This window comes from Pseudomonas sp. CGJS7, assembly GCF_036961695.1.
Genome location: NZ_JBAMDI010000098.1, coordinates 1 through 42,362 on the forward strand (window position 1 = coordinate 1; position 42,362 = coordinate 42,362).

General features: G+C 61.7%; 42 protein-coding genes. 8 read left to right on the forward strand and 34 right to left on the reverse strand.

Annotation, left to right across the window (positions count from 1 at the left end; genetic code table 11):
- Together V7787_RS38245 and ttcA are read right to left on the reverse strand one after the other, a co-directional pair.
- The coding region (locus V7787_RS38245) for a DNA-3-methyladenine glycosylase I (RefSeq protein ID WP_198747636.1) at positions 1 to 594 on the reverse strand (594 nt) is incomplete at its 3' end.
- Between the two features lie 4 nt (positions 595 to 598).
- Positions 599 to 1,423: a tRNA 2-thiocytidine(32) synthetase TtcA gene (gene ttcA / locus V7787_RS38250; protein ID WP_014592121.1), complete on the reverse strand. Its 825-nt coding sequence runs from the start codon at positions 1,421 to 1,423 to the stop codon at positions 599 to 601.
- A gap of 263 nt (positions 1,424 to 1,686) precedes the next feature.
- On the opposite strand from ttcA, the gene V7787_RS38255 reads away from it, so the two are divergent.
- Together V7787_RS38255 and V7787_RS38260 are read left to right on the forward strand one after the other, a co-directional pair.
- Positions 1,687 to 2,286: a Yip1 family protein gene (locus V7787_RS38255; RefSeq protein WP_003252385.1), complete on the forward strand. Its 600-nt coding sequence runs from the start codon at positions 1,687 to 1,689 to the stop codon at positions 2,284 to 2,286.
- A 131-nt stretch (positions 2,287 to 2,417) separates the two neighbouring features.
- Positions 2,418 to 2,912, forward strand: coding sequence for a SprT family zinc-dependent metalloprotease (locus tag V7787_RS38260; protein ID WP_003252383.1), 495 nt, complete (start codon positions 2,418 to 2,420; stop codon positions 2,910 to 2,912).
- 186 nt (positions 2,913 to 3,098) lie between these two features.
- Here V7787_RS38260 and fpr read toward each other — a convergent pair whose 3' ends face one another.
- A complete protein-coding gene (fpr, locus tag V7787_RS38265) occupies positions 3,099 to 3,878 on the reverse strand; it encodes a ferredoxin-NADP reductase (RefSeq protein ID WP_003252381.1) in 780 nt (259 codons plus the stop codon).
- A 117-nt stretch (positions 3,879 to 3,995) separates the two neighbouring features.
- Between fpr and finR the strand changes: the two genes are divergently transcribed.
- Entirely contained in the window at positions 3,996 to 4,922 is a 927-nt protein-coding gene (gene finR, locus V7787_RS38270; RefSeq protein ID WP_004574844.1) for a LysR family transcriptional regulator FinR, read from the forward strand.
- On the opposite strand, the gene V7787_RS38275 is transcribed toward finR, so the two are convergent.
- From V7787_RS38275 to V7787_RS38285, 3 genes are all read right to left on the reverse strand, one after another.
- Positions 4,919 to 5,284: a diacylglycerol kinase gene (locus V7787_RS38275; RefSeq protein WP_010952700.1), complete on the reverse strand. Its 366-nt coding sequence runs from the start codon at positions 5,282 to 5,284 to the stop codon at positions 4,919 to 4,921. The genes finR and V7787_RS38275 overlap by 4 nt on opposite strands.
- A gap of 73 nt (positions 5,285 to 5,357) precedes the next feature.
- Complete coding sequence (gene erdR / locus V7787_RS38280; protein WP_010952699.1) at positions 5,358 to 6,008, reverse strand: response regulator transcription factor ErdR; 651 nt, start codon at positions 6,006 to 6,008, stop codon at positions 5,358 to 5,360.
- A gap of 179 nt (positions 6,009 to 6,187) precedes the next feature.
- The gene (locus V7787_RS38285) at positions 6,188 to 6,898 is read right to left on the reverse strand and encodes a tRNA-uridine aminocarboxypropyltransferase (protein WP_004574842.1); all 711 of its coding nucleotides are present in this window, start codon (positions 6,896 to 6,898) and stop codon (positions 6,188 to 6,190) included.
- A gap of 216 nt (positions 6,899 to 7,114) precedes the next feature.
- On the opposite strand from V7787_RS38285, the gene V7787_RS38290 reads away from it, so the two are divergent.
- Positions 7,115 to 7,534, forward strand: a complete 420-nt coding sequence (locus V7787_RS38290) for a quorum-sensing-regulated virulence factor family protein (protein WP_003252372.1) — start codon at positions 7,115 to 7,117, stop codon at positions 7,532 to 7,534.
- 14 nt (positions 7,535 to 7,548) lie between these two features.
- Here V7787_RS38290 and V7787_RS38295 read toward each other — a convergent pair whose 3' ends face one another.
- Positions 7,549 to 7,758, reverse strand: a complete 210-nt coding sequence (locus V7787_RS38295) for a hypothetical protein (RefSeq protein ID WP_064493442.1) — start codon at positions 7,756 to 7,758, stop codon at positions 7,549 to 7,551.
- Positions 7,759 to 7,918: 160 nt separating this feature from the next.
- Here V7787_RS38295 and V7787_RS38300 point away from each other — a divergent pair, with 160 nt between their 5' ends.
- Positions 7,919 to 9,037, forward strand: coding sequence for an LOG family protein (locus V7787_RS38300; RefSeq protein WP_336092781.1), 1,119 nt, complete (start codon positions 7,919 to 7,921; stop codon positions 9,035 to 9,037).
- A gap of 524 nt (positions 9,038 to 9,561) precedes the next feature.
- Here V7787_RS38300 and recX read toward each other — a convergent pair.
- From recX to V7787_RS38320, 4 genes are all read right to left on the reverse strand, one after another.
- Positions 9,562 to 10,032, reverse strand: coding sequence for a recombination regulator RecX (gene recX / locus V7787_RS38305; protein WP_003252366.1), 471 nt, complete (start codon positions 10,030 to 10,032; stop codon positions 9,562 to 9,564).
- A gap of 21 nt (positions 10,033 to 10,053) precedes the next feature.
- Entirely contained in the window at positions 10,054 to 11,121 is a 1,068-nt protein-coding gene (gene recA / locus V7787_RS38310) for a recombinase RecA (RefSeq protein WP_003252365.1), read from the reverse strand.
- 103 nt (positions 11,122 to 11,224) lie between these two features.
- On the reverse strand, positions 11,225 to 11,707 hold the full coding sequence (locus V7787_RS38315; RefSeq protein WP_010952695.1) for a CinA family protein: 483 nt from the start codon (positions 11,705 to 11,707) through the stop codon (positions 11,225 to 11,227).
- A 283-nt stretch (positions 11,708 to 11,990) separates the two neighbouring features.
- Entirely contained in the window at positions 11,991 to 12,644 is a 654-nt protein-coding gene (locus tag V7787_RS38320; RefSeq protein ID WP_029615342.1) for a hypothetical protein, read from the reverse strand.
- A 282-nt stretch (positions 12,645 to 12,926) separates the two neighbouring features.
- Between V7787_RS38320 and mutS the strand changes: the two genes are divergently transcribed.
- The gene (mutS, locus tag V7787_RS38325; RefSeq protein WP_336092797.1) at positions 12,927 to 15,500 is read left to right on the forward strand and encodes a DNA mismatch repair protein MutS; all 2,574 of its coding nucleotides are present in this window, start codon (positions 12,927 to 12,929) and stop codon (positions 15,498 to 15,500) included.
- 140 nt (positions 15,501 to 15,640) lie between these two features.
- Entirely contained in the window at positions 15,641 to 15,964 is a 324-nt protein-coding gene (gene fdxA, locus V7787_RS38330; protein ID WP_003252355.1) for a ferredoxin FdxA, read from the forward strand.
- A 535-nt stretch (positions 15,965 to 16,499) separates the two neighbouring features.
- Here the strand turns inward: fdxA and rpoS are convergent.
- From rpoS to V7787_RS38370, 8 genes are all read right to left on the reverse strand, one after another.
- On the reverse strand, positions 16,500 to 17,507 hold the full coding sequence (gene rpoS / locus V7787_RS38335) for an RNA polymerase sigma factor RpoS (protein WP_003252351.1): 1,008 nt from the start codon (positions 17,505 to 17,507) through the stop codon (positions 16,500 to 16,502).
- A gap of 108 nt (positions 17,508 to 17,615) precedes the next feature.
- On the reverse strand, positions 17,616 to 18,473 hold the full coding sequence (locus V7787_RS38340) for a peptidoglycan DD-metalloendopeptidase family protein (RefSeq protein ID WP_049588177.1): 858 nt from the start codon (positions 18,471 to 18,473) through the stop codon (positions 17,616 to 17,618).
- Positions 18,474 to 18,711: 238 nt separating this feature from the next.
- Positions 18,712 to 19,350: a protein-L-isoaspartate(D-aspartate) O-methyltransferase gene (locus V7787_RS38345; protein WP_003252348.1), complete on the reverse strand. Its 639-nt coding sequence runs from the start codon at positions 19,348 to 19,350 to the stop codon at positions 18,712 to 18,714.
- A 35-nt stretch (positions 19,351 to 19,385) separates the two neighbouring features.
- Positions 19,386 to 20,135 carry a 5'/3'-nucleotidase SurE gene (surE, locus tag V7787_RS38350; RefSeq protein ID WP_010952690.1) on the reverse strand — a complete coding sequence of 250 codons (750 nt, stop codon included), beginning with the start codon at positions 20,133 to 20,135 and terminating at the stop codon, positions 19,386 to 19,388.
- Complete coding sequence (gene truD / locus V7787_RS38355) at positions 20,123 to 21,181, reverse strand: tRNA pseudouridine(13) synthase TruD (protein WP_064493438.1); 1,059 nt, start codon at positions 21,179 to 21,181, stop codon at positions 20,123 to 20,125. Before truD ends, surE begins: the two co-directional genes overlap by 13 nt.
- The gene (gene ispF / locus V7787_RS38360; protein ID WP_016501146.1) at positions 21,178 to 21,651 is read right to left on the reverse strand and encodes a 2-C-methyl-D-erythritol 2,4-cyclodiphosphate synthase; all 474 of its coding nucleotides are present in this window, start codon (positions 21,649 to 21,651) and stop codon (positions 21,178 to 21,180) included. Before ispF ends, truD begins: the two co-directional genes overlap by 4 nt.
- A gap of 112 nt (positions 21,652 to 21,763) precedes the next feature.
- Positions 21,764 to 22,618, reverse strand: coding sequence for an S-formylglutathione hydrolase (gene fghA, locus V7787_RS38365; RefSeq protein ID WP_014592130.1), 855 nt, complete (start codon positions 22,616 to 22,618; stop codon positions 21,764 to 21,766).
- 8 nt (positions 22,619 to 22,626) lie between these two features.
- Positions 22,627 to 23,739, reverse strand: a complete 1,113-nt coding sequence (locus V7787_RS38370) for an S-(hydroxymethyl)glutathione dehydrogenase/class III alcohol dehydrogenase (RefSeq protein WP_014592131.1) — start codon at positions 23,737 to 23,739, stop codon at positions 22,627 to 22,629.
- 107 nt (positions 23,740 to 23,846) lie between these two features.
- Between V7787_RS38370 and V7787_RS38375 the strand changes: the two genes are divergently transcribed.
- Complete coding sequence (locus tag V7787_RS38375; protein WP_064493437.1) at positions 23,847 to 24,743, forward strand: LysR substrate-binding domain-containing protein; 897 nt, start codon at positions 23,847 to 23,849, stop codon at positions 24,741 to 24,743.
- 405 nt (positions 24,744 to 25,148) lie between these two features.
- On the opposite strand, the gene ispD is transcribed toward V7787_RS38375, so the two are convergent.
- The 15 genes from ispD to V7787_RS38450 form a co-directional block, all read right to left on the reverse strand.
- Complete coding sequence (ispD, locus tag V7787_RS38380) at positions 25,149 to 25,856, reverse strand: 2-C-methyl-D-erythritol 4-phosphate cytidylyltransferase (protein ID WP_064490978.1); 708 nt, start codon at positions 25,854 to 25,856, stop codon at positions 25,149 to 25,151.
- Positions 25,853 to 26,134 carry a cell division protein FtsB gene (gene ftsB, locus V7787_RS38385; RefSeq protein WP_004576849.1) on the reverse strand — a complete coding sequence of 94 codons (282 nt, stop codon included), beginning with the start codon at positions 26,132 to 26,134 and terminating at the stop codon, positions 25,853 to 25,855. The genes ispD and ftsB overlap by 4 nt, the downstream gene beginning before the upstream one ends.
- A 168-nt stretch (positions 26,135 to 26,302) precedes the next feature.
- On the reverse strand, positions 26,303 to 27,592 hold the full coding sequence (eno, locus tag V7787_RS38390) for a phosphopyruvate hydratase (RefSeq protein ID WP_064490979.1): 1,290 nt from the start codon (positions 27,590 to 27,592) through the stop codon (positions 26,303 to 26,305).
- A gap of 154 nt (positions 27,593 to 27,746) precedes the next feature.
- Positions 27,747 to 28,592 carry a 3-deoxy-8-phosphooctulonate synthase gene (kdsA, locus tag V7787_RS38395; protein ID WP_010952685.1) on the reverse strand — a complete coding sequence of 282 codons (846 nt, stop codon included), beginning with the start codon at positions 28,590 to 28,592 and terminating at the stop codon, positions 27,747 to 27,749.
- Between the two features lie 3 nt (positions 28,593 to 28,595).
- Positions 28,596 to 30,224 carry a CTP synthase gene (locus V7787_RS38400; protein WP_012270851.1) on the reverse strand — a complete coding sequence of 543 codons (1,629 nt, stop codon included), beginning with the start codon at positions 30,222 to 30,224 and terminating at the stop codon, positions 28,596 to 28,598.
- Positions 30,225 to 30,491: 267 nt separating this feature from the next.
- Positions 30,492 to 31,775, reverse strand: coding sequence for a tRNA lysidine(34) synthetase TilS (gene tilS, locus V7787_RS38405; RefSeq protein ID WP_198747637.1), 1,284 nt, complete (start codon positions 31,773 to 31,775; stop codon positions 30,492 to 30,494).
- 172 nt (positions 31,776 to 31,947) lie between these two features.
- A complete protein-coding gene (locus tag V7787_RS38410; protein WP_003252323.1) occupies positions 31,948 to 32,895 on the reverse strand; it encodes an acetyl-CoA carboxylase carboxyltransferase subunit alpha in 948 nt (315 codons plus the stop codon).
- A gap of 106 nt (positions 32,896 to 33,001) precedes the next feature.
- Positions 33,002 to 36,526, reverse strand: coding sequence for a DNA polymerase III subunit alpha (dnaE, locus tag V7787_RS38415; RefSeq protein WP_010952683.1), 3,525 nt, complete (start codon positions 36,524 to 36,526; stop codon positions 33,002 to 33,004).
- Between the two features lie 186 nt (positions 36,527 to 36,712).
- A complete protein-coding gene (gene rnhB / locus V7787_RS38420; protein WP_003252319.1) occupies positions 36,713 to 37,336 on the reverse strand; it encodes a ribonuclease HII in 624 nt (207 codons plus the stop codon).
- Between the two features lies 1 nt (position 37,337).
- Positions 37,338 to 38,465 (reverse strand): lipid-A-disaccharide synthase, encoded by a 1,128-nt coding sequence (gene lpxB / locus V7787_RS38425; RefSeq protein ID WP_198747638.1) that lies wholly within the window; start codon positions 38,463 to 38,465, stop codon positions 37,338 to 37,340.
- Position 38,466: 1 nt separating this feature from the next.
- On the reverse strand, positions 38,467 to 39,243 hold the full coding sequence (gene lpxA, locus V7787_RS38430) for an acyl-ACP--UDP-N-acetylglucosamine O-acyltransferase (RefSeq protein ID WP_104887136.1): 777 nt from the start codon (positions 39,241 to 39,243) through the stop codon (positions 38,467 to 38,469).
- Positions 39,240 to 39,680 carry a 3-hydroxyacyl-ACP dehydratase FabZ gene (gene fabZ, locus V7787_RS38435; RefSeq protein ID WP_003252314.1) on the reverse strand — a complete coding sequence of 147 codons (441 nt, stop codon included), beginning with the start codon at positions 39,678 to 39,680 and terminating at the stop codon, positions 39,240 to 39,242. Before fabZ ends, lpxA begins: the two co-directional genes overlap by 4 nt.
- A 114-nt stretch (positions 39,681 to 39,794) precedes the next feature.
- Positions 39,795 to 40,850, reverse strand: coding sequence for a UDP-3-O-(3-hydroxymyristoyl)glucosamine N-acyltransferase (gene lpxD, locus V7787_RS38440; protein ID WP_020190323.1), 1,056 nt, complete (start codon positions 40,848 to 40,850; stop codon positions 39,795 to 39,797).
- 1 nt (position 40,851) lies between these two features.
- A complete protein-coding gene (locus tag V7787_RS38445) occupies positions 40,852 to 41,355 on the reverse strand; it encodes an OmpH family outer membrane protein (protein WP_003252311.1) in 504 nt (167 codons plus the stop codon).
- Positions 41,356 to 41,399: 44 nt separating this feature from the next.
- The coding region (locus tag V7787_RS38450) for a BamA/TamA family outer membrane protein (RefSeq protein WP_274142376.1) at positions 41,400 to 42,362 on the reverse strand (963 nt) is incomplete at its 5' end.

Genomic DNA, 42,362 nt, shown 5'->3' on the forward strand with positions numbered 1-42,362 from the left:
TGCCTGCTGCACCAGAGCCAGGTCGCGCTGGCTGGTTGGCTGCTTGTCGATCACCTTCTGCGCAATCAACGCCGCTGCCATGTCATCGGTCGGGATGAACGTGTCCTTGCCGACCATGCGCAAGAATCGTGGCGCCGACAACCCGCCCAACTGGTTGCCGTGCTTGGCCAGGTACTTCCACAAGCCGACAATGTCGGTCACTGGCCAGTCGGCGATGAACGCACCAAAACTGCCATGCGCCTTGGCGATATCCAGCACCATTTGCGCATTGCGCGGCACGCTCTTGAGCTTGCCCAGGTGGCGGATAATGCGCTCATCCTGCATCAACCGCTCCAGATGCTCGGCGCCCATCAGCACCACTTTCTCCGGGTCGAAGCCAAAGAACACCTGCTCGAACGCCGGCCACTTGGCATCCACCAGGCTGTGCTTGAGCCCCGCGCGGAACACGCGCAGGGCCAATGTCGACAGGTAGCGGTCGTCACTGATGTCGCGCAGTTGCGCCGGCGTGCGCGGCTGCGGCAGGAAAGCCTCCAGCGCCTGGGCCGAACCAAAGCGGTTCAGGCAATACTCATGCAACCACTGGTAATCACGCATGGGCTCAGATGTTCAGCACGTCGAGGAAACGCGGGGTAGCGTTTTCGTCGATCTTCAGGCTGGTGAAGTCAAACAGATTCCGGTCGGCCAGCTGCGACGGTGCCACGTTCTGCAGGGCACGGAAGATGCTCTCGGTACGGCCCGGGTGCTTGCGTTCCCACTCCACCAGCATGTCCTTGACCACCTGGCGCTGCAGGTTTTCCTGCGAGCCGCACAGGTTGCACGGGATGATCGGGAATTCCTTCATGTCCGAGTAGGCCTGGATGTCCTTCTCGCTGCAGTAGGCCAGCGGGCGGATCACCACGTTGCGGCCATCGTCGGCGCGCAGCTTCGGCGGCATGCCCTTGAGCGCGCCGTTGAAGAACATGTTGAGGAAGAAGGTTTCGACGATGTCGTCGCGGTGGTGCCCCAGCGCCATCTTGGTAGCGCCGATTTCGTCGGCGAAGGTGTACAGGGTACCGCGGCGCAGGCGCGAACACAGCGAGCAAGTGGTCTTGCCTTCGGGTACCAGCTCCTTTACCACCGAGTAGGTATCCTTCTCGACGATGTGGTACTCGACCCCCAGTTCCTTGAGGTAAGCCGGCAATACGTGCTCAGGGAAGCCCGGCTGTTTCTGGTCCATGTTCACCGCAACGATCTCGAACGTGATCGGTGCCACCTTCTGCAGGTGCAACAGAACGTCGAGCATGGTGTAGCTGTCCTTGCCGCCGGACAGGCAGACCATGACCTTGTCGCCATCCTCGATCATGTTGTAGTCGGTGATGGCTTCGCCAGCGAGACGACGCAGGCGTTTTTGCAGTTTGTTCTGGTTGACCGAGAGGGTGCCCATAGCGCTTGGATCCGCGAGGTGTGACAAAAGCCGACTATTTTACGCACAAACGCGATGCCGCTGTAGGCATTCCGATAAAGACTTCATTGCAATCAACAGCACGGCTTAAAGCGCAATTTGCTCTAAAAAGCGCGGTTTATGTGGGTAACGGCTTCCTATACTGCGACATAAGGCCACATTACCGCTTGCATCGGTGTTAGGGCCTCGGGCCGCTTGCGCTCCATATTGGGGGGCGTTTGGCAACATTGAGAGGAGTGATCGGCATGATTCATCACGTTGTGGGGCTGTTTACCCATCCCGATCAGGAATGGCGGGAGATTCGTGGCGAAGAAGAAACCATCAGCCACATGTACCTGACACACACCCTGATCCTCGCGGCGATTCCTGCCGTTTCGGCGTTTATCGGCACTACCCAGGTGGGCTGGGTGATCGGTGACCGGCCAGCAGTGATGCTGACCATGGAAAGCGCAATCTGGATGAGCATCATGTCCTACCTGGCCATGCTCGCCGGGGTGGCGGTAATGGGCGCGTTCATCCACTGGATGGCCCGCACCTACGATGCCAACCCGTCCATGGCGCAATGCATCGCTTTTGCCACCTACACCGCTACCCCCTTGTTCATCGGTGGCCTGGCGGCGCTCTACCCCCACCTGTGGCTGGGCATGCTGATCGGCACTGCCGCCATCTGCTACACGGTGTACCTGCTGTATGTCGGCTTGCCGACGTTCATGAACATACCGTCGGATGAAGGCTTCCTGTTCTCCAGCTCGGTGCTGGCAGTGGGCTTGGTGGTACTGGTGGCTATCATGGCCGCTACCGTGATTATCTGGGGACTGGGCGTGGGGCCCGTCTACACCAACTAGAACAGACCGAACCAACACTGGGGCATCAACCAGGGGCCGCCGCAAGGCGGCCTCTGGCTGTGCGCTGACCGGTGACTCGGCAAGCCACCTGCGCTTGCGGCATAATGCCTGGTCAGGAGAACCGCCCCGCCATGCCCGAGCAGCTCAAACAACGCGTCGAAACCTGTTACCAGCAAGCCGAAGCCTTTTTCAAACGCCGCTTCCCGCGCCCCGAAGTCAGCTTCAAACTGCGCGGGCAAAAAGCCGGCGTCGCCCACCTGCACGAGAATCTGCTGCGCTTCAACCTGCAGCTCTACCGCGAAAACCAGGAAGACTTCCTGCGCCAGACCGTGGCCCATGAAGTGGCACACCTGGTTGCCCACCAGCTGTTTGGCGACCGCATCCAGGCCCATGGTGAAGAGTGGCAGTTGATCATGCGCGGGGTGTATGAACTGCCGCCCAATCGTTGCCACAACTATGACGTGCAACGGCGCGCAGTGACCCGCTACATCTACCGCTGCCCGTGCCCGCAAAGCGACTTCCCGTTTACCGCGCAGCGGCACAAGCTGGTGCACCAAGGGCGGCGATACCTGTGCAAGCGGTGCCGGGAAATCTTGGTGTACAGCGGCGAGACGCGGGTCGAATAGATCGGGGGTCGCTTGCACCGGCCCTTTCGCGGGCAAGCCCGCTCCTACGGGTTTCGTGCAATTCCCGGGACGTGCGCTGCACCCGTAGGAGCGGGTTTACCCGCGAAAGGGCCGGAACAGGCCATGCACAAATCCCAGGCATGAGAAAGGCGACCCGAGAGTCGCCTTCCTGTACCCGCCTGCGCCTTACTTCTCGACGAAGGCACGCTCGATCAGGTAGTCACCCGGCTCGCGCATGCGCGGGGAGATCTTCAGGCCGAAGCTGTCCAGCACTTCGCTGGTTTCGTCGAGCATGCTCGGGCTGCCACAGATCATCGCGCGGTCGTCTTGCGGGTTGATCGGCGGCAGGCCGATGTCACTGAACAGCTTGCCGCTGCGCATCAGGTCGGTCAGACGGCCCTGGTTTTCGAACGGCTCGCGGGTCACGGTCGGGTAGTAGATCAGCTTGTCGCGAACCGACTCACCGAAGAACTCGTTCTGCGGCAGGTGCTCGGTGATGAACTCGCGGTAGGCCACTTCGTTCACATAGCGCACGCCGTGCACCAGGATCACTTTTTCAAAGCGCTCGTAGGTTTCCGGGTCCTGAATGACGCTCATGAACGGCGCCAGGCCAGTGCCGGTGCTCAGCAGGTACAGGTGCTTGCCAGGATTCAGGTCGTCGAGCACCAGGGTGCCGGTAGGCTTCTTGCTGATGATGATCTCATCGCCTTCCTTCAGGTGCTGCAGCTGCGAGGTCAGCGGGCCGTCCGGCACCTTGATGCTGAAGAATTCAAGGTGCTCTTCCCAGTTTGGCGAAGCGATGGAGTAGGCACGCATGAGCGGACGGCCGTTGTCCTGCTGCAGGCCGATCATCACGAACTGACCGTTCTCGAAGCGCAGGCCCGGGTCGCGGGTGCACTTGAAGCTGAACAGGGTGTCGTTCCAGTGGTGCACACTGAGGACACGTTCGTGGTTCATGTTGCTCATCGATGGGGCTCCTGAAGAAAAACGCGCGCGCAAAGCGCACAGTTGCGCAATAGTTTAGGGGCAGCGACAATATCTGTTAACTGGATTATCAAGATATGTGTTATCGGTTATATCGATATGCGATTCACACTCCGTCAAATGCAAGTCTTCGTCGCCGTCGCCCAGCACCAAAGCGTCTCTCGGGCCGCCAGCCTGTTGGCGCTGTCGCAGTCGGCCGCCAGTACCTCTATCACGGAACTGGAGCGGCAATCGAGCTGCCAGCTGTTCGACCGTGCCGGCAAACGCCTGGCCCTCAATGCCCTGGGCCATCAATTGCTGCCACAAGCAGTAGCCCTCCTTGACCAGGCCAAGGAAATCGAAGACCTGCTCAACGGCAAATCCGGTTTCGGCTCACTGGCGGTCGGCGCCACCCTCACCATCGGCAACTACCTGGCCACCCTGCTGATCGGCAACTACATGCAGACACACCCGGAAAGCCAGGTAAAACTGCATGTCCAAAATACTGCGCATATCGTGCAACAGGTCGCGCACTACGAAATTGATCTGGGTCTAATCGAAGGTGACTGCAACCACCCCGACCTGGAAGTTCAGCCGTGGGTCGAGGACGAACTGGTGGTGTTCTGTGCGCCACAGCACCCACTGGCGAAACTGGGCCGCGCCGATATCGAAAGCCTCTCGCAGGAGGCGTGGATCCTGCGCGAACAAGGCTCAGGCACGCGCCTGACCTTCGACCAGGCCATGCGCCATCACCGCGCCAACCTTAATATTCGCCTGGAGCTGGAGCACACCGAAGCGATCAAGCGCGCGGTGGAGTCAGGCCTGGGCATCGGTTGCATTTCACGCCTGGCCCTGCGTGACGCCTTCCGCCGCGGCAGCCTGGTACCTGTGGAAACACCGGAGCTGGACCTGCTGCGCCAGTTCTACTTCATCTGGCACAAACAGAAGTACCAGACCTCGGCCATGCGTGAGTTTCTCGAGCTATGCCGCAGCTTCACTGCGGGCTTTACCCGCAGTGACGAGATCGTGCTGCCGCCGATCGCTTAAAGCAGGATCACTCCCCACACCAGCGCCACCATGGTCAGTGCCACCAACTGTGCGGCGCTGCCCATGTCCTTGGCATTTTTCGACAGCGGGTGGCGCTCCAGCGAAATGCGATCGATGGCCGCCTCCACCGCCGAGTTGAACAGCTCGACGATCAGCCCCAGCAGGCAAACGGCGATCATGATGGCCCGCTCGGCGCGGCTGACCGGCAGCCAGAAGGCGATCGGGATCAGCAGCACGTTGAGCAGCACCAGCTGGCGGAATGCGGCCTCGCCCTTGAAGGCGGCACGCAGGCCGTCCAGCGAGTAGCCAGCGGCGTTGAAGATGCGTTTGAGGCCGGTCTGGCCCTTGAATGGCGATGTCATGTGAGTCACTTCACAGCAGAAAGGCCAGCAGACTAGACCGGCTCGGGTCAAAAAAGCGTGAAGCCACACGCAGTCAGTTGCTGGCAACCGATTCAAGTTGTTGCAGCAGCAGTGCAGCCTGGGTCCGGGTACGCACGCCCAGTTTACGGAAGATCGCGGTTACGTGGGCCTTGATGGTCGCTTCCGACACGCTCAGCTCATAGGCGATCTGCTTGTTCAGCAAGCCTTCGCAGACCATGGTCAGTACGCGGAACTGCTGCGGCGTGAGGCTGGCCAAGCCTTCGCTGGCGGCCTTGGCCTCGGCCGAAACATCGACCTTTTCGAACGCCTGCGGCGGCCACCAGACCTCGCCGTCGAGCACCTTGCGCACCGCATCCTGGATCACTTCCAGGGTGCTGGACTTGGGAATGAAACCACTGGCGCCGAACTCGCGGGACTTGACCACCACGGCGGCCTCTTCCTGTGCCGAAACCATCACCACGGGGATCTGCGGGTACTGCCCGCGGAGCAGCACCAGACCGGAAAAACCGTAGGCACCCGGCATGTTCAAGTCCAGCAGCACCAGGTCCCAGTCGGCTTTTTCGCTCAGGCGGGTTTCCAGTTCGGCAATGCTTGCGACTTCGACCAGACGCACATCGGAGCCAAGCCCGAGGGTAACGGCCTGGCGCAGGGCGCCACGGAACAGTGGGTGGTCATCGGCAATCAGGATTTCGTATGTGGCCATCGATCTAAGGATCCTGTTCTGTGCCAGGCACTCGAGTGGAAGGGAAGCGCCCGGCGGGGAATCGGCGCCAAGGAGGCCGAGCACGGTCAAGGGAGATCAAGCCAATCGCCCTGCCGTCTCGCCCACCCTGGCTGCCAGCTCCGTCATTATGAACCAAAGCAGGGGTTGTGCCCCTTGGACTATAGGAAGGTATGCAAACGCTGGTGGGTGTCGTCCTGCTCGTCAAGCGGCAGCCGCCGTTTGCCACTCAGGTAATGCAGGCTGAACACATCCAGATAAGCATCCAGCGCCTGCGAAGCCTGGCTATCGCCAGCAAGGTCCAGGCACATGGCCGCAACTTCTGCCGTACAGAAATGATCATCGCGCTTGGAGCGCCGCAGGCGGTAGCGCGACATCTGCTCGGCTTGCAGGCTCAACACCGGGAAGCGGTCCAGGTACGGGCTTTTGCGGAACATCTTGCGCGCTTCGGTCCAGGTGGCATCCAGCAGGATGAACAATGGACGCTTGCCCGGCTCGCGCACCACCTCGCTGACCACCCGCTCCTGGGCAACGAACTCGCCCGGAAAAACGATATAGGGCTGCCAGCGCGGGTCATCGAGCAAGGCCAGCAGGCGCTCGTCAACTGCGGTGCGCAACCAGCCGAAGGCCCAGGTGTCTTCAATCAGGTCGGCAATCAACCAGCCGGTGTTGGTGGGTTTCAGCGGCTCGGTGTCGTGCATCAGCAGGCACACACCTGCGTCAGCCTGCACCCTAGGCTTCCAGGCACACAGGCAATGGGTGGCGATGACCCGGCAATCCGGGCAACGCTCGGCACGCGAGCCACGGGCGATGAAAGGCTTGTTGCTGCGGGCCAGGCGTTCGGCGCGCAGACGCGCTACCGCATGGCTCATGCCGGCAGGCCTCTGGACAGATTGAAAATGGGCACAAGGATGACTCGGAGAAAACAAGGCGGCCAGTCTACCAGAACAGGTGGCAATTGCTGTGCAGCCGGCAATGCGCTCCTTATAATCGGGTTTCTACCGTGCCGGTCCTCGCCACGCGCAATTTTACGGAACACCGTTGACCCGCGCATGTCAAAGCGCCAGTCATCGAACCAGGAGAGATTCATGCTGCGCCTTATCGCCCCCGCCCTGAGCCTGCTGCTCGCCCTGCCTCTGGCAGCCCAGGCGGCATCCAAGCAGGATTACGACCTGAACACCCTGCTGCAGAAGGTCGCCAAAGAGAGCAGCGTCGGCACCCCACGCGCAATCAACGAGGACATTCTCGATCAGGGTTACACCGTTGAAGGCAAGGCACTGGTCAACCATCTGAGCGTACGCCAGAGCCACGCAGCGCGCATGCAGGCCAACCCTGAGCAGGTGCGCAGCCAACTCGGCGACAGCGTGTGCCGCAACAACGGCTTCCGCAACCTGATGTCCAAGGGTGCCGTCATGGTCTACCGCTTCACGGTCTACAAGACCAACCAGCCCGTCATGGACCAGGCCTTCGACAACGCCAGCTGCGTGGCCGGCAACAAGAAGAAGTAAGCACAGCGACGACGCTACGCCTTTTCGTCCTCATGAGCGTGCCAGCGCCCTTCAACGTCATCGGCGCGCATCTCCGCCAACAGCGCCTGCAAGTATCGCGACCGGCACTCCAGCCCCGACAGCCTGCGGCGGCACTCGGCTTCAAGGCTCAGGTGATGCACCTGGGCCGCATTCTCCAGCTGCTGGTAGAGCTGCCAGTCCACTTCGATGACCAAGCGATGCATACCGCCACCTCCTGCATCGACACGTTTCACTCTACCAGTTAACCAAACCCGTGCTGCCGATGGCCGCAGGCCGACAGGCGGCTGCGCCGAACACCTCGGCACGATCGGGCGCAAGGGTCTAGATTGAGGTCAGAGGTATTGGTGCAGAAGGAGACGTCGCATGCCTTACCATTCGAATGAACTGCTGTTCAGCCACTTCCGCGACAACAATATCGACCTGAGCAATATCGAAGCACAACTGCAACTGGTTGCCCCCAACAGCCCCAACCTGCCGCTCTACCGCGACATGATGCTGACCATCCTGCGCATGGCCCATGACGACAGCGACCGCTGGAGCGCCAAGATCACCCTGCAGGCCCTGCGCGAACTGGACCAGTCGTTCCGGACCCTGCAGCGCTACAAGGGCCGACGCAAAGTGACCGTGTTCGGCTCGGCACGCACCCCGCTGGAGCATCCGATGTACGCCCTGGCCCGCGAGCTGGGCGTCACTCTGGCGCGCTCCGACCTGATGGTTATCACCGGCGCCGGCGGCGGCATCATGGCGGCCGCCCACGAAGGCGCCGGCAGCGAGCACAGCCTGGGCTTCAACATCACCTTACCCTTCGAACAACATGCCAACCCGACGGTGAACGGTACCGACAAACTACTGCCGTTCCACTTTTTCTTCATTCGCAAGCTGTTCTTCGTCAAGGAGGCCGATGGCCTGGTGCTGTGCCCTGGCGGCTTCGGCACCCTGGATGAAGCGCTGGAGGTACTGACCTTGATCCAGACCGGCAAGAGCCCACTGGTGCCGGTGGTGCTACTGGATTCGCCGGGCGGGAGCTTCTGGCACGACTGCCTGGACTTCATCAGCCGCCAGTTGGAAGAAAACCGCTACATCCTGCCCAGCGACCTGAAGCTGGTGCGCCTGGTGCACAGCGCTGACGAGGCGGTTGAGGAAATCAACCAGTTCTACAGCAACTACCACTCCAGCCGCTGGCTGAAGAGCCAGTTCGTGATCCGCATGCACCATGCGCTCAGCGAGGCGGCGTTGTATGACATTCAGGAAGGGTTTGCCGATTTGCGCCTGAGTGGCAAATATCACCAGCAAGCGGATAGCAGCGCCGAGCACGAAGTTGGCAATTACAGCCACCTGACCCGCCTGTCATTCGCCTTCAACGGCCGGGATCAGGGCCGCTTGCGTGAGCTGGTGGATTTCATCAACCTGCCGGAGAACTGGGCCAAGCCACAACCCATGCATACCACGCAGAGGGCCAGGCAGGCGCTGAAAGTGAGTTGATGCTTTTCTATAACAGCTCGCGTGATACCTGCAGGAGCAACCCTAGGCTGTTTGCTCCTGCACATGATCGGTTGTTGGGCGCAGACCTTCGTAGGAGCGGGTTTACCCGCGAAAGGGCCTGACCTGCTGGCCAATTTCCCTGGTCATTCGCCGTCGCAGCCGCCATCGTATTCGCGGGTGAACCCGCTCCTACCTGTGGTTGGAGCAGACCGTCGTAGGAGCGGGTTTACCCGCGAAAAGGCCTGACCTGCTGGCCAATTTCCCTGGTCATTCACCGTCGCAGCCGCCACCGTATTCGCGGGTGAACCCGCTCCTACCAGTGGTTGGACGCAGACCGTCGTAGGAGCGGGTTTACCCGCGAAAGGGCCTGACCTGCTGGCCAATTTCCCTGGTCATTCGCCGTCGCAGCCGCCACCGTATTCGCGGGTGAACCCGCTCCTACACATGGAATGGAGACAGCCGGGGGCATTTGGCAAAACAGATTATCCGCTACGGGCGCGTGCCACCCACTGTGGTTTCGAGCTTCAATAATCGTCGAGATCACGCCCGCTGAGCAGACGACCGATCATGTCCATAGGGAACCCACGGTAAGCCAGGAACCGGGTCTGCTGGGCGCGGCTGCGCGGATCTTGCGGGCGCTGCCCGGCAAACTTGCGCTGCCACACGTCGCGCATACGCTCGCCCCAATTCACCTCGCTTTCACGCAGGGCCTGGTCGATATCTGCACGCGCCAAACCACGCTGACACAGCTCTTCGCGAATACGCGCAGGGCCATAGCCAGAGCCGGAACGATAACGAATGAAACTCTCGAGGTAGCGGGCTTCACTAAGCAGCCCTTCTTCGGCGAGCCGATCGAGTTCAGGCTCGATCAGCTCGTCCGAAGCGCCGCGCTGACGCAACTTGCGCGTCAGCTCGACTCGACCGTGCTCACGTCGTGCGAGCAGGTCCATGGCTGTCCGCCGGATGGCGACGGGGGTGTCGAGTACGGCAGACATATTGGGCTATCTACTGCGCAATCAATAACCGGCGTCAGCGTCGGCCATGTCATCGGCATCAGCTTCAGCAGCAGCAGCTTTGCCGGCTTCAGCAGCAGCACCCGCTTTCAGCAACTTCTCACGAATCTGCTTCTCGATCTCGGCACCAATAGCCGGGTTCTCAGCCAGGTACTTGGCAGCGTTGGCTTTGCCTTGACCGATCTTGTTGCCCTGGTAGGCGTACCAGGCACCGGACTTCTCGACCAAGCCCTGAGATACCCCCAGATCAATGATCTCGCCGTTACGGTAGATACCTTTCCCGTAAAGAATCTGGAACTCAGCCTGACGGAACGGAGGCGAGACCTTGTTCTTGACGATCTTGACGCGGGTTTCGCTGCCGACCACCTCGTCGCCTTCCTTGACCGCGCCGGTACGGCGGATGTCCAGACGGACCGAAGCGTAGAACTTCAGGGCGTTACCACCGGTAGTGGTTTCCGGGCTGCCGAACATCACACCGATCTTCATACGGATCTGGTTGATGAAGATGACCAGGCAGTTCGCGTTCTTGATGTTACCGGTGATCTTACGCAGTGCCTGGGACATCAGGCGGGCCTGCAGGCCCACATGCATGTCACCCATCTCGCCTTCGATCTCGGCCTTCGGTACCAGCGCGGCAACGGAGTCGACAATGATCACGTCGACCGCGTTGGAACGCACCAGCATGTCGGTGATTTCAAGGGCCTGCTCACCGGTGTCCGGCTGCGAAACCAGCAGGTCATCGACGTTGACGCCCAGCTTGCCGGCGTACTCAGGGTCAAGGGCATGTTCGGCGTCGACGAAGGCGCAGGTAGCACCGTTCTTTTGCGCTTCAGCGATGACAGACAGGGTCAGCGTGGTCTTACCCGACGATTCCGGGCCGTAGATCTCGACGATACGGCCTTTTGGCAGACCGCCGATGCCCAGGGCGATATCCAGGCCCAGCGAGCCGGTGGAGATGGCCGGAATGCCTTGACGCTCATGGTCACCCATGCGCATGACCGCGCCTTTACCGAATTGGCGTTCGATCTGACCCAGGGCCGCAGCCAAGGCGCGCTTCTTGTTGTCGTCCATTGAAATCCTCACGTGTTCGACTTGGCCCTGACGGCCGGAATACCTGTATAAGTAGCCAGTATTATTCCACAGGCAGACGCCCGCGCAAACCCCTGTCGTCGATTTACTCGGCACCAAGCTGTAACAAGCCGTCTAACGCGGCGATCACCGTCTGTCGGCGCACCGCCTCGCGGTCACCGTCGAACTGCCGACGTTCGCTGAACACCCGGTCGCCATCACCCCAGGCCAGCCACACAGTGCCCACCGGTTTGGCTGGCGAGCCGCCGTCCGGCCCGGCCACACCACTCACCGCCACGGCGAAGCGTGCGCCACTGGCGGCCTGAGCCCCACGAACCATGGCTTCGACCACCTCCTGGCTGACTGCCCCCACCTGACCGAACAACGCTTCAGGCACCCCCAGCTGGCGGGTTTTCTGGGCATTGGAATAGGTGACGTAACCGGCCTCGAACCAGGCCGAGCTGCCAGGTATGCGGGTGATGGCTTCGGCAATGCCACCACCGGTGCAGGATTCGGCGGTAGTCACCTGCGCATTGAATCGGCGCAGGTGTTCACCCAGGCGGGTGGCGAGCGTGGTGATCGGGTCCATGTAGGGTGCTCCTGGTAGGCTGCCCTCTACCCTATCATTCTGGGGAGGGTGGGCGGCACCCGATCTCACAGACGATAAACCACTCATGGCATGCATCAGAGCATCAGCACAATTTTAAAGTACCCGCCGCCCTCACTGATATTCAGCCAAATCCCGCAGCGGCAGGCCACAGCGCCCACAGGCTCTACGTGAGATAACGATTTCTCCGACAAAAATGCGCTCGACCTCTATGGCCCGGTGCCGGAACAGCCTACACACGATACGCCTGAACAAAATAACTACCTCAGAAGTTCAGCCGAAGCATGGTGCGCCAGATGTTTTTCAGAGGTGAGCGGCGGTGCTTCGCCCAGTTACGTTCCCACCATTCATCTTCATTGCGCACTACCTGCTCCAGGTCACTGCCTGCAACGGCGGCGGCATGCTGGCGGAACATCATGGGAAATACGCAATGCTGGCGGATCTTGTGTTTGACCACCACATCCACAGGCGTGCCATCATAGGGTGTCTCTGCCAGAATCCTGCAGCCCTCGCGGGACAGCACGTAAGCGTGCAGCGCAACAACCCGGCCCCTGGCGATGAACGGGAACCAAGTCAGCCAGGTTCGCCCCATGGAATAGCCCAGATGCAGGGCCTCGAATCGTCGGGTCTGCATGAACCGGTTTACCCAGCGCACCTGCCAAGCTTTGAATTCATAGGCCTTGGCATCGTCTTCGAAAATCAGAACTCTGTCGTGACCATTGTCGAGCGCATGGCGGGCCAGTTGCTGATGCGATTCGTAGCACCCTCGCCTGGGGTCGTTGTTTTTCTCGACGACATGAAAGACCACTTGATTGTCGAGTTGCCGCCCGATGGTTTCGCGGAACAGCGCACGCCGGTCACCCCGCATATCGAGGGAGATACAAAATACCGCATCGACATCAAAACGAATTCCGCTCACTGCTCTAATCAACCTTGCAATAGATGTTTACCGGGCCAGGTACCACCGCAGGTGAATGAGGCAGGCCATCCCTGATGATCAAGTTGCGCAATTCTCCACAGGGGGCACATGGTGTCAATATGCCTTCACCACGGTTGCCCGGTACTGCCTGACCGGCACCCGTGGTAACCTATGCGACTTTAAAATCCGGTGGGTCTCGGCGTCGCCAAACGCAACACAGAACGCCCCAAATTTGCCCCACAATGTTGAGACCTACTTTCTAAGCCATTGATGAATAAAGCAATCTCAGATCTTTCCGCACACACCCCGATGATGCAGCAGTACTGGAAGCTGAAGAACCAGCACCCGGACCAGCTGATGTTCTACCGCATGGGCGACTTCTACGAGATCTTCTACGAAGATGCGAAAAAGGCCGCGAAACTGCTGGATATCACCCTGACCGCCCGCGGTCAGTCGGCCGGCCAGTCCATCCCCATGTGCGGGATTCCGTTCCATTCGCTGGAAGGCTACCTGGCCAAGCTGGTCAAGCTCGGCGAGTCGGTGGTGATCTGTGAGCAGATCGGCGACCCCGCCACCAGCAAGGGCCCGGTGGAGCGCCAGGTGGTGCGCATCATCACCCCGGGTACGGTCAGTGACGAGGCACTGCTCGACGAGCGCCGCGACAACCTGATTGCAGCATTGCTCGGTGACGAGCGCCTGTTCGGCCTGGCGGTACTGGACATCACCAGCGGCAATTTCAGCGTGCAGGAGATCAAGGGCTGGGAAAACCTGCTGGCCGAACTCGAGCGCCTGAACCCGGTCGAGCTGTTGATCCCCGACGACTGGCCACGGGACCTGCCTGCGGAGAAACGCCCAGGCGCCCGCCGCCGCGCACCCTGGGACTTCGACCGCGACTCGGCACGCAAGGCCCTGTGCCAGCAGTTCGCGACCAAGGACCTCAAGGGCTTCGGCTGCGACAAACTGACCCTGGCCATCGGCGCCGCCGGCTGCCTGCTGACCTACGCCAAGGAAACCCAGCGCACCGCCCTGCCGCACCTGCGCAGCCTGCGCCACGAGCGTCTGGACGATACGGTCATCCTCGATGGGGCCAGCCGGCGCAACCTGGAGCTGGACATCAACCTGGCCGGCGGGCGCGACAACACCCTGCAATCGGTGATCGACCGCTGCCAGACCGCCATGGCCAGCCGCCTGCTGAGCCGCTGGCTGAACCGCCCGCTGCGCGACCTCAAGGTGCTGCAAGCACGCCAGGACTCGATCCGCTGCCTGCTCGACAGCTACCGCTTCGAGAAGCTGCAGCCGCAGTTGAAGGAAATTGGCGATATCGAGCGGATCCTCGCCCGGATTGGCCTGCGCAATGCCCGCCCGCGCGACCTGGCACGCCTGCGCGATGCGCTGGGTGCGTTGCCAGAGCTGCAGAACGCCATGACCGAGCTCGAAGCACCGCACCTGGCGCGTCTGGCGGTCATTACCGGTACCTATCCGGAGCTGGCCAGCCTGTTGGAGCGGGCGATCATCGATAACCCGCCGGCGGTGATCCGCGACGGCGGTGTACTGAAGGCCGGCTATGACAACGAACTGGACGAGCTGCTGGCAATCAGCGAGAACGCCGGCCAGTTCCTGATCGACCTGGAAGCCCGAGAAAAGGCTCGCACCGGCCTGGCCAACCTCAAGGTCGGCTACAACCGCGTGCACGGCTACTTCATCGAACTGCCGACCAAGCAGGCCGAACAGGCCCCGGGCGACTACATCCGCCGCCAGACCCTCAAAGGCGCCGAGCGCTTCATCACCCCGGAGCTGAAGGCGTTCGAGGACAAGGCATTGTCGGCCAAGAGCCGCGCCCTGGCCCGCGAGAAGATGCTCTACGACGCGCTGCTGGAAACCCTGATCAGCCATCTGGCGCCGCTGCAGGACAGCGCCGCCGCGCTGGCCGAGCTGGATGTGCTCAGCAACTTGGCCGAGCGCGCACTGAACCTCGACCTTAACTGCCCACGCTTCGTCGACGAGCCTTGCCTGCGCATCGAGCAGGGCCGCCACCCGGTGGTGGAGCAGGTGCTGACCACGCCGTTCGTGGCCAACGACCTGGGCCTGGACAACAGTACGCGCATGCTGATCATCACCGGCCCGAACATGGGCGGTAAGTCGACCTACATGCGCCAGACCGCCCTGATCGTGCTGCTGGCGCACATCGGCAGCTTCGTGCCGGCAGCCAGCTGCGAGCTGTCGCTGGTCGACCGCATCTTCACCCGCATCGGCTCCAGTGACGACCTGGCCGGCGGGCGCTCGACCTTCATGGTGGAGATGAGCGAAACCGCCAACATCCTGCACAACGCCACCGACCGCAGCCTGGTGCTGATGGACGAAGTGGGCCGCGGCACCAGCACCTTCGACGGCCTGTCGCTGGCCTGGGCTGCCGCTGAGCGCCTGGCCCAGCTGCGTGCCTACACCTTGTTCGCCACCCACTACTTCGAACTGACCGTGCTGCCGGAGAGCGAGCCGCTGGTGGCCAACGTGCACCTGAACGCCACCGAGCACAATGAACGCATCGTGTTCCTGCACCACGTGCTACCCGGCCCTGCCAGCCAAAGCTACGGCCTGGCCGTTGCGCAGCTGGCCGGCGTACCGACGGCAGTGATCCAGCGTGCCCGCGAGCACCTTGGCCGGCTGGAAACCACCAGCCTGCCCCATGAGCAGCCTGCGGCCCACAAGGCCAAGGACGCGCCGCAAGTGCCGCACCAGAGCGACTTGTTTGCCAGCCTGCCTCATCCTGCCATCGAGAAGCTGGGCAAGCTGCAACTGGACGACATGACCCCGCGTCAAGCTATCGAAATGCTATATCAACTAAAGAACCTGTTATAACGGCGCCCATTACAAGCTGGTAGAATCCGCCGCGGTTTGCTGGTGCTGCAGGTTATTAGCCTGGCCTGCAGCCACATACCCGTAAACCGCGCGGCCCTGAGAGGAAGGGCCGCCGCCGTCGCCTGAGGAGAGAATTAGAAATGACCTTCGTCGTCACCGACAACTGCATCAAATGCAAATACACCGACTGCGTGGAAGTCTGTCCGGTGGACTGCTTCTACGAAGGCCCGAACTTCCTGGTCATCCACCCGGACGAGTGCATCGACTGCGCCTTGTGCGAGCCGGAGTGCCCAGCGCAAGCCATCTTCTCGGAAGACGAAGTGCCTTCGGGCATGGAAAACTTCATCGAGCTGAACGCCGAGCTGGCGGAAATCTGGCCTAATATCACCGAGCGCAAGGACGCCCTGCCGGACGCTGAAGAATGGGATGGCAAGCCTGGCAAGATTGCCGACCTGGAGCGCTGATAGCGCCCAGACGCGAAAAAGGCCCTTCGGGGCCTTTTTTGTTTTCCTACAGGCAAAAAAAAGGGGCGGTTTGACCCGCCCACATTTTTTCCGTAGTCCCTGCTTGTCCCAAACATCATCCTGATGAAATCGCTTCTTGCGATGTCCCTGGCCTTCATCCTGAAAGCCTGTGCATGTCCCTGTGCACAGTTCGAATACTAGCGGATTCAGCCCGGCGAGCAAGCGATGGACCTTGCAAGGTATTTCCGCGGACACATTTACTCACCGGTGAATAAACCATGCTTTTCAATGGGTTGTAAAAAGGCAGCCTTTGGAAGCGACTTTGATTTACTGAAGGTTGCATGGAAAGCTTACACAACGAGTAAGCAAAGGCTTACACGCGATGTTACCGGGGTAGCGCGGTACACATTTGATAGATGTCTTGCCAGGTAGCGTATGGGCGCCATGCGCCTCGGGCAATCTGAAGGGCAACTCGCTTTTCGCCACAAACAAAAACGCCCCGAGATGATCGGGGCGTCTTTTGTTACAGCGCTAGCTACTGGAACAATGACTCGCTGGACAGACCATTCTTTTCAAGGATCTCGCGCAAGCGCTTGAGCCCTTCCACCTGGATTTGCCGCACGCGTTCACGGGTAAGGCCGATCTCCAGCCCAACATCCTCCAGGGTACTGCTTTCATGGCCGCGAAGGCCAAAGCGGCGTACAACCACTTCACGCTGCTTGTCGGTCAACTCACCCAGCCACTGATCGATGCTCTGCGACAGGTCGTCATCCTGCAGCAGTTCGCACGGGTCGGTCGGGCGGTCGTCGGTCAGGGTATCGAGCAGGGTCTTGTCCGAATCCGGGCCAAGCGACACGTCTACCGAAGACACCCGCTCGTTCAGGCCGAGCATACGCTTGACCTCGGCGACCGGCTTTTCCAGCAAGGTGGCGATTTCTTCCGGCGAGGGCTCGTGATCGAGTTTCTGCGTCAGCTCGCGCGCGGCGCGCAGGTAGACGTTCAGTTCCTTGACCACGTGGATCGGCAGGCGAATGGTGCGGGTCTGGTTCATGATCGCCCGTTCGATGGTCTGGCGAATCCACCAGGTCGCATAGGTCGAAAAACGGAAACCACGCTCCGGGTCGAACTTCTCGACCGCCCGGATCAGCCCCAGGTTGCCCTCCTCGATCAGGTCGAGCAACGACAGGCCACGGTTCACGTAACGACGGGCAATTTTGACAACCAGGCGCAGGTTGCTTTCGATCATGCGCTTGCGGCCGGCAGGGTCACCCTTTTGCGACAAGCGCGCAAAATGCACTTCTTCTTCCGGCGAAAGCAGCGGCGAGAAACCAATCTCGTTGAGATACAGCTGGGTGGCATCGAGCGCCCTGCTGTAATCGATGTACTTGTGTTGCTTGAGCGAAGAGCCCGATTTGGCCCTCGTCCGAACCGAAGATACAGCAGGTTCGTCTGACACCACATCCGTTTCCAAAACGATACCCGTCTCCATCAGGAGGACGTCATCGTCGATGTCAAACTCCGGCACTTCTTTACTGAGAGCCATTGTTATAATCCTTTGCTGAGTTCGAACTCAGACTCGAGCGGCACCTTTCTCCCTGGCAGCGCTTGAGCCTGTCCCCTCTACATCACAGGAACAGGCTGGGTACAACGGTCAACGACGTGGCAGGAACTGGAGTGGATCGACGGGTTTGCCCTGGCGGCGAATCTCGAAATGCAGCTTCACCCGATCTGTGCCCGTAGACCCCATTTCAGCAATCGACTGCCCTGCCTTGACCTGCTGCCCCTCCCGAACCAACAGCCTGCGGTTATGACCGTAGGCACTGACGTAGGTGTCGCTGTGCTTGATGATGATCAGCTCGCCGTAGCCCCTCAAACCACTCCCGGCATAAACCACCGCACCATCAGACGCAGCAAAAACAGGCTGTCCCAAATCACCGGCGATATCAATGCCTTTATTCAAACTACCGTTTGAAGCGAATTTTCCAATCAGTACACCGTTGGCAGGCCAGGTCCACCCACCTACCGCGCGCTCTGCGGCTGGTACGGTAGCAACCACAGGGGCAGGGGCGGAAGGCGCCGACGTGGCCGGTTTGCTGGTGCTGGCAGGCGCCGTGGCAGTGCTGCCCACAGGCCGCCGCGTGACCGTGGTGCGGCTTGACGAGGACGGGCTGGACACCACCGTGGTGCGGCTGCTGGAACCGCTGCTGAAACGAATCGCTTGGCCCGGGCGGATGGTATAAGGCGCCTGAATGCCATTGCGTGCAGCCAGCTCCTTGTAGTCCCAGCCATAACGGAAGGCGATGGAGAACAGGGTGTCGCCTGGCTTGACGATGTATTGCCCAGAAGTCACCGCCGGGCGCTTGGGCACGGTGTTGTTGCGGTCGACCACCCGCGCGCTGTTGCTGCTGGTGCTTGAGCAACCCACCAGAAGCGAGCCCATGGCCAATGCAATCACCAGAAGCTTGAAACCCGACCCGTCCTTGCGCTGCCGAATGACTGTGTGACCCACCCGCGCTCCCCTCATGGTGCCGAAAATCGATATGAAGACAAGAAAATGCAATATTGTTGCAATTATAACCAAGCCAGCCGGTAATGGCAGACGGGTACAAAAGACGGGCATAAAACCCCGGTGCACGCTGTGCGTCAGCGCTTCGCACCGCCTGATAGACAGGGCGAAGCGACAAGAATTCGCCACCGGCACAAAAATACACCGCGCCTCATGCCCGCACAGCTCGGATCAACAGGCCTCAGGCCAGGGGACCATTGAGCAGCGGCACGAAACGCACAGCTCCCAGTACCCGACGGGAGAATCCATGCTCCTCGCGCACGATCAGCATCAGTTGCTGCGCTTCGCCGGCCGGCCCTACCGGGATGACCATGCGCCCACCGGGTGCCAGTTGGTCGAGCAGTGCCTGTGGCACTTCCGGCGCCACGGCGGTGACGATGATGCCGTTGTACGGCGCAAGCGCCGGCCAACCCTCACAACCGTCACCCCAGCGGAAGACCACGTTGCGCAGGTTAAGCTCCACCAGGCGCTCTTTGGCCCGGTCCTGCAGTACCTTGATGCGCTCTACCGAAAACACTCGCTCGACCAGCTGGGCCAGGATCGCCGTCTGGTAGCCCGAACCGGTGCCAATCTCCAGCACCTTGTCCAGCGGCCCGGCCTCGAGCAACAACTCGCTCATGTGAGCAACCATGAACGGCTGGGAGATGGTCTGGTTGTGGCCGATCGGCAGCGCGGTGTCTTCGTAAGCCCGATGCGCCAGCGCCTCGTCGACGAACAGGTGGCGCGGCGTACGACGGATCACGTCGAGCACCTTGGTGTTCGAAACCCCCTCTTCGCACAAGCGCTGGATCAGCCGCTCCCGGGTACGCTGAGAGGTCATGCCGATGCCACGCCGCAGCATATCGTCCTCACGCATCAAAGCAGGCCCTCCAGCCATCCATCGAGCTGCTCGAAGGCATCATTGAAGGTGCGGTCGAGCTGCAACGGGGTAATCGATACGTAGCCTTGCATCACCGCGTGGAAGTCGGTGCCCGGGCCGCCGTCCTCGGCATCACCGGCCACGGCAATCCAGTAGCCTTCCTTGCCACGCGGGTTGACCACCTTGGTGGGCGCCGCCGCCCGCGCCCGGTGACCGAGACGGGTGAGCTGGATGCCACGGATGTGCTCCAGCGGCAAGTTGGGAATATTGACGTTGAGTACGGTGCGTGGCGGCAACACCAGGCGCGACTGTGCCTCGACCAGACGACGGGCGATATAGGCCGCAGTCGGCAGGTTGTCCGGCTGGCGCGACAACAGCGAGAACGCCAGCGAGGTACCGCCGAGGAAGCGGCCTTCCAGCGCCGCAGCGACCGTTCCCGAATACAGCACGTCATCGCCCAGGTTGGCACCGAGGTTGATCCCCGACACGACCATGTCCGGCATCTGCGGCAACAGCCCATTGAGCCCCAGGTGCACGCAGTCGGTCGGCGTGCCGTTGAGGCTGATGAAGCCATTGGCCAAGGTCTGCGGATGCAGTGGCCGGTCCAGCGTCAGCGAACTGCTGGCGCCGCTCTTGTCTTGATCCGGGGCGATCACCGCGCACTCGGCATAATCCGCCAGCGCAGCGTGCAGCGCGGCGATGCCAGGTGCGGTAACACCGTCGTCATTCGAAATCAGAATACGCATGGGCTGTCCGTCTGCCCTGCCGACACCAGATCCACGACTTCACGCACCACCACGGTGGCGAAGCATCCGGCCGGCAGGACGAATTCCAGTTGCAGGATATCAGGCTCGGGATAATGCCACGTCAGGCCGCCAATAGGGAGCCGCAGAATTCGCCGTTCGTGATCCATGCCCGCCTGGGCCAGCCACTGGCAAAGTGCCGGCTGACGTGCGCCGATAGCGTTTTCCAGCTGCGCAGGCGCACCGCCAGCAGGTGAAGCGCCCTCCCCCCACATCGGGCCGGTTGGATGCAAGTCGAGAATCGCCAGGCGCGGGTCGGCACATTCCGCCTCACCCGCCGGGAAGAAACTGCGGCTGTCGGTGAACGCCAGCAGGTCGCCGACCTGGGCTCGGGCCCAGCTACCGTCAGCCACACGCGCAGCCAGCAACTGATTGAACAGGTAGCTGCGCCCGGCCGAAAGCAGCCGCGAACGCACGTTGCGCTGTTCAGGCAAAGCCTTGCGCGCGGCCCAATCGAGGGCCTCATGGACGTTGCCACCCCCGTGCCCGAAGCGCTGGGTGCCGAAATAGTTGGGCACACCTTGCTGCCTCAGCTGCTCCAGGCGGGCATCCACCGCCTGGTGATCGGCAGCCAGGGCGGTCAGGCGCAAGGTGAACCCGTTGGCCGAATGCGCGCCGCGCTGCAGTTTGCGCTGGTGACGCACCTGCTTGAGCACACGCAGGCTGGCATCCTCGGCACGCGACAGATCCGGGTCGGCCTTGCCCGGCAGGTGCAGGCTGAACCACTGGCGGGTCAGCGCCTGGCGGTCCTTCAGGCCGGCGTAGCTGATGCTGCGCACCGGCACGCCAGCGGCGCGGGCGAGGCGCCGGGCAGCTTCTTCAGTGTTCAGATCACGCTTCTCGACCCACAGCCACAGGTGCTCGCCTTGGCCCGATAGCGGTATATCCAGGACTTCGTCAACCTGAAAGTCTTCGGCGACCGCTTTGAGGATGGCGGTGCCCAGGGGTTCGCCCGATGCGCGCGGGCCCAGCAGTTCCAGTTCGGTCATGCTGGCAGCAGCAGGGCGACCGAATGCACGGCAATGCCCTCCTCGCGGCCGGTAAAGCCAAGCTTCTCTGTGGTAGTGGCCTTGACGTTGACCTGGTCGAGCTCGACCTGCAGGTCTTCGGCGATCAGCTGGCGCATGGTTTCGATGTGTGGGGCCATTTTCGGTGCCTGGGCGACGATGGTGGCGTCAACGTTGCCGACCTTCCAGCCCTTGGCCTTGACGATGCCGACCACATGGCGCAGCAGCACGCGGCTGTCAGCCCCCTTGAACTGCGGATCAGTGTCAGGAAAGTGCTTGCCGATGTCGCCCAGCGCAGCAGCGCCAAGCAAGGCATCGCTCAGGGCGTGCAGCAGCACGTCACCATCGGAGTGGGCCAGCAGGCCGTATTTGTGGGGGATACGCACCCCGCCCAGGGTAATGAAATCACCGTCGCAGAAACGGTGCACATCGTAGCCGTGGCCAATACGCATAAGAAAACGCCCTGAATGAGTCAGGGCGTGATTCTACCTGCTTTGCAGGGGATTTGTGGGATTGGGGCTGCTGTGCAGCCCTTCGCGGGCACGCCCGCTCCCACAGGAGGCGTTAAACCCGCCCCAATGCCACCGCATGATGGCGCAGGTGTTCCTCGATGAAGCTGGCAATGAAGTAGTAGCTATGGTCATAGCCCGGCTGCATACGCAGGGTCATTTCATGGCCACCTTTGCGTGCCGCCTGCTCCAGCGCTTCAGGCTTGAGTTGCTTCTCGAGGAAGTCGTCACGGTCGCCCTGGTCCACCAGCAACGGCGGGCATTGGCCAGCAGGGGTTTCGGCCAGCAGCACGCTGGCATCCCACTCACGCCAGCGTCCACGGTCTTCACCCAGGTAGCGGCTGAAGGCCTTCTCGCCCCACGGACAATCCATCGGATTGCTGATCGGCGAGAATGCCGACACCGAGCGGTAGCGCCCCGGATTGCGCAAGGCGCACACCAGCGCGCCATGCCCACCCATGGAGTGGCCGCTGATGCTGCGCTCGCCCGACGCCGGGAAGTGCGCTTCGATCAGGGCTGGCAACTCCTCCACCACGTAGTCGTGCATGCGGTAGTGCTGGGCCCAGGGTTGCTGAGTGGCGTTGAGGTAGAAGCCAGCACCCAGGCCAAAGTCCCAGGCGCCGTCCGGATCGCCCGGCACCTGCTCGCCACGCGGGCTGGTATCGGGGGCGACGATGATCAGCCCCAGCTCGGCGGCCAGACGCTGGGCGCCGGCCTTCTGCATGAAGTTCTCGTCGGTGCAGGTGAGGCCGCTGAGCCAGTACAGCACCGGCAGCTTTTCGCCCTGCTCGGCCTGCGGTGGCAGGTACACAGCGAACACCATATCGCAACCCAGCACCTTGGAATGATGCCGGTAACGCTTGTGCCAGCCGCCGAAGCTCTTCTGGCAGGAGATGTTATCCAGGCTCATGACAGACCTCAGAAGTGGATCACGCTACGGATGCTCTTGCCTTCATGCATCAGGTCGAAGGCCTTGTTGATGTCTTCCAGACCCATCGTGTGGGTGATGAAGGTGTCCAGCGGGATCTCGCCTTTCTCGGACATTTCGACGTAGCTCGGCAGCTCGCTGCGGCCACGAACGCCGCCGAACGCCGAACCACGCCAAACCCGACCGGTAACCAGCTGGAACGGACGCGTGGAAATTTCCTGGCCGGCACCGGCCACACCGATGATGACCGACTCACCCCAGCCCTTGTGGCAGCATTCCAGGGCGGCGCGCATCAGTTGAACGTTGCCGATGCACTCGAAGGAGAAGTCCACGCCACCATCGGTGAGGTCGACGATCACTTCCTGGATCGGGCGATCGTAGTCTTTCGGATTGACGCAATCGGTGGCACCCAGCTGGCGGGCGATTTCGAACTTGGCCGGGTTGATGTCGATGGCGATGATACGCGAGGCCTTGGCCTTGACCGCACCGATCACGGCCGACAGGCCGATGCCACCGAGGCCGAAGATGGCCACGGTATCACCGGGCTTGACCTTGGCAGTGTTGAGCACCGCGCCGATACCGGTGGTGACGCCGCAACCCAGCAGGCAGACCTTTTCCAGGGGTGCTTCTTTCTGGATCTTGGCCACGGAAATTTCCGGCAGCACGGTGTATTCGGAGAACGTCGAGGTGCCCATGTAGTGGAACAGCTGCTGGCCCTTGTACGAGAAGCGCGTGGTGCCGTCCGGCATCAGGCCCTTGCCCTGGGTGGCGCGGATGGCCTGGCACAGGTTGGTCTTGCCCGAGAGGCAGAACTTGCACTTGCCGCATTCCGGGGTGTACAGCGGGATGACGTGGTCACCCACGGCGAGCGAGGTCACCCCCTCGCCTACCGCTTCGACGATGGCACCGCCTTCGTGGCCGAGGATCGACGGGAAGATACCTTCCGGGTCAGCACCGGAGAGGGTATAGGCATCGGTGTGGCAGACACCGCTGGCGACCACGCGCAGCAGCACTTCACCGGCCTTTGGCATGGCCACGTCGACTTCGACGATTTCCAGGGGTTTCTTGGCTTCGAAGGCTACGGCAGCACGGGACTTGATCATCAAAGGTCTCCAGACAGTGGATCGATTCAGTCATGCAGTGTAATTCAGCGCCTTTTGATGAATAATCAGGCCAAAGACAAAACATTATTGCCACACAGGGATAATCGATGAGCAGCCGATGGGAAGGCATCGACGAATTTGTCGCCGTGGCCGAATCGGGCCAGTTCACTGCCGCCGCCGAACGCCTGGGGGTTTCCTCATCGCACATCAGCCGGCAGATCGCCCGGCTGGAGGACCGCCTGCAAACGCGTCTGCTGTATCGCAGCACCCGCCGTGTAGCCCTGAGCGAAGCCGGGCAGACCTTCCTGCAGCATTGCCAACGCTTGCAGGATGGCCGTGAGGAAGCGCTGCGCGCCATGGGCGACCTGGCCAGCGAACCCAAGGGCTTGTTGCGCATGACGTGCGCAGTGGCCTACGGCGAGCGCTTCATCGTGCCGCTGGTGACGCGATTCATGGCGCTGTACCCGCAGTTGCGCGTGGATGTGGAGCTGAGCAACCACACCCTCGACCTGCTGCATGAAGGCATGGACCTGGCCATCCGCCTGGGCCGCCTGGCCGACTCTCGCTTGGTGGCTACCCGCCTGGCGCCAAGGCGCATGTACCTGTGTGCCTCGCCGGCCTATCTTGAGCGCTATGGCCGGCCACACAGCCTGTCGGAGCTGGCGCGGCACAATTGCCTGGTGGGGAGTTCGGACTTGTGGGCGCTACAGCAGGATGGCCGTGAGATCAGCCAGCGGGTACAGGGTAACTGGCGCTGCAACAGTGGCCAGGCAGTGCTGGATGCGGCGCTGCAAGGGATCGGGTTGTGCCAGTTGCCGGATTACTACGTGCTGGAACACCTGAACAGTGGTGCGCTGGTGTCGCTGCTGGAGTCGCACCAACCGCCGAATACGGCGGTGTGGGCGCTGTATCCGCAGCAGAGGCACCTGTCGCCGAAGGTAAGGCGGCTGGTGGATTACCTGAAGGAGGGGTTGGCGGGGTTGCCGGAATATCGTTTCGGCTGACGGGATGTGCTGCATGTACTGGCCTCTTCGCGGGTGAACCCGCTCCTACGACGGCCTGCGTCCAACCACCGGTGTGTGTCTACCACCGTGTAGGAGCGGGTTTACCCGCGAATACGGTGGCGGCGGCAACGGTGGACGGCGGGTAGGGATTGGCCAGCAGGCCCGGCCCTTTCGCGGGTGAACCCGCTCCTACGACGGTCTGTGTCCAACCACCGAAGCCTGTGTAGGAGCGGGTTTACCCGCGAATACGGCGGCGGCGGCAACGGGGAACGGCGGGTGGGGATTGGCCAGCAGGCCCGGCCCTTTCGCGGGTAAACCCGCTCCTACGACGGTCTGTGTCCAACCACCGATGCAATCCAGTGTAGGAGCGGGTTTACCCGCGAAAAGGCCAGCCCAGGAGAGCGCTCAGCGTTTACCCGCCCAGCGCTGGCGCAACCATTCGAGATCTTCGGGCCGGGTCACCTTTATGTTGTCACTGCGCCCTTCCACCAGCCGCGGCGCCTGACCGGACCATTCGATGGCCGAAGCTTCATCGGTCACCACCACATCCGACACCAGGCACTCAGCCAGCGCCCGGTGCAACGCTCCAAGGCGGAACATCTGCGGTGTGTACGCCTGCCAGATCGTGCTGCGGTCCACGGTAGCACTCACCCGGCCATGGCTGTCGGCACGCTTGAGGGTGTCGCGCGCCGGCACCGCCAGCAGGCCACCCACCGGGTCGTCCGCCAGCTCCGACAACAGCTTGTCCAGGTCGCTGCGCGCCAGGTTCGGCCGCGCAGCATCGTGCACCAGCACCCAGTCGCTATCCCCCGCCCCCTGGGCATGCAGCACCAGCAAGGCGTTAAGCACCGAGTCAGCGCGTTCACGCCCGCCCGCCGCGCACTGGATGCGTGGGTCGCTGGCGCAGCGCAGGCCAGGCCAGTACGGGTCATCTTCGGCAATGCTGACCACCACGCCCTTAAGCGCCGGGTGGCCAAGAAAACAGTCGAGGCTGTGCTCGAGAAGGGTCTGCCCAGCCAGCTCCAGGTATTGCTTGGGGCGGTCGGCAGCCATGCGGGCACCTACACCCGCCGCAGGAATCACGGCCCAGAAGGCCGGTAAGGTATCGATCATTTCTGTGGCAACTGGAAGAGGGTTTCGCCCTCTTTGACCATCCCCAATTCATGGCGGGCCCGTTCTTCAACGGTCTCCATGCCTTTTTTCAGCTCTAGCACTTCAGCATCGAGCACACGATTACGTTCGAGCAAGCGCTCGTTTTCGGCATGCTGATCGGCAATCTGCTGCTTCAGTTCGGTCACTTGCGCCAGGCTGCCGTTACCCACCCACAGGCGGTACTGCAGGCCACCCAACAGCAAGAGCAGAACGAGGAACAACCAATAGGGACTGCGCATCACGTTATCCAGGTTAAAAAGGCTGCCGCGTACTTTTTACTTCGGGGCCTCGAATAGCACGAAGCCTGGCCGAGGCCAGGCTTCGTCGACAGAAACCCGTTAGTACGTAGGAAAGTTCAGTACGAACGTTCCTACAACTCCGGCTGCTGCCTTTTTACCATCTCTTGCTTAGCCGCGAAACTCGGCACGACCGCGGTAAACCGCTTTGGCGCCCAGTTGCTCTTCGATGCGCAGCAGCTGGTTGTACTTGGAAACGCGGTCGGAACGGCACAGCGAGCCCGTCTTGATCTGGCCAGCAGCAGTACCCACAGCCAGGTCGGCAATGGTCGAGTCTTCGGTTTCACCGGAACGGTGCGAGATCACTGCAGTGTAACCAGCAGCCTTGGCCATCTGGATGGCTTCCAGGGTTTCGGTCAGCGAGCCGATCTGGTTGAACTTGATCAGGATCGAGTTACCGATGCCCTTCTCGATGCCTTCCTTGAGGATCTTGGTGTTGGTCACGAACAGGTCGTCACCGACCAGCTGGACTTTTTCACCGATCTTGTCAGTGAGGATTTTCCAGCCAGCCCAGTCGGACTCGTCCAGGCCGTCTTCGATCGAAATGATCGGGAAACGCTCGGTCAGGCCTTTCAGGTAGTCGGCGAAGCCTTCGGCGTCGAACGACTTGCCTTCGCCGGACAGGTTGTACTTGCCGTCTTCGTAGAATTCGGAAGCCGCGCAGTCCAGGGCCAGGGTCACGTCGGTGCCCAGCTTGTAGCCGGCTTTTTCGACAGCTTCAGCGATGGCGCCCAGGGCGTCTTCGTTGGATGCCAGGTTAGGGGCGAAACCACCTTCATCACCTACGGCGGTGTTCAGGCCACGGGCCTTCAGGACGGCCTTGAGGTGGTGGAAGATTTCGGTACCCATGCGCAGGCCGTCAGAGAAGGTCTTGGCGCCAACCGGCTGAACCATGAACTCCTGGATGTCGACGTTGTTGTCGGCGTGCTCGCCACCGTTGATGATGTTCATCATCGGAACCGGCATCGAGTACTGGCCCGGGGTGCCGTTCAGGTTGGCGATGTGCGCGTACAGCGGCAGGTCCAGGTCCTGGGCAGCAGCTTTGGCGGCAGCCAGGGAAACAGCCAGGATGGCGTTGGCGCCCAGCTTGGCCTTGTTCTCGGTACCGTCCAGTTCGATCATGGCGCGGTCCAGAGCCTTCTGGTCGGAAGGATCCTTGCCCAGCAGCAGGTCACGGATCGGACCGTTGATGTTGGCGACAGCCTTCAGCACGCCCTTGCCCAGGTAACGGCTCTTGTCGCCATCACGCAGCTCCAGCGCTTCGCGCGAGCCGGTAGAAGCACCGGACGGCGCGCAAGCGCTGCCGATGATGCCGTTGTCGAGCAGTACATCGGCTTCCACAGTGGGGTTGCCACGCGAATCGAGAACTTCACGACCTTTGATGTCGACGATTTTTGCCATTGTTGTAAGCACTCCAGAATTTGACGAAAACAACTTAGCTTAGGAAATTCTTGCCGTTCACCGGGCGAACTTGCTTTGGGCAGGCCTGATGAAGGGAGCCCCTGACCGACTGGTCAGGGGTGGATCGGGCGGTACTTTACCCGAGAAATGAGCTTTACGCGGTTTCTACCGTCGGAAAACTTTTCACCAGGTCGTCCAATTGCTTGAGCTGGACCAGGAACGGCTCCAGTTTATCCAGGCGCAGGGCGCATGGGCCATCGCACTTGGCGTTGTCCGGGTCGGGGTGGGCTTCGAGGAAAAGCCCGGCCAGGCCCTGACTCATGCCGGCCTTGGCCAGGTCAGTGACCTGGGCCCGACGACCGCCGGCGGAATCGGCGCGGCCACCCGGCATCTGCAGGGCGTGGGTCACGTCGAAGAACACCGGGTACTCGAACTGCTTCATGATGCCGAAGCCCAGCATGTCGACCACCAGGTTGTTGTAGCCGAAGCTCGAACCACGTTCGCAGAGTATCAACTGGTCGTTACCGGCCTCTTCGCACTTGGCCAGGATGTGTTTCATTTCCTGAGGTGCGAGGAACTGAGCCTTCTTGATGTTGATCACCACGCCGGTCTTGGCCATGGCCACCACCAGGTCAGTCTGCCGCGACAGGAAAGCCGGCAGCTGGATGATGTCGCATACCTTGGCGACGGGCTCGGCCTGGTAAGGCTCGTGCACGTCGGTGATCACCGGCACGTTGAAGGTGCGCTTGATCTCTTCGAAGATCTTCAGCCCCTCTTCCATGCCAGGGCCACGGTAGGACGTTACCGACGAACGGTTGGCCTTGTCGAAACTGGCCTTGAACACGTACGGGATACCGAGCTTCTCGGTAACCCGCACGTACTCTTCGCAGACCTTCATCGCCAGGTCTCGGGATTCCAGAACGTTCATGCCGCCGAACAGGACGAACGGCTTGTCGTTGGCGATCTCGATGTTACCGACGCGAATGATCTTCTGGGTCATCGATCAGGCCTTGTTCTTCTGAGCCAGGGCTGCCTTGACGAAACCACTGAACAGCGGGTGGCCGTCACGCGGGGTGGAGGTGAACTCCGGGTGGAACTGGCAAGCGACGAACCATGGGTGATCCTTGGACTCGACCACTTCCACCAGCGCGCCGTCTTCGGAGCGGCCGGAAACCACCAGACCAGCGTCCACCAGTTGTGGCAGCAGGTTGTTGTTAACTTCGTAGCGGTGACGATGACGCTCGGTGATCACGTCCTTGCCGTAGCAGTCGTGCACCTTGGAACCGGCAGCCAGCTGGCAGTCCTGTGCGCCCAGGCGCATGGTGCCGCCCAGGTCGGAAGCCTCGTCGCGGGTCTCGACGGCACCGGTGGCATCGGCCCACTCGGTGATCAGGCCGACCACTGGGTGGCCGCTGTTACGGTCGAACTCGGTGGAGTTGGCGTCTTTCCAGCCCATCACGTTACGGGCGAATTCGATGACGGCCACCTGCATGCCCAGGCAGATACCCAGGTACGGTACCTTGTTCTCACGGGCGTATTGCACCGCAGTGATCTTGCCTTCCACACCGCGCAGGCCGAAACCGCCCGGTACCAGGATGGCATCGGCGCCTTCGAGCAGGCTGGTGCCCTGGTTCTCGATGTCTTCCGAATCGATGTAACGCAGGTTGACCTTGGTCCGGTTGGTGATGCCGGCGTGGCTCATCGCTTCGATCAGCGATTTGTACGCATCCAGCAGCTCCATGTACTTGCCGACCATGGCGATGGTCACTTCGTGCTCCGGGTTGAGCTTGGCATCGACCACCTTGTCCCACTCGGACAGGTCGGCGCCATTGCACTGCAGGCCGAAGCGCTCGACGACGAAGTCGTCCAGGCCCTGAGCATGCAGCACGCCCGGGATCTTGTAGATGGTGTCGACGTCTTCCAGCGAAATCACCGCACGCTCTTCAACGTTGGTGAACAGCGCGATCTTGCGACGCGACGAAGCATCGACCGGGTGGTCGGAGCGGCAGATCAGCACGTCAGGCTGCAGGCCGATGGAGCGCAGCTCCTTGACCGAGTGCTGGGTCGGCTTGGTCTTGGTTTCGCCAGCGGTGGCGATGTACGGGACCAGGGTCAGGTGCATCAGCATGGCACGCTTGGAGCCCACTTCGACACGCAGCTGGCGAATCGCCTCGAGGAACGGCTGCGACTCGATATCACCCACGGTACCGCCGATCTCCACCAGGGCCACGTCGGCATCGCCGGCACCCTTGATGATGCGACGCTTGATTTCGTCGGTGATGTGCGGGATGACCTGGATGGTCGCGCCCAGATAATCACCACGACGCTCTTTGCGCAGCACATGCTCGTAGATACGGCCGGTGGTGAAGTTGTTGTTCTGGGTCATGGTGGTGCGGATGAACCGCTCGTAGTGCCCCAGGTCGAGGTCGGTCTCGGCGCCATCGTGGGTGACGAACACTTCACCGTGCTGGAACGGGCTCATGGTGCCCGGGTCGACGTTGATGTACGGATCCAGCTTGAGCATGGTGACCTTCAGGCCCCGCGCTTCCAGGATGGCCGCCAGGGAAGCCGAGGCAATGCCTTTCCCCAATGAAGAAACAACACCGCCCGTGACGAATATGTAGCGCGTCATGAAAAACCCTAGAAGTCTGCGTTAAGGCGGCCAGCGCCGCCGGAGAAAGCGAAGGAAGGCCGAAGCCCCCGATCACCTGCGTCAATCACAGTGCATCTCGAAAAACTGCCGCGTCTGTACAGCCAGGGTATACCCGGCATGGCGTTCGCTCGTCATTTCCAGAATCAGCTCGGCAAAAAACTGCTTGGTAATCGGCAACCCCTGTGTTTTCGCGGAACCCACAGAAGTTGTATCAAGAAGGGAGGGTAGTCTACCGGAATGTACCCTTCAGCTCAAACCTTGCGCGTTCGTCGGTAACTGCCAGTGCAGTTGGCAATCCGCCTGCACCAGCCCGGGCAGGTTGGCCACCGCCAGCAGGCGTTCGCCTTGATACAGCAACGGCAGGCGCGAGCGCAGGAAATGCGGCACCTGCTGTTCGTTGAGCAGGCGCTTGAGGTCCCGCCGGCCACGGCCGGGAACCTCCAGCATTTCCCCCCCCTGACGGTAGGCAATGCGCAACCCGCTCGGCACGGCTGCGCCAACAAGACGCACGCAACCATTGCCCGGCAAACGCAACGGCCCATCAGGGTCGGGCCAGGCCAGCGAGCCAGCCGGTTGCTGTAGCCAATCACCGCTCAGCCACCAGATACGCCCGTGGCTACGCACCAACCGTCCATCGGCAAGCCGCCAGACTGGCCGGGCATCGGCAGCGGCATCGCGCAGGTCTGCCCAGCCGGCCCAATGCCGGGTATCGGGCAAACGGGTGCGCTGGCTCAGCCAGTACTGCAAGGCATTGCGCTGACGGGCCGGCGATAACGCCAGCAGGGCGGCCAGGTCGAGGGAGTCCAGCCCCGGCCAGGCGATGGGCGCCCCCTTGCCCGCAAGCGCCAGATCCTCCTGGGCCAGTTCGTCCAGCAAACCCAGCGCCTCGCCCAGATGCTCTGCTGCACGGGCGAAGTTCTGGCTGGCCTGTGGCCAACGTTGCTGCAAGTGCGGCATCACTTCGCCGCGCAGGTAGTTGCGAGCGAATTGTGTGTCGACGTTTGACGGGTCTTCGATCCAGGTCAGCCCTTGGGCTTGCGCATAATCCTGCAAATGTTGCCGGGAACAGGCCAGTAACGGCCTGACCAGGCTGCCCTGCCCCAGCGCCCGCTGCCCCGGCATTGCCGCCAGGCCCCGCAGGCCGGCACCGCGCAACAGGCGGAACAGCAGGGTCTCGGCCTGGTCGTCGCGGTGCTGGCCGGTGAACAGGATATCGCCCGGGCCGAGCACTTGCCTGAAGGCGGCATAGCGGGCATCTCGGGCCGCCTGTTCCAGGCTGGCGCCTGGGGAGACCTGGACGTGGATGACCTGAAGTTCAACGTCGAAATTGTCGCAGATGGCCTGGCAGTGGGCGGGCCAGGCGTCGGCAGCAGCTTGCAGGCCGTGGTGGATATGGATGGCGCGCAGCGGGGGGGATGCGTGGTTGCGGGCGTATTCGGCCAGCAGGTACAGGAGGACGGTGGAATCGAGGCCGCCGGAGAAGGCGACGTACCAGGTGGGGGCGTTGAGCCAAGGAGTGAGGTTGATCATCTAGCCCTCGCTCGATTCCAGAAAGCATTCGCGGGCATGCCCGCTCCCACACGTACGGCGCAAGCCTCAAGGGCAGCGCAATACCTGTAGGAGCGGGTTTACCCGCGAACACCGGCGAAGCCGGTGCCATCAATCACAAGGACCGCAAAACGGCCCCCGGGGCAAATCAGAATCAGAGGCCGTAGCTCATCAGGCGCTCGTAGCGACGAGCCAGCAGCGCATCGTTGTCGAACTTGCCGAGCATGTCCAGCTGCTGCACCAGATCGGCACGGATGCTTTCGGACATCTTGGCCGGGTCACGGTGGGCGCCGCCCAGCGGCTCCTGGATGACCTTGTCGACAATGTTCAGGCTCTTCAGACGCTCGGCGGTGATGCCCATGGCCTCGGCCGCGTCTGCTGCTTTATCGGCAGTTTTCCACAGAATCGAAGCACAGCCTTCCGGCGAGATAACCGAGTAGGTGGAGTACTGCAGCATGTTCAGTTGGTCGCACACGCCAATGGCCAGTGCACCACCGGAACCACCCTCACCAATCACGGTAGCGATGATCGGGGTTTTCAGGCGTGCCATGACCCGCAGGTTCCAGGCGATGGCTTCACTCTGGTTGCGCTCTTCGGCGTCGATGCCCGGGTAGGCGCCCGGCGTGTCGATGAAGGTCAGGATCGGCATCTTGAAGCGCTCGGCCATTTCCATCAGGCGGCAGGCCTTGCGGTAGCCTTCCGGGCGCGGCATGCCGAAGTTGCGACGCACTTTCTCGCGCACTTCACGGCCCTTCTGGTGGCCAATGACCATGACCGGCTTGCCGTCCAGACGCGCAGTACCACCCACGATGGCGGCGTCGTCAGAGAAGTGACGGTCCCCGTGCAGCTCTTCGAACTCGGTGAAGATGTGCTCCAGGTAGTCCAGGGTGTAAGGACGACGCGGGTGACGGGCCAGGCGGGCGATCTGCCAGCTGGTCAGGTTGCCGAAGATGCTTTCGGTCAGGGTGTTGCTCTTGTCTTGCAGACGGGCAATTTCATCGCTGATGTTCAGCGAGTTGTCGTTGCCCACCAGGCGCAGGCCTTCGATCTTGGCTTGCAGGTCGGCAATCGGCTGTTCGAAGTCGAGGAAATTCGGGTTCATAGTCATCCGTCTTGGGTCTACGGCCAGGCGGCCGGCCGGTTGATCCGTTTGGCGCCATACCTTAAGGGATCAGGCGCATTCAGGTCGAGATTAAATTTTTGTCGGTTCAACGATATTGCAGGAAGACGTTCTCACGCCCGAACTGGTCACGCAGCGCCTGAATCAGCCCATCGGCCGGGTCGATCGCCCACTGCTCGCCAAACTGCAGCATGGCCTTGGCGTCGCTGCCGGTGTACTCCAGCGTGATCGGGCAAGCACCGCGATGGCGGGTGATCAGCTCGCCCAGCCACTTCAGCCGGTCGCCCTTCAGTGCGTCGTGCGCCACCTTCAGGCGCAGGCTCTCGGCCAGCTTGGTGCGTGCGTCTTCCATGGTCATCACCTGCTTCACCCGCAGACGCAAGCCCCCGGAGAAGTCGTCATTGCTGACCTCGCCTTCCACCACCACCATGGCATCGGTCTGCAGCAAGGACTGTGCCGCCATGAAGGCATCGGCAAACAGCGATGCCTCGATCCGTCCGGAACGGTCATCCAGGGTGACGAAGCCCATCTTGTCGCCCTTCTTGTTCTTCATCACCCGCAAGGCAATGATCATGCCCGCGATGGTCTGGGTTTCGCGCGACGGCTTGAGGTCGACGATGCGCTGGCGGGCGAAGCGGCGGATCTCGGTCTCGTACTCGTCGATCGGGTGGCCGGTGAGGTACAGGCCAAGGGTGTCTTTCTCCCCCTTCAGACGCTCCTTGAGGGTGAGCTCGCGCACCTTGCGATGGTTGGCATAGACGTCGACATCTGCCGCGTCGAACATGCTGCCGAACAGGTCGACATGACCACTGTCAGCGGTATGCGCAGCCTGCTCGGCTGCCTTGATGGCCTCGCCCAGCGCCGACAGCAAGGTTGCCCGGTTGATGTCGATGTTGGCGTGGTAGGCCTTGATCTCGTCATGGAAGTGCGGGCCAAGGCGGTCCAGCGCGCCACTGCGCACCAGCGCATCAAGGGTACGCTTGTTGACCCGCTTGAGGTCGATGCGTTCACAGAAATCGAACAGGTCCTTGAACGGACCGCCTTGGGCACGCGCCTCGACAATCGCCTCCACCGGGCCTTCGCCGACACCCTTGATGGCGCCAAGGCCGTAGACGATACGGCCGTCGTTGTTGACGGTGAACTTGAAGTCCGAAAAGTTCACGTCCGGCGCGTCTAGGCGCAGCTTCATGCTGCGCACCTCCTCCACCAGCACCACTACCTTATCGGTGTTGTGCATATCCGCCGACAGGACCGCAGCCATGAACGGCGCCGGGTAGTGGGTTTTCAGCCAGGCGGTCTGGTACGACACCAGGCCATAGGCGGCGGAGTGGGATTTGTTGAAGCCGTAGCCCGCGAACTTCTCTACCAGGTCGAAGATGTTACCGGCGAGGTCCGCATCGATATTGTTGGCTACGCAACCTTCGATGAAACCACCGCGCTGCTTGGCCATTTCCTCGGGCTTTTTCTTACCCATGGCCCGGCGCAGCATGTCGGCGCCACCCAGGGTGTAACCCGCCATGACCTGGGCGATCTGCATCACCTGTTCCTGGTACAGGATGATGCCGTAGGTCGGCGCCAGTACCGGCTTGAGGCCTTCGTACTGGTAGTCGGAGTGCGGGTAGGCCAGCTCGGCGCGGCCGTGCTTGCGGTTGATGAAGTCGTCCACCATGCCCGATTGCAGCGGGCCCGGGCGGAACAGCGCAACCAGTGCGATCAGGTCTTCCAGGCAGTCGGGCTTGAGCTTCTTGATCAGCTCCTTCATGCCACGCGATTCAAGCTGGAACACCGCCGTGGTTTCGGCCTTCTGCAGCAGCTCGTAAGTCTTGCGGTCGTCCAGCGGGATGAAGTCGATGTTGAGGTCGGGCAGGTTCTTCTTGGCCTGCTCGCGGTTGATGATCTCCATCGCCCACTTGATGATGGTCAAGGTACGCAGGCCGAGGAAGTCGAACTTCACCAGGCCGGCGGCCTCGACGTCATCCTTGTCGAACTGGGTTACCAGGCCACCACCCTCTTCATCACAGGCGATCGGCGAAAAGTCGGTGAGCTTGGTCGGTGCGATAACCACACCACCGGCGTGCTTGCCGGTACCCCGGGTCACACCCTCCAGCTTCAGGGCCATGTCCCAGATTTCACGGGCGTCTTCGTCGCCCTTGAGGAAGTCACGCAGGATTTCTTCCTGTTCGTAGGCCTTCTCCAGGGTCATGCCCACTTCGAAGGGGATCATCTTCGACAGGCGGTCGGCCAGGCCATAGGATTTGCCTTGCACCCGCGCCACGTCACGCACCACCGCCTTGGCGGCCATGGTACCGAAGGTGATGATCTGGCTCACCGCATTACGGCCGTACGCCTCGGCCACGTAGTCGATCACCCGGTCACGGCCGTCCATGCAGAAGTCGACGTCGAAGTCGGGCATGGAAACACGTTCAGGGTTGAGGAAGCGCTCGAACAGCAGGTCGTAGGCCAGCGGGTCGAGATCGGTGATCTTCAGTACATAGGCCACCAGCGAGCCAGCGCCCGAACCGCGGCCCGGGCCAACCGGTACGTCGTTGTTCTTGGCCCACTTGATGAAGTCCATAACAATCAGGAAGTAACCGGGGAAGCCCATCTGGATGATGATGTCCAGTTCGAACTTCAGGCGGTCCAGGTAAACCTGACGCTTTTCTTCGTAATTGGGCGTGGTTTCTTTCGGCCACAGCACGGCCAGGCGCTCTTCCAGGCCTTCGTGGGCCACATGCCGCAGGTAGTCGTCGATGCCCATGCCGTTGGGCGTGGGGAAGTCAGGCAGGAAGTACTTGCCCAGCTGCACCTGGATGTTGCAGCGCTTGGCAATTTCAACGGTGTTGGCGATGGCGTCGGGCAGGTCACTGAAGAGCTCGGCCATTTCCTCGGCCGACTTCAGGTACTGCTGGTCGCTGTAGCAACGCGGACGTCGCGGGTCGTCGAGGGTCCAGCCCTCGCCGATACAGACGCGGGTCTCGTGGGCGTCGAAGTCCGCCTGCTTGATGAAACGTACGTCGTTGGTAGCCACCAGCGGGGCGCCAAGCTTGTCGGCCAATGCCACCGCCGCGTGCACGTATTCTTCGTCGCGTGCGCGATTGGTGCGCTGCACTTCAACGTAGAAGCGCTCGGGGAACATGCCCATCCAGTCTTGAAGAAGCGCTTCGGCTTCGTCTTGCCGACCCGCCAGCAGCGCCATGCCAATGTCGCCTTCCTTGCCCGCGGACAGGGCAATCAGGCCCTCGCTGGCCGGGGCGATCCATTCACGCTGGAGGATGACCAGGCCATTGCGCTGCCCATCGGTCCAGCCGCGCGAGATCAGTTCGGTGAGGTTGCGATAGCCCTTGGGGTCCATGGCCAGGAAGCAGATGCGCGACAGCGGGGCTTCCGGGTCGGCACCGGCCAGCCACAGGTCGGCACCGCAGATCGGCTTGATGCCGGCGCCCATGGCAGTCTTGTAGAACTTCACCAGCGAGCACATGTTGCTCTGATCGGTGATCGCGACCGCCGGCATGTTCATCCCGGTCAGCGCCTTGGCCAGCGGTTTGATCCGCACCAGGCCGTCGACCAGCGAGAATTCGGAGTGGACGCGCAGGTGAACGAAGGGAACCGACATGGAAGATCCTGTAGCAGAGCTTAACGACAAGGGCGGGATTGTAGCCTAACTAGGGGCTTTTTTTGGGCCTGCTTTGCAGCCCTTCGTGGGCACGCCCGCTCCCACAGGTACGGCCCCGCCGCTCAGACCGATGAATCCTGTGAGAGCGGGCGTGCCCGCCAAGGGCCGCGAAGCGGCCCCAATAGGTCAGATCAGGGAATCGGTGACGCCTTCGCGCGCTTCCCAAGCCGCCCGCACCGGGGCGAAGGAACGCCGATGAATGGGCGTAGGCCCAAGGCGCGCCAACGCCTCGAGATGCACCGGGGTCGGGTAGCCCTTGTGCCCGCCAATGCCATAACCCGGGTAGATCAGTTCGAACGCACTCATCTCCCGATCACGGGTCACCTTGGCCAGGATCGATGCCGCCGCAATGGCCGGCACCTGGCTATCCCCCTTGACCACCGGTGCTGCCGGCACCGCCAGCTTCGGGCAGCGATTGCCATCGATCAGGGCCAGCTTCGGCGTAATGTGCAAGCCCTCCACTGCCCGCTGCATGGCCAGCATGGTGGCTTGCAGGATGTTCAGGCTGTCGATTTCCTCGACTTCGGCGCGGGCGATGCAGAAGCTCAAGGCCTTTTCGCAGATCTCGTCGAACAGCGCCTCACGCCTGGCTTCGGTGAGTTTCTTCGAATCGTTCAGACCGAGAATCGGCCGCGCGGGATCAAGAATCACTGCCGCCGTTACCACCGCGCCGCACAGCGGGCCACGGCCCACTTCGTCAACGCCGGCGACCAGGTCTTCTACCAGGTTGAAGTCCAGTCCAATTTGCATGTCAGCGGTCCTTGAGCAGGGCCAGTACCGCCTCGGCCGCCTGATTGGAGGCGTCACGGCGCAGGGTGCGGTGAATTTCGTCGAAACGTTCGGTCTGCTGGCTTCCATCGCGCACCAGCGGCGCCAGGGTGTTGGCCAGCGCTTCGCTGGTAGCGTCGTCCTGCAGCAACTCGGGCACCAGCTCTCGCTGGGCCAGCAGGTTCGGCAATGACACGTAAGGGCTTTTCACCAGACGCTTGAGAATCCAGAAGGTCAAGGGCGCCAGGCGGTACGCCACCACCATCGGCCGCTTGTACAGCAACGCCTCGAGGGTGGCGGTGCCCGAGGCGATCAGCACCGCGTCACAGGCCGCCAGGGCCTGGTGTGACTGGCCATCGAGCAGGGTCAGCGGCAGTTGGCGCCCTTCAAGCATCTGTTCGATCTGGGCGCGCCGCGTGGCGTTGGCGCAGGGCAACACGAAGCGCACACCCGGCACTTGTTGGCTGAGGCGCTCGGCGGCGTCGAGGAACAGCGCGCCCAGGCGCCCTACTTCGCCACCCCGGCTGCCCGGCATCAACGCCACCACCGGCCCCTCGCCCAGGCCCAGCGCGGCACGCGCTGCCGGGCGGTCGGCTTCAAGCGGTATGGTGTCTGCCAGCGGGTGGCCGACAAAACGCACTGGCACACCCTGCTCTTCGTAGAACCGCGCCTCGAACGGCAGCAGCGTCAGCATCAGGTCGCAGCCTTCGCGGATCTTCAGCACGCGCTTCTGCCGCCAGGCCCACACTGACGGGCTGACATAGTGCACGGTCTTGATCCCGGCCTGGCGCAGCTTCAGCTCGATGTTGAGGGTGAAGTCAGGGGCGTCGATGCCGATGAATACGTCGGGCTTTTCTTCGATCAGGGTCTGGATCAGCAGCTTGCGGCGCTTGAGCAGCTCGCGCAGACGCCCCAGTACCTCGACCAGTCCCATGACGGCCAAGCGCTCCATGGGGAAATAGGATTGCAGGCCCTCGGCCTCCATCAAGGGGCCGCCAACCCCGATGAAACGCACGTCGGGGTGGCGCACCTTGAGGGCACGCATCAAGCCTGAACCAAGAATATCGCCACTGGCCTCACCGGCGACCAGCGCTACGCAAAGCTGGGCCATATCAGCGCGTGATGCCGCGAGCGGAGCTCAGGATCGACTGACGGAACAGCTCGACCTCAGGGTGTTGCGTGGCCGGTTCGGCCAGCTCCTTGATCGCGTCTTCGACGGTCAGGCCCTGACGGTAGACAATCTTGTAGCAACGACGCAGCACATGGATCACCTCGTCGCTGAAACCGCGGCGGCGCATGCCCTCGAAGTTCATGCTGCGGGCTTCGGCGGGGCTGCCGAACACGGTAACGAAGGCCGGAACGTCCTTGCCAATGGCCGTGCCCATGCCGGAAAACGCGTGGGCGCCAATATGGCAGTACTGGTGAACCAGGGTGTAACCGGACAAGATCGCCCAGTCACCCACATGTACATGACCTGCCAACGCCGTGTTGTTGACCAGGATGCAGTGGTTGCCGATGACACTGTCGTGGCCAATGTGGGCATAGGCCATGATCAGGTTATGGTCACCCACGGTGGTTTCCGCGCGGTCCTGAACAGTACCGCGGTGGATGGTCACCCCTTCGCGAATCACATTGTGATCGCCGATCACCAGGCGCGTCGGCTCACCCTTGTACTTAAGGTCCGGGGTGTCTTCACCGATCGAGGAAAACTGAAAGATACGGTTGTGCTTGCCGATGCGGGTCGGGCCTTTGAGCACAACATGCGGGCCGATAACGGTGCCCTCCCCGATTTCTACATCAGGGCCAACGATCGACCAAGGGCCGACCTCGACGCCGTCGGCCAGCTTGGCCGACGGATCGATAATGGCCCGAGGATCAATCGAATTCATAGGGAGCGTTCCGCGCAGGTGATTTCTGCCGAGCAGACCGGCTTGCCATCGACAAGGGCGCGGCACTCGAACTTCCAGATCATGCTTTTACGGCTGAGGAACTTGGCTTCCAGCACAAGCTGGTCACCCGGCAGAACCGGCTGACGGAAACGCAGTTTGTCGGAACCGACAAAGTAGTACAGGGTGCCATCGGCCGGCTTGGCATCGAGCATCTTGAAACCAAGGATGCCGGCCGCCTGGGCCATGGCTTCGATGATCAGGACACCCGGCATGATCGGGTGTGCCGGGAAGTGGCCATTGAAAAACGGCTCATTGATGCTGACATTCTTGTAGGCACGAATGCTCTGGGCCTCGAAGTCCAGATCCGTCACACGGTCTACCAGCAGAAACGGGTAGCGGTGAGGCAGGTATTCGCGAATCTCGTTGATGTCCATCATTTCGGTGGGGAAGCCTGTAATAAGAATAGGGAGCGCAGGTGCTGACCACACGCTCCTTTTGCAATCCAAAGAGGAGCCAGCTAGCGACTGTTCACTCTTGCTCAGGGAATGGTATCAGCCTTCTGATGTCGGCAGGCCACCTGAGGTCACGGTATCGACGCGTTTTTCCAGCTGCTGGAGACGCTTGGCCATGTCGTCCAGGTGGCGGATACGCGCGGCGCTCTTGCGCCAGTCAGCCAGCGGCTGCATGGCAGTGCCGGAAGAATAGGAACCCGGTTCAGTGATCGAACGGGTAACCATGGTCATTCCGGAAACGAAAACGTTATCGCAAATATCGATGTGTCCAACCAGCCCCACACCACCGGCCAGCATGCAGTGCTTGCCGATGCGCGTGCTGCCGGAGATTCCGACGCAAGCGGCCATGGCAGTGTGATCGCCGATCTGCACGTTGTGAGCGATCTGGATCTGGTTATCCAGCTTGACCCCGTCGCCGATCCGGGTGTCGGACAGCGCGCCACGGTCGACAGCAGTATTGACGCCGATCTCTACGTCATCACCAATGGTGACGCCGCCGATCTGCGCAATCTTGCGCCAGATGCCCTTCTCGTTGGCAAAGCCGAAGCCCTCGCCGCCGATCACGGCACCCGACTGGATGACCACACGCTTACCGATGGTCACGTCGTGATACAGCGTGACCCGCGGTGCCAGCCAACCACCTTCACCGACCACACTGCGGGCACCGATGAAGCAGTGTGCGCCGATGCTGACGTTGGCGCCGATGCGCGCACCACTTTCGATGACCGCGAACGGCCCGATGCTGGCGCTGGCGTCCACCTGGGCATCTTCCGCCACCACGGCGCTGGGATGTATTCCCGCCTCAGCCTTGGGTTTGGGATCGAACAGGTGGGAAATCCGCGCGTAAGCCAGGTACGGGTCCGCCACGATCAGGGTATTGCCGGCAAAGCTTTCGGCATCCGCAGCCTTGAGCAGCACCGCGCCGGCCTGGCTGTTATCCAGGTACTTGCGGTACTGCGGGTTGGCGAGGAAGCTCAACTGCGTCGGGCCAGCCTCCTGCAAGGTGGCCAACCCGGTAATCTGCAGCGCCTCGGGCCCCTTGAGGGTAGCTCCGAGCACCTCGGCCAGCTGGCCTAGCGTCATGGTCACACTCATATCAACGGGCTTGGTTCATGCGCTCGATGACTTGGCGGGTGATGTCGTACTGAGGTTTGACATCGATGACCGCACCACGCTCGAGGACCAGGTCGTAGCCGCCCTTCTTGATCACTTCCTCGACAGCACCATCCAGCTTCGGCTTCAGTTGCTTGAGCATGTCGCGATCAGCAACGGCCTTGGCTTCGTTCAGTTCCTTGGACTGGAACTGGAAATCGCGGGCCTTTTGCTTGAACTCGAGCTCCAGGCGCTCACGCTCCTGCTGCTGCATCTTGTCGCCGCCCTTGATCAGGCGGTCCTGGATGCCCTTGGCACTGCTTTCCAGGCTTTTCAGCTTGGTCAGTTGCGGACCGAATTTCTTCTCGGCATCAACCGCATACTTCTTGGCGGCATCCGACTCGAGCAGGGCCATCTGGTAGTTCAGGACGGCAACCTTCATTTCGGCGAAAGCCGGGGTGGCGACCAGCGCCGCGGCCACTACGGCCAATTGAGCCAATTTACGCACGATGCACTCCTGGATAAACCGTTGTCATTAAGCAAGGGCCGACCTTAGAAGGTCTGGCCCAGAGAGAATTGGAACACCTGGGTATCGGCATCGTCCGGCTTCTTGACCGGCATTGCCAGGCTGAAGCTCAGCGGGCCCAGTGCGGTAATCCAGGTCACGCCCAGGCCGACCGAACTGGCCATGCCCGAGAACCCGACCTTCTCGCAATCAGGTTTGTTGCCGCAATTGGTGTCGAACACGTTACCCACGTCCCAGAACACAGAGGTGCGCAGTGAACGCTGGTCCTTGACGAACGGCAGCGGGAACAGCAGTTCGGCACCGCCCTGCACCAGCACGTTACCACCAAACGGCAACGGATCCTGATCCGGGTCGGCGATGGTGCCTGGCTTGCCACCTGCGGCCTCGCCGATGCTCGGGGTACTGCGTGGGCCCAGGCTGCTGTCCTTGAAGCCACGGACGGAGTTGAAACCACCCGCGAAATAGTTCTCGTAGAACGGCAGACCGGAGGTGCTGCCGTAACCATCACCATAGCCCAGCTCGGTATGCAGGCGCAGGGTGTAGTCGCTGGTGATCGGCTTGAACAGCTGGCCACGGTAGTCAAGCTTGAAGAACGACAGGTCGCTGCCCGGAACGGTGGACTCCAGGGTCAGGCTTTGCGAGTGACCACGGGTGGCCAGTACGCCTTTGTTCAGGGTCGACTCGGACCAACCGATCGAGGCCTTGAAGTTCAGGAAGTTGTCACCCTCCTGCTCGAGGAAATCGAAGATCTCGTCGACGGTGTATTTGCCGGTCTTGATCTTGTCCTGCTGCACGCTCAGGCCGTAGGTCAGGCGCGAGGTTTCGCTGATCGGGTAGCCCAGGCTGACGCCGGCACCGTAGCTGTCCACCGCATAGCTGGCAACGTCGACGTCGAGGTCGTCGTAATCGGTGCTGCGGTAGAAGGCGTTGTAGCCCAGGCTGACGCCATCGGCGGTGAAGTAGGGATCAACGAAACCGAAGTTGTAACG

Bases quoted from the DNA above. Each gene is read 5' to 3' on its own strand.
- ttcA (WP_014592121.1), bottom strand. From the start codon at position 1,423: ATGGGCACCCTCTCGGTCAACCAGAACAAACTGCAAAAACGCCTGCGT.
- V7787_RS38255 (WP_003252385.1), top strand. From the start codon at position 1,687: ATGATTCATCACGTTGTGGGGCTGTTTACCCATCCCGATCAGGAATGG.
- V7787_RS38260 (WP_003252383.1), top strand. From the start codon at position 2,418: ATGCCCGAGCAGCTCAAACAACGCGTCGAAACCTGTTACCAGCAAGCC.
- fpr (WP_003252381.1), bottom strand. From the start codon at position 3,878: ATGAGCAACATGAACCACGAACGTGTCCTCAGTGTGCACCACTGGAAC.
- finR (WP_004574844.1), top strand. From the start codon at position 3,996: ATGCGATTCACACTCCGTCAAATGCAAGTCTTCGTCGCCGTCGCCCAG.
- V7787_RS38275 (WP_010952700.1), bottom strand. From the start codon at position 5,284: ATGACATCGCCATTCAAGGGCCAGACCGGCCTCAAACGCATCTTCAAC.
- erdR (WP_010952699.1), bottom strand. From the start codon at position 6,008: ATGGCCACATACGAAATCCTGATTGCCGATGACCACCCACTGTTCCGT.
- V7787_RS38285 (WP_004574842.1), bottom strand. From the start codon at position 6,898: ATGAGCCATGCGGTAGCGCGTCTGCGCGCCGAACGCCTGGCCCGCAGC.
- V7787_RS38290 (WP_003252372.1), top strand. From the start codon at position 7,115: ATGCTGCGCCTTATCGCCCCCGCCCTGAGCCTGCTGCTCGCCCTGCCT.
- V7787_RS38295 (WP_064493442.1), bottom strand. From the start codon at position 7,758: ATGCATCGCTTGGTCATCGAAGTGGACTGGCAGCTCTACCAGCAGCTG.
- V7787_RS38300 (WP_336092781.1), top strand. From the start codon at position 7,919: ATGCCTTACCATTCGAATGAACTGCTGTTCAGCCACTTCCGCGACAAC.
- recX (WP_003252366.1), bottom strand. From the start codon at position 10,032: ATGTCTGCCGTACTCGACACCCCCGTCGCCATCCGGCGGACAGCCATG.
- recA (WP_003252365.1), bottom strand. From the start codon at position 11,121: ATGGACGACAACAAGAAGCGCGCCTTGGCTGCGGCCCTGGGTCAGATC.
- V7787_RS38315 (WP_010952695.1), bottom strand. From the start codon at position 11,707: ATGGACCCGATCACCACGCTCGCCACCCGCCTGGGTGAACACCTGCGC.
- fdxA (WP_003252355.1), top strand. From the start codon at position 15,641: ATGACCTTCGTCGTCACCGACAACTGCATCAAATGCAAATACACCGAC.
- rpoS (WP_003252351.1), bottom strand. From the start codon at position 17,507: ATGGCTCTCAGTAAAGAAGTGCCGGAGTTTGACATCGACGATGACGTC.
- V7787_RS38345 (WP_003252348.1), bottom strand. From the start codon at position 19,350: ATGACCTCTCAGCGTACCCGGGAGCGGCTGATCCAGCGCTTGTGCGAA.
- surE (WP_010952690.1), bottom strand. From the start codon at position 20,135: ATGCGTATTCTGATTTCGAATGACGACGGTGTTACCGCACCTGGCATC.
- truD (WP_064493438.1), bottom strand. From the start codon at position 21,181: ATGACCGAACTGGAACTGCTGGGCCCGCGCGCATCGGGCGAACCCCTG.
- ispF (WP_016501146.1), bottom strand. From the start codon at position 21,651: ATGCGTATTGGCCACGGCTACGATGTGCACCGTTTCTGCGACGGTGAT.
- fghA (WP_014592130.1), bottom strand. From the start codon at position 22,618: ATGAGCCTGGATAACATCTCCTGCCAGAAGAGCTTCGGCGGCTGGCAC.
- V7787_RS38370 (WP_014592131.1), bottom strand. From the start codon at position 23,739: ATGATCAAGTCCCGTGCTGCCGTAGCCTTCGAAGCCAAGAAACCCCTG.
- V7787_RS38375 (WP_064493437.1), top strand. From the start codon at position 23,847: ATGAGCAGCCGATGGGAAGGCATCGACGAATTTGTCGCCGTGGCCGAA.
- ispD (WP_064490978.1), bottom strand. From the start codon at position 25,856: ATGATCGATACCTTACCGGCCTTCTGGGCCGTGATTCCTGCGGCGGGT.
- ftsB (WP_004576849.1), bottom strand. From the start codon at position 26,134: ATGCGCAGTCCCTATTGGTTGTTCCTCGTTCTGCTCTTGCTGTTGGGT.
- eno (WP_064490979.1), bottom strand. From the start codon at position 27,592: ATGGCAAAAATCGTCGACATCAAAGGTCGTGAAGTTCTCGATTCGCGT.
- kdsA (WP_010952685.1), bottom strand. From the start codon at position 28,592: ATGACCCAGAAGATCATTCGCGTCGGTAACATCGAGATCGCCAACGAC.
- V7787_RS38400 (WP_012270851.1), bottom strand. From the start codon at position 30,224: ATGACGCGCTACATATTCGTCACGGGCGGTGTTGTTTCTTCATTGGGG.
- tilS (WP_198747637.1), bottom strand. From the start codon at position 31,775: ATGATCAACCTCACTCCTTGGCTCAACGCCCCCACCTGGTACGTCGCC.
- V7787_RS38410 (WP_003252323.1), bottom strand. From the start codon at position 32,895: ATGAACCCGAATTTCCTCGACTTCGAACAGCCGATTGCCGACCTGCAA.
- dnaE (WP_010952683.1), bottom strand. From the start codon at position 36,526: ATGTCGGTTCCCTTCGTTCACCTGCGCGTCCACTCCGAATTCTCGCTG.
- rnhB (WP_003252319.1), bottom strand. From the start codon at position 37,336: ATGCAAATTGGACTGGACTTCAACCTGGTAGAAGACCTGGTCGCCGGC.
- lpxB (WP_198747638.1), bottom strand. From the start codon at position 38,465: ATGGCCCAGCTTTGCGTAGCGCTGGTCGCCGGTGAGGCCAGTGGCGAT.
- lpxA (WP_104887136.1), bottom strand. From the start codon at position 39,243: ATGAATTCGATTGATCCTCGGGCCATTATCGATCCGTCGGCCAAGCTG.
- fabZ (WP_003252314.1), bottom strand. From the start codon at position 39,680: ATGATGGACATCAACGAGATTCGCGAATACCTGCCTCACCGCTACCCG.
- lpxD (WP_020190323.1), bottom strand. From the start codon at position 40,850: ATGAGTGTGACCATGACGCTAGGCCAGCTGGCCGAGGTGCTCGGAGCT.